The organism is Streptomyces sp. NPDC102278, assembly GCF_044766345.1.
Taxonomy (GTDB): Bacteria; Actinomycetota; Actinomycetes; order Streptomycetales; family Streptomycetaceae; genus Streptomyces.
Window position 1 is genome coordinate 373,918 of the sequence record NZ_JBIWLV010000002.1, and the last position, 56,715, is coordinate 430,632.

Here is a 56,715-nt window from a genome sequence, read left to right on the forward strand (position 1 = left end):
CACCGGGAACTGCCCGGGACCGCGGTGATCATGCTGACCACGTTCGGTGAGGACGAGTTCATCGCCGACGCCCTGCGTGCCGGCGCCGACGGTTTCCTGCTGAAGGCGGACGATCCCCGGGAACTCCTGACCGGGGTGCACGCGGTGGCGGCGGGCGGCGCCTACCTCTCGCCCCGCGTCGCCGCACGGGTGGTGTCCGGTCTGCGCAGCGGAACCATGGCGGGCGGTGCGCCCGCCGGCCGTCGGCCCGCGCGGCTGACCGAACGGGAGTCCGCGGTGCTGGCGTTGCTGGGGGGCGGCCTGTCCAACGCCGAGATCGCCGGCCGCCTGCACCTCGTCGAGGGGACGGTCAAGGCGCACGTCAGCGCCGTCCTCGCCAAGCTGGGCGTACGCAACCGGGTGGAGGCGGCGCTGGTGGCGTGGGAGAGCGGCCTGGTCGGGCGCGGGGCCGACCGGCCGACGCCCCGGGACGGGACGGGGACGCCGGTCGTGTGACGGGCGGCCCCGGCCGCCGCGCCGACCGGGTCCGGGCGACGTCGGCCCGTACGGCCGCGGGTCCCGAACCGAACCGGAGCGCCCGGGTCGCGTAGTCTCGGCGAATGGCGAAGTACTTCGACGTGCACCCCGAAAATCCGCAGCAACGCTCCATCGGCAACATCGCCGACATGATCCGCTCCGGCTCGCTCATCGCGTATCCGACCGACTCCTGCTACGCGCTGGGATGTCAGCTGGGCAACCGCGACGGCCTCGACCGGATCCGGTCGATCCGCCGTCTGGACGACCGGCACCACTTCACCCTCGTCTGCCAGAACTTCGCGCAGCTGGGGCAGTTCGTCCACATCGACAACGACGTCTTCCGCGCGATCAAGGCCTCCACCCCCGGCAGCTACACCTTCATCCTGCCGGCGACGAAGGAGGTGCCGCGCCAGCTGCTCCATCCCAAGAAGAAGACGGTCGGCGTCCGCATCCCCGACCACGCCGTCACCCAGGCCCTGCTCGCCGACCTCGGCGAGCCGCTGCTGTCCAGCACCCTGCTCCTGCCGGACGAGCCCGAGCCGTTGACCCAGGGCTGGGAGATCAAGGAGCGCCTCGACCACGTGTTGGACATCGTGGTCGACTCCGGTGACTGCGGGACCAGTCCGACCACCGTCATCGACTTCTCGGGCGGCGAGGCCGAGATCGTACGCCGCGGGGCGGGCGACACGTCCCGCTTCGAGTAGCCGACCGGGCCCGGGGCCCGACGCGGTGCGGGCGGGGTCGGACCACGCCCCGACCCCGCCCGCGGGGGGCGACGCCCGGGCCCCGCGCCGCCCGTACCGCTGGAGTCCGCGCCGCCCGTACCGCCGAGGTCCGCGCCGCCCGTACCGCCGAGGTCCGCGGCCGGTGACGCGCTCAGCCGTTGACGAGGCCGTCCGCGACCAGACCCGCCAGCACCGCCTCACCCAGTGCCTGCACCGCGGTCTGCGGGCGCACCATCACCGTGATCTCCCTGATCCGCTCCTCCGCGTCCAGGTGCAGCAGGTCCATGCCGTGGATCTGCCTGCCGTTGACGGTGGCCCGGAAGGGCAGCATCACCGCCGGGGCCGGCTCACCGTCCACGCCGGTCTCCGCCTCGCCGTCGAGCCGGCCGATGTAGCGGATGTCCTCGAACGTGCGCAGCAGGACGCCGAAGAGGCCCATCACCATCGCCTTGCCCTCGAACGGGGCGAATTTGACCGGGCTGTAGAGCCGGACGTCCTCGGTGAGCAGGTCGTCGATCGCGCCGAGGTCACGGTTGTCGACGGCGGCGCGGAATCGGTCCGCAGTGCTCATGTCTCCCCCTTGCTACTCATGAATGCGATTACTCAAATTCTTGACTATCATGGATGCCGGGTCGCTGAACAGAGGTGGCCGGTGCGAGGAGGGGTGGTCTGGTGGCTCTGCGGCACGCCGTACTGGCGGCATTGCTCGACGAGGAGTTGAGCGGGTACCAGCTGGCCAAGGCCTTCGACATGGGGGTGGCGAACTTCTGGCACGCGCTGCCCCAGCAGGTCTACGCCGAGCTGACCAGGTTGGAGGAGGCGGGTCTGGTCGAGGGCCGGGAGGTGCTCCAGGACACCCGTCCGAACAAGCGGCTCTTCCGGGTCACCGACGCCGGCGCGGCCGAGCTGGAGCGGTTCGCGCAGACCCCCGGCAAACCGTCCTTCATCCGTGACGACCTGCTCGTCAAGGTGCAGGCGGCCGACCACCTCGACGCGGAGGTGTTGATCGAGCGGCTGTCCGAACGTTCCGCCTGGGCGCGGACCAGGATCGAGCTGTTCGAGGGGCTGTTGAGCAGGATGCGGGGCGCGTCGGACGAAGAGGAGTTCCTTCGTCACGGCACCCGGATCGGCCCCTACCTGACCTGCCTGCGCGGCCTGGCGTTCGAACGGGCCAACCTGGACTGGTACCAGCGGACGATCACGATCGTGGAAGAGAGGCGGGCCGACCGTGCCGAACGGTGAGTACCTGCGGTACGTGGCGCTGGGTGACAGCCAGACGGAGGGCGTGGGCGACGGCGACGACCTCACCGGACTGCGCGGGTGGGCCGACCGGCTCGCCGAGACCCTCGCCCCGCACCACCCCGGCCTGCTGTACGCCAACCTGGCCGTCCGGGGCCGCCTCGCCGGGCAGGTCCACGACGAGCAACTGGCTCCCGCCCTGGCGCTGCGCCCCGATCTGGCCACCGTCGTCGCCGGGGTGAACGACCTGTTGCGCCCCCGCTTCGACGCCGACGAGGTCGCCGGTCGGGTGGAGGCGATGTTCGCCGCGCTCGCCGCGCAGGGCGCCCGCGTCGCGACGGTCACCTTCCCGGACGTGGCCACCCTGATCCCCATCGCCCGCCCCGTCGGCGCCCGTGTCACCGCCCTCAACGACCGGATCCGGTCGGCGGCGCGGCGCCACGGGGTCGTCGTCGCGGAGACCGCCTCGCACCCCGTGGTCGGCGACCCGCGGATGTGGAGCCCGGACCGGCTGCACGCGAGCCCGCTGGGCCACGCACGAATCGCAGCGGCCGTCGCCCACGCGCTGGCCGTCCCCGGCGCGGACGACTCCTGGACGCACCCCGTGCCCGGTCCCCGGGCGGCCGTGCCGGTCGGATGGCGGCAGGCGACGGGCGAGGTCCGCTGGGCGGCGTCCTTCCTCGGCCCCTGGACGGCCCGCCGGCTGCGCGGACGTTCGTCGGGAGACGGCCGCGCCGCGAAACGGCCGCAACTCACGCCCGTGTTCGTCGACCGCGGGGACGGTCGCGCGGACGGTCACGCGGACGAGCGCACCCCGGAACACCACTGACGCGCGCCCGCGGGGCCGGCCCATGGCCCCGCCCGTCGACCGGATCGCTACGCTTCCGCGACCGCGGCGCGTCCGGCTTCACCGTCAGCGTCGGCGTCGCCGTCGGCGCCCGGCGACGGGGCCAGCAGGTGGACGGCCATCTCCCGCATCTCGATCTTCCGGATCTTCCCGGTGACGGTCATGGGGAACTCCTCCACCACGTGGACGTAGCGCGGGATCTTGAACCGGGCCATCCGGCCGTCGCAGTACGCGCGGACGGCGTCGGCCGTGAGCGGCTCGGCGCCCTCGCGCATCCGCACCCACGCCATCAGCTCCTCGCCGTACTTCGGATCGGGCACGCCGATGACCTGGACGTCCAGGATGTCCGGGTGGGCGTGGAGGAACTCCTCGATCTCCCGGGGGTAGAGGTTCTCCCCACCCCGGATCACCATGTCCTTGATCCGGCCGGTGATGGCCAGGTAGCCGTCGTCGTCCATGACCGCGAGGTCGCCGGTGTGCATCCAACCCGCCTCGTCGACGACCTCGGCGGTGCGGTCCGGCTGCGCCCAGTAGCCGAGCATCACCGAGTAGCCGCGGGTGCACAGTTCCCCCTGCTCCCCGCGCGGCACGGTCCCACCGCTGTCGGGGTCGACCACCTTGACCTCCAGGTGCGGGCCGACCCGGCCGACGGTGGACACCCGGTGCTCGATCGAGTCGTCCACGCGGGTCTGGGTGGAGACCGGGGACGTTTCGGTCATCCCGTAGCAGATGGACACCTCGGCCATGCCCATCCGGTCGATGACCTCCTTCATCACCTCGACCGGGCAGGGCGAACCCGCCATGATCCCGGTGCGCAGGCTGGACAGGTCGTGGGAGTCGAAGTCGGGGTGGGTCAGTTCGGCGATGAACATGGTGGGGACGCCGTAGAGGGAGGTGCACGACTCCGCCTCGACCGCGGCGAGGGTCGCGCCGGGCTCGAAGGACGGCGCGGGGATGATCATCGCGGCGCCGTGGCTGGTGCAGGCGAGGTTGCCCATCACCATCCCGAAGCAGTGGTAGAAGGGCACCGGGATGCAGACCCGGTCCAGCTCGGTGTAGTGACAGGTCTCGCCGACGAAGAACCCGTTGTTGAGGATGTTGCGGTGGGAGAGGGTCGCCCCCTTGGGGAAGCCGGTGGTTCCCGAGGTGTACTGGATGTTGATCGGGTCGTCGGGGCTCAACTCCGCTTGGACACGCACGAGTTCGGCGGGATCCGCCCGGCGACCGCGCTCCAGCAGGGAGGCCCACCGGGGGCCGTCCAACAGGACCACGAACTCCAGGTCGGGGCAGCGCGGCCGGACTTCGTCGATCATCCCGGCATAGTCGGAACCCTTGAAGCGCTCGGCCGCGACCAGCATGCGGATCCCGGACTGCCCGAGCACGTACTCCAACTCGTGCGCGCGGTAGGCCGGGTTGACGGTGACGAGGACCGCACCGATGGTGGCCGTGGCGTACTGCACCAGGGTCCACTCGGCCCGGTTCGGGGCCCAGATCCCGACCCGGTCGCCCTTGACGACGCCCTGGTCGAGGAGGCCCAGCGCGAGGGCGTCGACGTCGGCGACCAGTTCGGCGTACGTCCATCTGCGCCCGGCGGCCATGTCGACGAGGGCGTCCCGCTCGGGGAACGACCGCACGGCGCGGTCCAGGTTCTCCCGGATCGTGTCGTCCAGCAACGGTACTTCGCGAGACCCGGACGCATGGCTCGGCGCGACGGACACACATTCCCCCTGGAGTCGAGGCGGGCGCGGACCCGGCGGGCCGACGCCCCTTCATGATTCCCGTCGGTCCGACCGAAGGCCACCCCCCGACGCGCCCCAGAAGGCCGCGTTCCGCCGCCGAATGGCCGGCTCGCCGGCCGGGAGGTTCCATCGAGGGATGAACCCGCGCCCACTCCGCCGCACCGCGCGTCGCCGCCCGGGGCCGCGGGGTCGGCCGTCGCCCCGCAGACGACGAAACGGCCGGTCATCGCGCTCCGCAGGACCCTCGACCGGCGCGCGCCCGAGGGCGACCCGGCCCGGACCGTCGCCGAGCGGATCGGGGGCGCCCTCGGGGCCGCCCGCCTCCTGGAGAAGTGACCGCCGGGTACGGTCCACGACGGGACGTCGGCGCGCCACCATGGAACCGCGGGGCCCATCCGTCGGCGGACCACCGACCGGTCCACCACCATGAGTGAGCTATGTTTGATCAAGAGTGACATGAGAAGGAGGCCCGCCGGTGTCATCGGGGCAGCAGGCACGCGCACAGGCGGCCGCGATCACGCCGAGCGGACAGCCCTCGGACCACGAGCGCGTCCCGGGCGAGCGGGTGCGCGCGCTCTTCGACGGGCGCCGGCTCTCCCCCGGCCAGCGACGGATCGCCCAGTACCTGATCGACCACCTGACCGAGGCCGCGTTCCTGTCGATCACCGAACTGGCGGAGCGCGTCGGCGTCAGCCAGCCGTCCGTGACCCGCTTCGCGACCTCGCTCGGCTACAGCGGCTATCCGGCGCTGCGGGACATCCTCCAGCCGATCGCCCTGAGCGCGGTCGCCGGCTTCCCCGAGAGCCGCGAACAGATACGGCAGAACGAGCTGCAGGCCGCCGTGGACGCGGAGATCGAGAACCTGGAGAACGTGCGGCGCCTGCTCGCCGACACCGATCAGGTGCTGACCATCGGCCGCGACCTGGCCCTGTCGGTCCCCCTGACGGTCCTCGGGCTGCGGATCTCGGTGTCGCTGGCGGAGTACTTCGCGTACGCGGCCCGGCGGATCCACCCCGACGTCCGCCTGGTGACCGGCGGCGGCAGCGTCGCCTACGACGCGCTGCTCCAGTCCCGGGCCGCCGGTGGGACGTGGGTACTGGCCTTCGCCATGCCCCGGCACGCCAAGGAGACCCTCGCCGCGATGCGGGCGGCCCGCAGTGCCGGGTTGCGCATCGCACTGATCACCGATCCCACGCTGGGGCCCCTGGTGGACGAGGCCGACGTGGCACTGACCGCCGGCACCGGGTCACGGCTCGTGTTCGACTCGTACGCGGCGCCGAACGTCCTGTCCGCGGCGCTGTTGCAGGCGATGGCGGACGCCGACCCCGAGCGCACGCAGGCTCGACTCGAAGGGTACGAGCAGGTCGCCGACCTGCACGGATTCTTCCTCTAGACCTGCTCCCCCACGACGCGGCCGTCGGCATCCACGTACCCCCGAGGCGCATGTAATTTTTCATACGCTTGCTTACTCAACGGTATATATGTTTACTGAGGCGCGGCCGGGATCCACCAGATGCCAAGGAGGGCGTCCCCACGCCGTCCCAGAACGAACACTCTGCCGCGCGCGCTGCCTCCTCAGTCCGCCTCCGGGTGTTCGCTCCGGGCTTTCGGATCCCGTAGACCGCCATGGCGGCCTCGATCAACCCCTGGGTCGAGGCCGCCCAGCAACCTCTCGATCACAGTTCGACACCACTCGGAAGCGACGAGAATGCCTCAACCGGCCTCCACCACCCTCAGCCCGGACTGGCCCTGTCAGGTCAAGGCCCCCGGGAGCCATGACTGGGAACGCACCGCCACGCGCTGGCTGCGCGACCTGCTCCCGGCCCGGTACGCGGGTTACTCGACGCTGACACGTCACCCGGTGCTCCTCACCCGGCACGCCCGGCTCCAGCTCCAGCACGAGATGCGCGCGGTGCGGGTGGCGCTCGAGACGAGTCGCGCGGAACTGCCCGCGATGGGTGTGGCCGCCTCCGTCATCGAGAACACCATTCGGATGTACGCCGTCGAGCTCGAACAGTTGGGGCGCCTCGCCCGCGGGGTCCGGCTCATCACCGACGCGCTCGTCGCGAGCGGCGGCGCCGGACCGCGCAGGCGCTAGGCCGGCCCGACCCTCCCGTCCTCGCCGGCCCTCGGGGATCACGACGGCCGCGGACGAGCCGGGACCACGCCAATCGTCCGCGTCGTCCGTCTGATCACGGCGCTCGGGCACCCGATGGGCCCCGACGTCCGCGGCGCCCCGCCGACGCGGCGCGTGCGCACCGACGCGGGGCACTCCTCGTGTACCGACCAGGTCGCGTGACGCCGCGCACGGGTCGACCCGGGGCTGCGTCGCGACCCTCGACACCGGCGCCGATGCCCCCTGCCGACACCGCCCCGCCACCTCGCGCACACCCCCGCCGGCCCGGCCCGCCCCGGCCGCCGCGAGTCCCCGCGGGCCCGGGGCCGCGTCGCGCGCGGGGGACCCCGCGACCGCACCGGTCACACCGGCTTCCTCGATGCGCGCCGGAGTGTGACTGACTTCCGGACACCGCCCTCTCGGCCGGGCGGCGGCATGCGGTTACGGTGGTGATCACGCCGTTCGCCCGCACCCGGCGCCGTGATCCGTCCCCCACCGGATCCGCCCCCACCCGGGCACCCGTGTCCTGCCCGTGCCCCGCCCCCACGACGAACTCCCGCCCCGCCCCCGCCCCTTCTTCCCCAGAGGAGCCGAAGTGACCGAGGCAATCGACGCGACCGGCGGACGCTGGTTCAGCCTGCACCTCTTCCCCCGCTTCGCCCGCGCGACCGGCGAGGACACCGACGCCTTCCTCGTCGAGGACCTCGCTCCCCTGCTGGACGGGCTGGTCTCGGACCGCCGGGCGACCTCGTGGTTCTACGTCCGTCACGTCGACGTGGACGGCCTCCACCTGCGCGTCCGGGTGCGTGACCTCACCCCTGCCGGGGTCGCCGCACTGCACGCCGAGGCGGCGCTCCTCGTGAAGGAACGCCTCGGCGAGGGGGCGGAGGTCCACGAGGCGCCGTACGTTCCCGAGATCGAGCGCTTGGGCGGGCCGGCCGCCCTGCCGGTGACGGAGGACGTCTTCGCGCTCTCCACCCGGGTGGCCCTGGACGGGCTCGCGCGCACCGCACCCGGCGGCGAGCGCCTCGCCCTGGCGGGGGACCTCGCGCAGGCCACGGCGGCGGCTCTCGGGATGGACCGGTACGAGGCCGCACGGTGGCTGCGGTGGCAGACGACGGGGTGGCGTTGGTCCGAGGACGTCCTGCACACTCCGGCTCCCGTGCCCTGTCCGCGGGTCGCCCCGGGCAGCGGACCCGACCGGGAGGAGCTGATGCGGCGCGCCGACGCCGTCCGGCACGGGGTCGCGAACGGCATCGGTGTCGGGCCGGTGGCCCGTTGGGCGGCGGGAGTGCGGGACGCGGACGCCCGTCTGACGGAAGGGGCCGGGTGCCCGGCGGAGGGTGAGGACACGGACCGTTCGGCCGTGTGGGCGGCGGGGCGGGCCTCGGTCCGGGCTGCCGTACGGGCCTCCCTGTGGGCCTCGCACCTGCACCTGCTGTTCAACCGACTCGGGGTGGCCCCCGACGAGCAACGGACCGTGTGCCGGCTCGCCTCCCGCGCGTTGACGGACACCGGCGAACGGGGCTCACACCTCCCCGAGGACCATCCCGCCACCGACCCTCGGTAGGCGGGGCGCCACCAGTGGGGAGGAGCCGGGGCGGGACGCCTGCGCGGCCAGGGCCTCGGGGGCCGGGGAGGACATCCGGCAGCGCTCCACGCAGTCGGCGGCGACGGCCGACAGCCCGCCGGTGCCGGGCGGCGCGGAATCCCGTGCCAGGAGGGCGGGGATCGGCCCCCGCGAGCAGGGTCCGTGGCGTACGCGGCGGCCGTGCGCGCGGAGTCGGCGAGCCGGTTCGCCTTCACCGTTCCCAGGCCGACGAGTTCGGCCAGGTCGCGGCCGATCAGTGGGGCGTCCACCCCGGCGGGGTCACTCGAAGTCCGCCCACGCACCCAGGGTGAATCCGGTTCCCCGACGTCGCACCTCCACCGCGCCGCCACCGCCGAAGTGCGCGGGCACCACCAACTCGTGTCGGTCGGCGGCCTGTTCGAGGATCCGGCGGCGACTGGTCGCGGCCTGCCCGGCGTCCATGCAGAAGCAGCTGTTCCAGGAGGGGTCCAGTATCTGCACCGGGCTGTGCAACAGGTCCCCGACGAAGACCGCCCTGTCCCGACCCGAGGTCAGCCGCAGGACGCAGGAGCCGGGGGTGTGGCCGGGCGCGGGCTCCAGCACGAGGTTCTCGTCGATGCGGTGGGAGCCTTCCCAGAGGACGGCCTGGCCCGACCGGTGGAGGGGCGCGATGCTGTCCTCGTAGATCAGCCGGTCGTCGGCCCGCAGGCCCCGCGCGTACGCGTTGTCGGGGCCGAAGTGGAAGTCGTCGGCCGCCGGAACGAGGTACCGCGCGTTGGGGAAGGCCGGCGCCCATTCCCCCGCCGCGTCGACGGTGTTGCCGCCCACGTGATCGGCGTGCACGTGGGTGTTGACGACGACGTCCACGTCCTGCGGCCGGACACCGGCCCGGGCCAGTGCGCCGAGGAGGTCGTCCTGCCGGTGGTGGAACGCGGACGCGCCGGGCCGCTCGCGTCCGCCGCCCACGCCGGTGTCGACCAGGACGGTCCGCCCGGCGCTGCGCAGGACCCAGGTCTGGAGCGCGACCGTCACCCGGTCGGTCGGCGGGTCCCAGTGGTCCGGGGCCAGCCAGTGCGCGTTCTCCTCCCACACCTCGGTCCCGGAGTCCGGGACGACGTCGTGGGCGGACGCGAAGGCCCCTTGCCATTCGACGACCCGGAGGACCTCGACGTCGCCCAGTACCATGCCCTGCTTGCTGTCGCTCTTCATGATCACGATGCTAGGAGGACGCGGTGAGTCGCTCAATGCTCCCCACGCTCATGCGGATACGCGGGACGCTCACGGCTGACGCGCGGACTACGCTGACGCCATGGATGTGGTGAGCGACGCGATCTCGACCGTCCGCACGGGGCGACCCGCCTCCAACCGCGTCCGGGTGGCGGGGAGTTGGGCCACCCGCCTCGCGCCGTACGAGGGCGCGGGCTTCCACGTCGTGCTGGAGGGCGCGTGCCGACTGGTCCCGGACGGCGGGGAGCCGGTGCGGCTGGGTACGGGTGACGCGGTACTGCTGCCGCACGGCACGGGCCACCTCATCGCCGACGTCCGGGCCGACGCGGCGAGCATGGCGCGGGCGGCGCCCTTCGAGGAGTGGCGGACGGACGGCCCGGCGCACCGCCCGGCGTCCGATGCGGCGCACCGCCCGTCGTCCGAGGCCGGGGCGGTGGAGTTGCTGTGCGGCAAGTACCGGTTGGACCGCAGCCGGGCCCATCCCCTCATGCGGGAGTTGCCGAACGTGGTGCACCTGCCGAACCGGGTCGGCAGTCACCTCGAACTCCGCTCCGCCATCGACTTGCTGGGCGGCGAGTTGGGTGGCCGGCGGCCGGGCGCGGGGATCGCGGTGCCCAGTCTGCTCGACCTGCTGCTCGTATACATGATCCGCTCGTGGATGGCCGAGGACGGCACCGGGGGTTGGCCGGCGGCGCTCGGCGACCCGGTGACGGCGACCGCGTTGCGGGCCCTGCACGCCGACCCGGCCGCCCCGTGGACCAACGAGAGCCTGGCCGCGGAGGCCGGGGTCTCCCGCCCGACGCTGGCCCGCCGGTTCGCCGCCCTGGTGGGGCGGCCCCCGATGGCCTACCTGGCCTGGTGGCGGCTGACGTCCGCCGCCGCCCTGCTCCGCGACACCCCGGACTCGTTGGCGGCGATCGCCCGCCGGGTGGGGTACGGGACTCCGTACGCCTTCTCGCACGCCTTCAACCGGGAGTTCGGCACGACTCCGGGCCGCTACCGGAAGCGTGCCGCACCGGCGTGACGCCCGCCCGGGCGGCGGGGGACGACCCCGCCGCCCGGACGGTACGGCGGGAGCGTTCCCGGAGCCGGTTGGGTCTCGCGGCGCTCAGATGGTCACGCAGACGCCGTCCTCGATGGTGCGGCCGTCGCGTTCGAGGCCGCCGCACACGAGGCTCGCGCCGGCCTGCTCGTAGCCGACCTCCCAGCGTCGGGAGGCGGCGTTCACCCTGGCGCTGTGGTAGTTGCCCCAGTAGGCGCGCAGGGTGCCGGACAGACCGTCCTTGGTCTGCACGGTGATGTCCTGGACGAACCGGTTGTGGTGCGCGGTGTGGACGCAGATGTAGGTGCCGCACTGCGAATCGACCCGTCGGGCGGCGGCGTCGGAGGGTGCGGCGGTCAGGAACGCGAGGGCGGCGGTCACGGCGAAGGTGGCGGCGATGCGGCGCGGGGTGGTGTGCACGAGGGCCTTCTCATGGTCGGAGACAAGCGAACGCACGGGAACACGGGGACGTCGCCCCGGATGCCCGTGAAAAGGTGATCACCCATGGGTCTAGTCCCCCGACGCCCCCGCACGACACGGCGCCACACCCGAACTCACCTGTTCGAGTGGCGGAGTTCACCGCTGAAACGGCACTGCACGGCCGGGACTCCGGCACGGACGGGACTCCGGCACGGACGGGACTCCGGCACGGACGGGGCCACCACGCGAACGGCCCCCGCGCGAACGGGGCCCGGCGGCGGTGCGGGTCACCGGGCCCCTACGATCCGCGGGGCGGGCGCGGCCGGCGCGTTCGCGTCACCGGGCCGCGCGCCGACATGGCAGGACGGCCCGGGATCGACCGGCGGGAGAGTTCCGGGCGGGGCGGGGCCGGCCGATTCGGCCTCCATCGGGACGAATGGCGGCCGATTCGGCGATTGTCCCGTTCTCCATGACCGGGCCGGGTGGAGCGGCCCCGGTCATGGAGCGGTGGGCGGGCCGGGCGGGTCAGCGGTCCGGGCACTGCTTCCAGGAGAAGTGGTAGACGCTGTTGATGGTGCCGTCGGTGGAGTCGACCGTCATGTAGCTCGTCTTCGACGTGTCGGTTCCGGCCGTGGCACGCAGTTCGGTGTTGATGTTGAAGTTGCGCAGTGCGCCGCAGGGCGCGTAGACGAGCGCCTCGATGTCCGTGGTGTCCGTCACCTGCCAGTTGTCGTTCAGTCGCCCGCGGAACGTGTGGGTGCGGGAGGCGGTCTGGCTCATGCCCTGGAAGTAGTAACTGGCCTTCTGGGTGCCGGTGGCCCCCTGCTCCAGGTTGCCGTAGCCGCGGTAGTCCACCTCGGACACCGCGTAGGTGAAGCCCTGGGGCACGTGCACGTTCAGGGCGAGCTGACAGTTCTTGCGGCCTTCCGTGACGGGGACTCCCCCGCCGGCCTGGGCCAGGTACTCGCTGTAGGTGACGGTGAACGCCGAGTTGTCCGAGGCCACGTCGACGGTCGCGGTACCGGGCTTGCAGCCCGATCCGTTGACCGAGGCGACGTCCACGGTGACCCGGTCGGTCGGTGCCGCGGGGGAGGCCCCGGCGCCAGGGGCGAGCGTGACGAGGGTTCCGGTCATGACGGCCGCGGTGAGTGTGGTGCGCAGTGACTTGATCACGCTGCCACACCGCACTCGGCGGACACCCACCGATCAGCCGAGTCAACAACCCTGCGGGTCAATACACCTAGTGCCGCACCGCACAAGTTCCGCCGATCGCTTTCGGGCGGTGAGGTGCTTGTTGTGGCGTCGGTGCCGAGGCGGTCATGCGTGGTGCGGGTGCCCCACGGTTGCCGGCACGATGAGCGACGCGGGGTTGCCGAGGCCGGGGTGTTCCCGGTTTTGTGTATCAGCAGGGTCGTTGCCCACCTGACCCAGCCGCTCGCCGGCCTCACTGCTGACCTGGCCCGGCCGGTGGAGGGTCAGTGACCGGCGCCGGCCTTGACCGCTTTCGTGGCGAAGTATCCGGAGAGCCAGCCGGCGGTGGCCTCCGAGTGGTGCGGCGCCTCGGCGAAGCCGGTGATGGCGAAGCCCGCCGCGATCTGCCCGCCGAGTTGCTCGGTGAGCGTGTGGCTGTACTCCACCGGCGCGTCGAGGCCCCACAGCCGTTCCCGCTCGGCGGGATCCAGGTGGGTGAGGTCGCTGTAGGGCAGGCGGTGGCGCACCACCAGCTCGCCGCGCCCCTCCAAGGACTCGGCGTCGAAGAGGTAGACGTCCGGGTTGAGGAAGCCGGACAGCAGCGTCCCGCCGGGGCGCAGCACGCGGTGGCACTCGCGCCAGACCGGCGCCGGCTCAGGGATGAACAGGTTGGAGACCGGATGGACGACAAGGTCGAACGAGGCGTCCGGGAACGGGCTCAGGTCGCGCGCGTCGCCGAGCACGGTGCGTAGGTCGAGCCCCTCCCGCGCCGCGACCATCTCGTCCTGCGCCAGCTGGCGGGGCGAGTTGTCGAAGACGGTCACCCGCGCGCCCGCCGCGGCCAGCACCGGACCCTGCTGCCCGCCGCCGGAGGCGAGGCAGAGCACGTCGCGACCGGCGATCTCCGGCGGCAACCAGGTCGGGTCGACCGGCTCGTACCCGATCAGGACGATGGACCACTGGCCTGCCCGCGCCTTCGCGATCACCTCGGGGCCGACCGGGCGTGACCACTCGTTGCCCTCCTCCACCTCGCGGTCCCAGGCGAGGCGGTTGTGCGCGACGGGGTCGACGGGAGTCTGGCTCATACGCCGTACCCTAGCGGTCCCGCCATCGCACCACCGTCGAGACATCTACCCGGACGATCCGCTGTCCGCCAGACCGGACAGCCACCGGCCGCGAGCAGGACCATGTGGGCCCGGCGGACATCGCGCTGCGGCGTGGTATCAGCCCGTACTCGTGCCTCCAGCACACGCCGATCATCAACGTCAAGCACCATGCCCGGTCAACGAGCCGATGGCCATCGGCGGAACTTCCGCGGCGCAGCACTAGGCTGACGCGATGACCACCCGAACCTTCCGCATCACCGTCCGCGGCTCCTTCGTCCGGCTCACCGACGAGCAGCGCGCGACGCTGCTGGCCGCCGCCCCGGAGCACGACCTGCTGCGCGCGGACTTCACCCCCGAGGGGCACCTCACGTACGAGATCACGGCGCGGGACTCCTACACCTTCCGCTTCCTGGAGTCGGGCGAGGCCGAGGAGGACATCCGCGACGCGACCGCCCGCGCCGAGCGGGCCGCCGGGGCCTGGCTGACCGGGCACGGGTACGCCTTCAAGCACTTCAGGTCCCACGCCCAGGACATGACCCCGGCCCCATGAGTACGCGCCCGCGTCAGGCGGCCGCCGGCTCTAACACCGGCTGACGGCCGGGAGCGCGCCCCGCACGCACGCGCGTCCGCCGCGTGCCGATGGCGGCCGGCGGGGTGGCGCCCCGGCCGGGGACCGGTGGCCGGGGCCCTGCCGCCGGGCCACCATGGAGGGGACCTGCTTGCGTACGGGGGCCCGGCCGGGGAGAGACCAGTGGCGCACACCGAGGGACACACGGACGTACTGGTCGCGGGCGCGGGTCCCGTCGGACTGACCGCGGCCGCGGAGCTGCGGCGGCGCGGGGTGGAGTGCCGGCTCGTGGACCGGCTTCCGGCGAGGCTGCCGTACGCGAAGGCGGTCGGCATCCAGCCCCGCACCCTGGAACTCTGGGACCGGACGGGCCTCGTCCGCGCCGTGCTCGACGCCGCCGTCCCGATGCGCGGACAGCTCACGTACGTCAACGGCGTCGAGCAGCCCCGCCTCGACCTGAAGCTGCCGCCGGAGGTGCCGTACGGGTTCGCCGCGCTCCCGCAGAACGAGACCGAGCGGATCCTGGAGGAGTTCCTGAACCGGTTCGGGACCGGCATCGAGCGGGACAGGGAGCTGGTGTCGTTCACCCAGGACGCCGACGGGGTGACCAGTCGGCTGGTGGACGTCGTGACCGGCGCCCAGGAGGAGGTGCGTTCCCGGTTCCTGGTGGGCTGTGACGGGGCGCACAGCGTCGTCCGCAAGGGTCTCGGGCTCGCGTTCGAGGGGGGCGCGTTCCCCGAGGAGTACATGCTGGCCGACGTCGAGGTCGACTGGGACCTGCCGTGCGGCTACGGGGTGCGGGCCATGCACCGCGACGCCGGGGGCGCCGTGGACGACGTGCTGGTGTGCATCCCGCTGCCCGGGGTCCGCCGCTACCGGGTGTCGATGCTGGTGCCGGCCGAGCTGTCGTCCGTACCGGGGATGGGCGGCGACGGGGTCGCGCACGGGCTGGAGGGCGGTCGAGTGCCACAACTCTCGCACATCCAGGCGGTGTTGGACCGGATGTCTCCGCAGCCGACCCGCGCCTCCACCCTGCGCTGGTCCTCGGTGTTCCGCATCAGCCACCGGATCGTCGACCGGTACTCCGACGGGCGCGTCTTCGTCGCGGGCGACGCCGCGCACATCCATCCGCCGACGGGCGCGCAGGGCATGAACACCGGGATCCAGGACGCGTGGAACCTGGCGTGGAAGCTCGCCCTGGTCGTCGGGGGCGCCGCCCGTCCGGCGCTGCTCGGCAGCTACGACGCGGAGCGGCGGCCGGTGGGCACGGAGGTCGTCGGCCGTACCGTGCGGCACGCCGCCGAGGGCGTGCAGGCGGATCCGGCCGACCCCGCGACGACGATGATGCGCGAGGCCCAACTGCTCGTCCGCTACCGCGGCAGCCCGATCGTGGGACGGGCGGAGCCCGGCGGCGGGGCCGGCCCTCGACCGGGCGACCGGGCACCGGACTGCGGTGGCCTCGTCTCGGCGATCGCCACCTACCCGCTGCGCCTGTACGACCTGCTGAGGGACCGGGACCACGTACTGGTGCTGTACCTGGCGGGCCCGGACACCGGGGCGATGGCCGAACTCGGCGCCCTCGCCGGGGACTTCCCGGCCGGTCGGTTGGGCATCTGCGCCGTGCTCGCGGACGGCGTCGCGAGCGACGGGGCCCCCGTGCCGGTCTACCGCGACGATCGGGGTGAGTTCGCCCGGCTCTACGGGGTGCGCGAGTCGACGGTGTTCGTGGTGCGGCCGGACGGCCACCTGGGGGCCCGGATCGCTCTGCCGGCCGGGAAGGCGCTGGTCAGCCATCTTGAGGGGATCCTCGGGACCTGAGGGCAGGGCCGTGTGGGAGCGCCGCTGGGCGTACTGCACAATCAGGTCTCCGGTACGAGCCTTCAGGGGGCAACAGCACATGCGCGGGGCGGGGAAGAATAACGGGGTCGCACGCGCGGCGTCCGTCGTCATGGGTGCGGCGCTGCTGTTCGGGAGCGCCGCGTGCGGTGGATCCGGCGGGACCGACGAGAACGCGACGGACAAGAAGGCGAAGGCCGCCGCGTCCGCCACCCCGGGCGGGGGCGCGGGGGCGACCGGCGGCGCCACGGCCGCCACCACGTCCACGCCGAGCGGCTCCCCGAGGCCGACCGCCGTCTCCGGACCGGAGACGGAGCGACTCAAAGGCCTGGTACTGGCGTTGGGAGAGAAGGCGGGTCCGTACGAGACGGGCCTGGCACTGCTCGACGAGCCGTTCGACGAGATCTACGACGCCTCTCCGGCGGTCTGCCAACCCCTCACGGGCCTCGGCCGGGCGGGCCACACGGCGCAGGCCTACGCGCAGCTCAGCGTGCCGGACGAGGTGTCGGGGGTCGACACCGACGTGCTCCTGCGTTCCTACAAGGACGCGGGCGCGGCCGGTTCGGTCATGAAGTCGCTGGCCGAAGCGGGCAAGCGGTGCGCCGCCGGCTACTCCGAGGAGCGCACCCTGGTCGACGCGAAGGTGCTCCGCGTGGAGCCGGTGCCGGCGCCGAAGCTGGGGGACGAGGCCCAGGCCTATCGGATCGTGGCGCAGGACGTGAAGGACAAGGGCGCCTCCCTGTACACGTATCTGACGCTGGTGCGGTCCGACGCGACCACCTTGTCCTTCCGCTCCGACCTGCTCGGCGTCGACGACTTCGGCGGGGTGCCCGGGGAGATCGTCACCGCCCAGTGGGAGAAGTTCTCCCGGGGCGCCGGCGCGGGGTCCCACGGCGTGGCCGCGCCGTAGCGCCGGGGGGACGGGGCGGGGTCCGCGGGTCCGTTGTCACCGGCCGGTGCGAGGATCGGGGCATGACCGCGCACCACGCACCCCCCGCACACCCCTGGGACGACTCCCCCACGGGTTCGATACCCGACGGACTCATCGCGGCGAAGGCCCTGGTGTACGACCCCTGCGGTTTCGGTTGCCCGGCGCCCGTCGCCGAGGAGGAGAGCGCGGACTACGGGGCGTACGCACTGTCCGTGGACGGGCGCTCGGTCAGGTTCCGCGCGGCCAGGACGACACCGACCAAGGCGGGCCAGTTCGTCACGGTGTGGCAGCGCTCGCAGGAGGGCCCGATCCGGCCCTTCGACACGGGCGACGGGGTCGACCTGTTCGTCATCGACAGCCGGGACGGGGCCGACCACGGGCAGTTCGTGTTCCCGCGTGAGGTGCTCTGCGCGCGGGACGTCGTGTCCTGCGGCGGCGTCGGCGGGAAGCGGGGATTTCGCGTCTACCCGCCCTGGGCTGTGCCGACCGGCCGGCAGGCCGAACGTACCCGGGCCTGGCAGCTGGAGCACTTCCTGACGCTGCCCGGGGACGGGTCGGTGGACCTGGGACGGGCGCGGGCGCTCTACCGCGCCTGATGTGGTGCGGCGGGGCGCGCCGGGGTCCTGGACGACCAACCCCCGGGTCCCCGCCTCCCACCCGGGCGGACCGGTGGGTTCCCGCCGGCCGTCGCCCCGGTCGACACGGGGGGCCGGCGGCGGGACGATGGAGACATCTCGTGAGATCACCCGGGTCGGCTCCTGAGCGGTGTCGGCCGTGCGAGGGTGCGGGTCCGCCACCGGACCCCTCTCGAAGGGTCCGCTCGGCGGGCCCGCCTCTCCGGGCTCGGCGACACTCGGCTGCCGGGCCGCCCGTGATCTCCTCGACGAGAGGAGAAACGATGAATCGGCGTATGCGAATGGCCGTGGTCGCCCCGGTCGGGGTGTCCTTGCTGGCGTTGGGTTCGGCGGCCCTCGTGGCCGCCCCGGCGCAGGCGGCGGTGCCTTCCGCGAGCTGTTCCGTGACGGCCAACACCGTCAACGACGAGCGGGTGGACGTCAAGGGAAGCGGGTTCAAGCCGGCCGTCGACGTCCTCGTGCTGTCCAAGAGCGGCAACCAGCAGGTCCGGACCAGCGCGGACGGCACGTTCAAGCTGGTCGGCCAGAAGGCCGGCAGCTCGTTCTCCGTGCAGCAGGGGAACAAGGGCAGGACCCAGTGCGGCACCGTGAAGCAGGCCGAACAGAAGGACACCCAGGACCAGTTCCGCAAGGGCTTCCGTCAGGGCTTCGATGACACGAAGGAGCTCTGCAAGAAGCCGAACGCGAACAAGAACCTCCAGGCACTCGACCCGAACTTCGAGAAGGGCTTCAACGCGGGCGTCACGGCCGCGCTGAATTCGAACTTCTGCAAGTAGCGGCGACAGTCCACGCCCAGCGGAGTACGGGGGCCCCTTCGACCCCCGCGCCCTCCACCGCCGACCCGGGGCTCCGACCCCGACGGCCGACCCTCACCCTCATGCGACGCCGCCACGGCACCGCCCCGCACGACCTGAATTCGCCGGGAGCGCCCTCGCGCTCCCGGCGGTACGGGTTAGCCTGCTGCCCGGCGAGGCAACCGCCCGCGGTCACGCATGAGGGAGCGTCCGTGCCCGAACAGCATCGCGTTCCCGCCAACCGACCGACGCTGGAGGTCGTGGCCGCCCGGGCGGGGGTGTCCAGAGCCACCGCGTCGCGCGTCGTCAACGGCGGGGACGGCGTCCGCTCGCACCTGGTGGACCGGGTCCGCAAGGCCGTCCGGGAACTGGGCTACGTTCCCAACCCCGCGGCGCGCACCCTGGTCACCCGAAGGACCGGCGCGGTGGCCGTGATCATCGCCGAACCGGAGGTCCGCATCTTCTCCGACCCCTTCTTCTCCCGACAGGTTCGCGGGATAAGCAAGGAACTCACCGAACAGGACAACCAGTTGGTCCTGCTCCTGGTGGAGGATCGCGGGGACTACGACCGGATTGAGCGCTACCTCGCCGGCGGGCACGTCGACGGGGCGCTGGCCTTCTCGCTGCACACCGACGACCCGCTGCCCGAGATCACCCGCCGCATCGGCATGCCCACCGTCTACGGCGGACGGCCGGGCTGGACGGCCGGAGCCGGGGACCTCGGCGTCGTCTACGTCGATGCCGACAACCGCGGGGGCGCGCGGGAGGCCGTACGCCACCTGCTCACCCAGGGCCGGCGGCACATCGCGCACATCGCGGGCCCCCTCGACCAGACCTCGGCGGCCGACCGGCTCGACGGCTACCGGGACGTACTGCGCGACGCCGATCCCGCGCTGACCGCCGAAGGGGACTTCACCTCCGCGGGCGGAGCCCGCGCGATGCGTCAGCTGTTGGACCGCCGTCCGGCGCTCGACGCGGTGTTCGCGGCGAACGACCTGATGGCGACGGGGGCCCTCGCGGTACTGCGCGAACACGGCCGGTCGGTGCCCGGGGACGTGGCGCTCGTGGGCTTCGACGACACCGAGTCGGTGGCCGAGGCGGCCGACCCGCCGCTCACCACCGTGCGCCAGGACGTGGAGGGAATGGGCCGACTGATGGCCCGTCTGCTGCTGGACACCCTCCACCGGGCCGGGGTCGCGCCCGGACCCCCGCGGCCGGTGATCACCCCGACGGTCCTCGTACGTCGCGCCTCGGCCTGAGGGGGTCGCGCCTGCGGCGCCCCTCGGGAGGGGCGCCGGAAACGGTGGGGCGGCGCGTGTGGCGCCACCGGTCGGGCTATTCGACGACGAGCTCGACGGGGATGTTGCCGCGGGTGGCCTTGGAGTAGGGGCAGACCTGGTGGGCCTGCTCGACGAGCTGGGCGCCGGTCGCGCCGGCGAGGGACTCGGGGAGCTCGACGCGCAGGGTGACGGCGAGTGCGAAGCCGCCGTCGGTGTCCTTGCCGATGGAGGTCTCCGCGGTCACGGACACCTCGCTGGTGTCGACCTTGGCCTGGCGGCCGACGAGACCGAGCGCGCTGGCGAAGCAGGCGGCGTAGCCGGCGGCGAAGAGCTGCTCGGGGTTGGTGCCCTGGCCGTTGCCGCCGAGCGCCGGCGGCATGGCCAGCGCGAGGTCGATCTGACCGTCGGAGCTGACGGCGCGGCCCTCGCGGCCGTTGGCGGTGGCGACAGCGGTGTACAGCGCGTCCATCGGAGGTCCTCTCGGAAGGGGTGGATCGGTGCGGCCGTTGCCCGACCGCTCCACCAATAAAGCACAGATTCGAATTGTCTACAACTTGATTGCGCACAACTGAATCGCTGGCAAGGGTCCCGGGTACACTGGTCGACATGAGCGAGCAGCAGCCAGACACCCTCAGCGAGCCGGACTTCCTCCGCCTGGACGGGCAGATCTGCTTCGCGCTCAACGCCGCGAGCCGCGCGTTCGGCGGTCTGTACCGGGTGGTCCTGAAGGACCTCGGGCTGACCTATCCGCAGTACCTGGTGATGCTCGTCCTCTGGGAACACGGCACGACGCCCGTCAAGCAGCTCGGGGAACACCTGCGACTTGACTCCGGCACGCTGTCTCCGCTGCTCAAGCGCCTTGAGGCGGCCGGTCTGATCCGTCGCGAGCGGAGCACCGAGGACGAGCGGTCCGTGCACGCGGTCCTCACCGGGGAGGGCGCCGCGCTGCGCGCCCGGGCGGTGGCGGTGCCCCGCCGGATCGCCGCCGCCACCGGCTTCGAACTCGACGAGATCCGTGACCTCCAGGCGCGCCTGAGCCGACTGACCGAGGCCCTCGACGCGGCGGCCGCGAGCGAGACGATCGCCGGCGATCCGACCGTCGGCGGCGCGGACGCCGGGACGGGCGGCGCGAACACCGCGACCGGCGGGGCCACCGGGAACGCGGACGCCCCGGACGCGTGAGCACCCGGGGCCTCGGATCGGGCCCGGCCCGCCGGCCGGGCCCCTTCGATCAGGCGTCCTTCTCCAGGGTGGGCCGCAGCCGTTCCAGCAGGGCGTAGAGCGTCGCGCTCTCCGCCGCATCCAGCGCGTCCAGCGCGCCGTGCGTGGCCTGCATCTCCTCGCGCACGCGGCGGATGGTCTCGCGACCCGCGTCGGTCGCCACCACGTTCTTCACCCGGCGGTCCGCCGGGGACGGCTCGCGCCGCACCAGCTCCCGCGCCTCCAGCCGGTCCACGATCCCCGTGACGTTCGACGCGTCGCAGGCGAGCAGCGTGGCCAGCCCGCGCATCGGTACCGGCCCCTCCAACTGCGCCAGGACCTTGGCCTGCGTGGACGTGAGTCCGTGCCGGGCGGCGGCGGTCGCGAAGTCGCGCCATTGGGCGGTGCCGATGGCGGCCAGCAGTTCCAGCAGTCGCAGTTTGACGGGGCCCTGCGAGGCGGCCGAGGCGGTGGCGCTCATGGCACGAGCCTACGCCCAGAAGCTTCATATTATCAACCTTTTACTTGACCACCTTAACTATTGCTGTCTACCTTCATCCATGTACTTGAGGACATCAAACATCTGCGATCTGAAGCACTGAGAAGGTCCCGCCAACCATGAGCACCCCCGCATCCGCCCCCGCCGCCGCCGGGCCCCGGAACGAGACGGTCATCGTCTTCGCCCTCAGCCTCGCCGCCATGGTCGTGTCGATGATGCAGACCCTGCCCGTCCCGATCCTGGGTCTGATCCGCACCGACCTCGGCACCTCGACCGCCAACGTCAGCTGGGTCACCACCGCGACCCTGCTGTCCGCCGCCGTCTTCACCCCGCTGCTCGGCCGCTTCGGCGACCAGCACGGCAAGAAGCCCACGCTGGTGGCCGTCCTCGGCGTCATGGTCGCGGGATCGGTCATCGCCGCGCTCGCGACATCCCTGCCGCTGCTGATCCTCGGCCGGGTGCTCCAAGGCGCGGCCACCGCGATCTTCCCCCTCGCCCTGTCCGTCCTGCGCGAAGAGGTCCGCCCCCAGAAGCTGCCGGGCGCCATGGCCCTGGTCAGCGGCACGCTCGCGTTCGGCAGCGGTCTCGCGCTCGTCGCCACCGGCCTGCTGACCTCCGGTTCCGACGCCGACTACCGCAACGCCTTCTGGATGGCGACCGGCTTCGCGACCCTGGCCCTGCTGGCCGTGGTCTTCCTGGTCCCGGCCACCCGCCACAAGACCGGCGGCCGTACCGACTTCCTCGGCGCGCTGACCCTGGGCATCGCGCTCCTGCTGCTCCTGCTGCCCATCTCGCAGGGCCACGAGTGGGGTTGGGCCTCCGGCCGGACCCTGGGCAGCTTCGCCGGGGCCGCCGCCATGACGGCCGTGTGGGTCCTGGTGGAGCGCAAGGTGCGCGAACCCCTGGTGGACATGCGGATGTTCGTCCACCGCCCCGTGCTGATGGCCAACCTCGCGGGCATCCTCGTGGGCTTCGGCATGTTCGCGAACTTCCTGGGCGTCTCCTACCTGGTCCAGATGCCGAAGGCCCTGACCGGGTACGGCTTCGACGCGTCCATCCTGCGCGCCTCCGTCCAGTTCCTGCTCCCCGGCGCGATCGTCTCGCTCCTGGCCTCCCCCGTCGGCGGACAGTTGGTGCGCCACCGCGGGCCCCGCGTCGCCCTGGGCCTGGCCGCCGGGCTCGGCGCCGTCGGCTTCGGCTGGCTGGCGCTGGACCACGCGCACACCTTCTCGGTGATCGGCGCCGGTCTCGTCGTCGGCGCCGCCGTCAGCTTCGGGTACGCGGCCATGCCGGCCGTGATCATGTCCAGCGTCCCGCACCACCAGAGCGGCATCGCCAACGGCATCAACTCGATCTCCCGCTCCACCGGCAGTGCGATCGGCAGCGCCATCGTCACCACCATCCTGGCCTCGAAGACCATCGAGCACCTTCCCGCCGGTGTCCCCGCGCTGCCCGCCGAGTCCGGTTTCACCCTCACCTTCGGCATCGGCGCCGTGGCCTTCGCCCTGGTCGCGCTGATCAGTTGGCTCGGCCTGCGGTCGGGCCACGGCCCCCGCGTGGAGGAGCCGGTCGCCTCGAGCGAGGCGCGCTCGCCGAAGGTGGTCGAGACGGCCCACGCCGGCTGACCGCCCCTCTCCCGCTCGACCTTCACCGCCCCCGGTCCTTCGCGACCGGGGGCGGTTCTGCGTGCCGCCCGGCGGAGCGGCCGTCTTCCCGGACCGGCCGCCGGCCAGGACCGGCAGCCGGCTCGCCGCACCGGCGAATTCCGGCCAACTGTCTCGAATATCCGGGTGGGCCCGCTCACCGACCCGTCCTGGCCGCCACGTTGTCAGTGCGCCTCGCTAGTCTCCCGACATACCGCAGCTCACAGGGCGTTGGCGCCTTCTTTCGGGCTGCGCGGATTCTGACGGGACAGGCAGAGGGGCGGGCACGGCTGATGGCTTGGCTGGCGGCGGGTGAGGGCTACGAGATCGCCCTCGTGGAGGGGCGGGTCGTGGCCCGGGGGGTGACGGGGCGGCAGTTGAAGACGCTGCCCAAGGCGCTGCGCGACCACCCCGAGGTGGACCGGCTGCGCCGGCTCTCGGAGTGGCTGGATCGACACGTGGTCGCGTGCGTCGCCCAGGTGGACGCCTGGATGGTGTCCTCGCTGCCGGTGCCGACCGCGCTGCTGGCCCGGGTCTGGCCCGACGAGGCCTGGCAGGGCGCCCTGCGCGATCTGGCGATCGTCGCCGACGACGACCCCGACGAGGTGGGCTTCCTGCGCGACGCCACCGGGACGGGCGAGTTGAAGGTGGTCAACCTCGACGGCGAGACCGTACGGCTCTCCCCGCGCACGGTGACCCTGCCGCACCCGGTGCTGCTGCCCGACCTGGACGACGTACGGGACTTCGCCGCCGAACTCGGCATCACCCAGCAGGTCGAGCAGATCCACCGCGCGACCTGGCGCAAGCCTGCGGGGCTCGCCGCCAACGCGACCGAGGTGCGCGACTACGCGGGCGGGGTGTTCCCCTCCCGGTTCAGCCTCGCGGCACGGGCCACCGGTCTCGGCTACCGGGTCTCCGGCGGCTACGCCACCTGCAAGGTCCGCGACACGGGCGGCGCCGTGGAGGCCGCCGTGTGGATCGGCGAGCCGTACTGGGAGGACGAGTCGAGCACCGGCGGGCTGAACTGGCACGACGCGGACGGTCGGGCCGTGCGGCTCGACGAGGTCGGACCGGTGGCCTGGTCCGAGGGGATGCGGATGGCCGCGGCGCTGTACGCCGGGCGCAAGATCGAGGAGGGCGGGAACGCGTGAACACCGAGACCATCGACACCGACGGGGCCGGGGCACTGCTCGACGCGGGCGCCGTACTGCCCGCCGACACCACCGGGGCGGGCGAGGGGGCCGTCGAACTGACCGCGCGGGCGTACCGACACCCGGCCCTCGGCGACGACCGGGTCGTGATCCGGCTGGCCGCCGCCGAACTGGGCGCCGCGGAGGACCTCGCCGCCGGGTTCCTGGGGCTCGTGCCCGACGGGGACCCGGCCGTGGTGGGCCTCGGTCGGCGACAGGCGCTCGGGTTCCCGGAGTGGGTCCTGGTGCACCACCCCGAGGACGGGCACCACGCGCTGGCCGTCGTACCGGAACTGGACCGGGCCGCCCGCCAGGCGAAGACCAAGCCGAAGGCCGCCCTCGACGCCTGTCTGGAGCTGGCCGGCCGGCTCGCGGCCTCCGTTCCGCACTTCCTCCCGGTCTTCCACGAGCAGGCCGCGCGGATCTTCCTGGCCGTCGAGAACACCACGTACGCCGCGCAGTTGTTCGGCAAGGCCCGCGCGAGCGAGGCCGAGTTCGGACTGATCGTGGACGAGGACCGGCTGGACGCCGTCTTCCTCGAATTCGCCCTGGCCGGCGCCCTGCCGGTGAAGGTGCTGACCGGGTACGGCAAGGCACTGGCTCTCCGGGTCTCCCCCACCGAGGCCTTCGACCGGTTCCGTCGGCTGTGCGTGCGCCGCACCGCGGGCGGACTGCCGCCGTCGGCGCAGGTCGCCGTCGAACTGCGCCGGCTGGCCCGCGCCGCCGGGCTGACCGGCACCGAACCCGAGCAGGACTACCTCGCCGAGCTGCTGCCGCTGCCCGCCACCCTGCGGGCCGCCGTCGGCTGGTGGAAGGCCCACCGCGCGGCGTTGCTCGCCCTCGCCCGGCGGGTGCCCGCCGTACGCGGAACGCTGCTCGGCCTGACCCCGCCCGGCGGCGGCGACGCGGGCGCCATGGCCGCGACCTGGATGGAGTTGCTGACGGACTCGGGCGCCACCGCCGGACTGTCCTCGGCCGACGTCCCGGCCGAGGAGCGCTGCTCCGACGGCGCGTCCGGCTGGCTGGAGCGCTTCCAGACCGCCCGGTACAGCGGTTGGGGTACTCCGCCCGCACTGCCGGGCCTGCTCGAACTCGTCGAGCGGGCCGCGGACCGGCTGCGCGCGGAACTCGCCGCGCCGGAGCGCGAGACGGGCCTGCGCCTCGGCTTCGAGGACGTGGACCTCCTCGATCTGGTCCTGTCGCTGGACCTGCCGCTCGCCGACCCGGACCCCGAGGACAACCGGACGCTGGGACTCCAGGCCTGGGGCGAAAACCCGGCCCGGCGGGAACTGCGCGCCCTGTGCGCCGACCAGCGGATGCGCCCCGTGCTGTTCCGTTCGCTGAACGAGCTGGGGAGCCGGGCGACCGGCCGCGGCGCCGTCTGCGCGCTCGCCAAGTCCCCCGGCAGCAGCGGCCTGCTGGCCGAGTGGGTCCGCGAGGTGGCCGCCTCCTCCACGGCCGCCGCGCTGCCGGCGCTGCCCGCGGCGATCCGCTGGCTGACCTGGCTGCCCGCCGAGGCACTGGCCCTGGCTCCCGAGGACGTCGCGAGGGCGGCCGCCCTCGACGTGGGCGGGATCCTCGCGCGCACGCTGCGCGGCGGCCTGTTCGAGGAACTGACCTGGCCGGCCTGGGAGACGGCGGTGGCCGAGCTGCGGCCCGACGACAAGGGTCACCGGCACGGCCGCCCGCTCACCGTCATGGACGCCTGGCCCCACCTGATCGTGGCCAACTCCACGCAGGTCCGCGTCATCGACGCCGACTCGACGGTGCTCACCCACGATCTGCGGATCCCGCGCGGCGACCACTACCGCCACGGCTACCACTACGTGGACGGTGACCTGTTGGTGTTCTGGGTCTCGTACGGCGGCGCCGTGGAGGGCTACTGGCTGAGCGCCCCGAACGACGTCCTGACCCTCGACCACCCGGGGTCGTACTGGTCGATCCGCAACGAGCAGGTCACCCTGCCGCTGCCCGGCGGCGGCCGGTTCACCGGCCACGGCGTCCTGCACGCGGGCGACACCAGGCTTCCGACCGAACGCGCGGTCCTGTCCGACGGGACCTCGTACTGGGTGTGGGACTCGGGAAGCGAGCCCGGCGCGGCGGGATGGCACGAGTACGACCCCGCGAGCGCGTCCGTGGGACGGCGTTCGCAGCCCGCGTTCCTCGCCGACGCCCTGCGCGGGCACCCCGAGGGCAGCGGCCTGCCGCAGCACGCGGGGGTGAGTTGGCTCCGGCCGACGCCCACCGTGGAGGGCTCGGTGCTCGGCGCCCCCGTGGACGGCCTGCTCGGTTGGCGTGCCGTGCACCTTCCCGACCGAGGGTGGCACGGGTCCGACACCGGCGGCCGCTCCGTGACCGTGCCGGCCGGCGGCCGCGTGCCGCAGGCGGCGCTGAGCCTGCCCGGCGACGACCGGCCGCGCGTGCTGTCCAGCGACTGGCGCGTGCTGATCCTCAGCGACCACGAGGGGGTCGACACCTCCCGGGCCGCCTCCGACCACGACAACCCGGCCTACTCCACGTCCTGCGTGGACCTCCCGCCGCTCCCCTACTGGTACTGCCTGCGGGCCCGCGACGTCGAGGGCTCGGCCGCGCTGCGGACCGCCGACGCGGAGACCTGCGGTGCGCTGTTGAAGGCGGCCGGCGCGGTCGCCGACCGGGGCGAACTGCCCGCGCTGGTGAGCGCGGCCCTGCCCCGGATCACCTCGCCCGAGCTGATCGGGGGCGTCGTCGACAAGCTCCGGGACGCCCTGCGGCAGCGGGCGGCGCTCGACAGGGTGGCCGCCGCCCTGAACCCGGCCCCGGCGCGCGAGCCCGCGCCGCAGGTCGTACGGGGCCCGTCCGACAGGCTGGTGGCCGAGGCGCTGGATGGGCTCATCGCCGGCGGGCACCGCCGGTTCGGCGGCGACCACGACGCCGCGTACCGGTTCCTGCGGGAGCTGGCGTCCGTCGCCGCCGACACGGACGCGCCGGAGGTGCCCGGACGGCTGCACTTCGACGTGCCCGGCCTGACGCGTACGACGCTGCCCTGGACGGAGCTGTTCCTCGACGGAGCCGCCGCCGTCGCCTACCGCGCGGTGGTCACCGGTTCCACCGAGGCGCGGCGTGCGGCGTTGTGCGCGGTGCTCGACGAGGTGGTCGCCCTGGGCCTGGACTCCGCCGAGGCGTCCGCCGGCCGGTGGCGGCGCGTACGGGTCCACCTCGGCCGCACCCACACGACGCAGCCGGACGGCCGCGACCGCGGGAAGTGGCGTTCGGCCGTGTTGCCGCTCGGTGGCGGGGCGCTGCTCGCGATCACCGGCGAGCACGGGGATTCCTCCGACGAGGGCCGCGAGTTCACGGCCCTGCTGCACGACCCCGCGGGTCGGTTCGCGGTGCCGGAGCCCTACACCTCGCGCGGGAACGCCCCGCTCGGGGACCGGGGGCGCGGGGCCGGTTGGCTCGCCGCGTTCCTCGGCGCGGCGGCCGAGCACGGCGCGGCGCCGTGGTTCGCGGAGGCCGCCGAGGAGTTCGCCCGCCTGACCGGGGTCTGCGGGCCCGCGGCCCGGCTGGTGCTCGCCGGTCTCCCGGACATCGACACCTGGGACCGCAACTTCCTGCCGGCCGAACTCCGGGCGGCCATCGGGGTCAAGGCCACCGACTCGGCGTACGCCCGCGACGACCTGCGCACCCTCGACGTCGAGGTCCGGCGGGAGCTCGTGGCCGCGCTGCTGCCCGCCGAACCGGCGCGGCTGTGGAGCGAGGGGCCGGACGTGGCCGCCGCCGCGGCGGTGTGGAACCGGCGCGTGGGACGCCGTACGCCGGTACCGGACTGGCTGCTCGTGGAGGCGACCCGCGCCGTCGGCGACGGTACGGGCCACGGGAACCGGTGGTCGGTGCACGACGCGCTGCCCGCACTCCTGGACCCGACGGTGGCGCCGCAGCTGAACACCGATGTGGCGTGGGTGGTGCGGGAGAACCAGATCACCCCCCGCGAGCCCGCGACCTCCCCGTTCACCGCCCCGGTACTCACCCGGGCGATCGCCCTCACGGGGTGGCTGGCGCACCGGCTGCCGGCGGGGGACCCGGTCCGGGCCGTGCTGCCCGCCGCGCTCACGGCGGTACGCCGGCGGCTGGCGGGGCCGGAGTTGCTGCTCGGTCTGGGCGTCCACCACAGCCCGGAGGAGTTCCGCAAGGCGGCGGGCACGCCGACGGAGACGGGCGAGGGGTACGAGCGGTACGGCGCGGTGGTGCTGCCCGGCGCGGGCGGCCGGTGGTCGTGGCCGGCCCTGCGGCCGGCGCTGCTGGACTCCACCGGCGGCGACCCGTACCTGCCGGCGCTGCGCGGTCCCGGACAGCAGCCGTTCGCCGTCGAGACGGCGCTGCGCCTGGCGCACGACCCGGGCTTCGCGCGGCTCCTCGCCGATCCGGGGGCGCCCGTCGCGGGGTCGGTGGACAAGGACGGGACCTGGTGGCCGCAGGACGCGGGCCGTTCGGTACCGGACCTGGTGGCGCAGGCGAGCGACACGTACGGCTTGGGCCCGGACGCCGCCGTCCTCTACCTCGCCCTGCTCGCCATGCCGGATCCCACCGACCGCAACACGGCCCGCTGGACGGGCTGGAAGCCGGCCCGGATGAAGGCGGCCCGCGCGGAGCTGGGCGCCACCGACCTGGTGGTGACGGCGAGCCGCGGCCGTGCGGGGCGCTCCCTGTTCCTTCCGGGCGGGTGGGCGGACCTGTCCTCGCCGACGCTGCCGGTGGAACTGTGGAAGCTGCCCCTCTACGGAACGGCCGCCGGACGGAACGCGGTACTGGGCGTGCTCGTGCCGACCGATCCGGCCGCGGAGCTGTACCGGCGCGCGTGGGAGCGGGTCCGCGAGGGCGACGCACCGCGCTTCGAGGAACTGAAGGTGAAGCGCACGACGCGACGCCGGCGGTGACGCCCTCCTGAGCCGGTCCGGGCCGGGGCCCTTCGCCCCCGCCCGGACCGGCCCACCCCGGGCGTTTCCCGGCGGACCGGCCCGGGAGCCACCCACCCGGTCCGCCCCGACCCGCGCGGGGCCGTGCGGCACGCCGCGCCCCCGATCTCCTTTCCCGCACCACCCGGAGGATCCCCATGACCGTCACCGAACCGTCCGTCACCGAACCGTCCGCCCCCGCCCGGCAGGTCATGCCCGCGGAGGAGCGCCACGCCGTCGAACTCGCCTTCCTGGCCGCACACGACACCGGGCCGCGCCCGCCCGGCTGGGCCCTCACCCCGCGCGCCGTCGTCACGTTCGTCTGCGGCAGCGAAGGCGTCGAACTGACCCTGCCCAAGCGGCGTGCCGGTCTGCCGACCAAGTTGGCGATCGCGTCGAAGTTCGTCGGCGAACGCGCCCTGGTCGAACGGTGCGTGGTCACCCTCGCCGGCGAACGGGGGCTGCTGCTCACCGGCGAGCCCGGCACCGCCAAGTCGATGCTGTCCGAACTGCTCGCCGCGGCCGTGTCCGGCACCAGCGCCCTGACCGTGCAGGGCACCGCGGGGACCACCGAGGACGCCTTCCGGTACGGCTGGAACTACGCCCTGCTGCTGGCCCAGGGCCCCACCTCGCAGGCGCTGGTCGACTCCCCCGTGCTCGCCGCGATGCGCACGGGCCGGGTGGTGCGGGTCGAGGAGATCACCCGCTGCCTGCCGGAGGTACAGGACGCCCTGGTGTCGATCCTGTCCGACCGTCGGGTGAGCGTGCCCGAACTGACCTCGACCGAGGACGCGGTGGTGTCCGCGGCTCCCGGCTTCACGGTCATCGCCACCGCCAACCTCCGCGACCGCGGCGTCTCGGAGATGTCGGCGGCGTTGAAGCGGCGGTTCAACTTCGAGACGGTCGCGCCGATCGCGGACGCCGACGCCGAGGCCACGTTGATCCGCCGCCAGGCGGTCGCCGCGGTCCAGCGCGCCGGGGCCGCGTTCGGGGTGGACGACGCGGTGCTGGACGCCCTCGTCACCGTGTTCCGGGACCTGCGCTCGGGGCGCAGCGCCGAGGGCTGGGACGTGGAGCGGCCCGGCACCGTCATGTCCACCGCCGAGGCCGTGCAGGTGGCTGCCTCGCTGGGGGTGGCCGCCGCCTACCTGCCGGGCGGGGACGTCCTCGACCTGCTGCCCGGCCACCTGCTGGGTGTCGTGCGCAAGGACGACCCCGCCGACCACGGCCGGTTGCTGGGGTACTGGGACGGGCCGGTCCGCCGCCGGGCCGAGGACGGTTCGGCGATGTGGCGTCGGCTGTGGGACCTGCGCGGGAGCCTGCGGTGACGATGATCGATCCGAGGGACGCCGTGGAGGCGCTCGCCGCGTGCCGGGAGCCGTACCTGCTGGGGGTCCGGCATCACAGCCCGGCCCTGGCGGCGGTGGTGCCGGCGCTGCTGGACGACGCGGGCGCGGAGGTGCTCTGCGTGGAGCTGCCGGCCGAGTTCCAGTCGTGGTGGGGGTACGTGGCGGATCCCGAGACGGTGGCCCCGGTCGCGCTGGCCGGTCGGGGGCGGGACGGGCGCCTGGCGTTCTACCCGTTCGCCGACTTCTCCCCCGAACTGGCGGCGATCCGCTGGGCTCGGGAGCGCGGCGTGGAGGTGATCTGCTGTGACCTGCCGTTGGCCGACGACGGGTGGTCCCTTCCGGACGCTCCGTCGGGCCTGCGCCCGGTGGGCCCGGACCGGCCGGTACCGGAGTGGGGCACGCCCGTCGGGCCGGCGCCGGACGCCGTGGTCCCGTCGGGCGACGGACCGTCGACCCCGGCCCGGCGTACCTTCGCCGAGGCGCTCTCCGCGTCCGGCACCGGGCGCGAGGGCGACGACCTCTGGGACCGCGCGGTCGAGGTGCAGGCCCCGGGCTGCTCCGCCGAGGCCGTGCGCCGGGCGGCGCTCGGCGTGGGCTGGGCGCTGCGCGCGGACGCCGACGTGCCCGCGCGGGACCTGGCCCGCGAGGCGCACATGCGGGCCGTGATCGCCGCGGCCCGCGCCGGGGGGCGCCGGGTCGCCGCGCTGATCGGCGCCTTCCACGCGCCGGCCCTCCTCCCCACCGCCGGCGAGATCGCCGGCGGCGAGGAGACCGGCGCGTCGGGGGTGGGGGCCGGCGCGCGCTCCCGCGACGAGGCCGCGGTGTCCGCCGACGACGCCGTGGTGGCCTCGTTCGTGCCGTACTCCTTCGACCTGCTCGACTCCCGCTCCGGGTATCCGGCGGGCATCCGGGACCCGTTGTGGCAGCAGGCGGTGTTCGAGGCCGGCGGGGACCCGGTGCGGGTGCGCGACGCGGCCTCGGTCGTCGTGACCGGTGTCTGCCGCGAGCTGCGCCGGGCCGGGCACACCGCCGGTACCGGCGAGGCGGCGGAGACGCTTCGGCTCGCCTGTGACCTGGCGATGCTGCGCGGGCTGCCCGCGCCCGGGCGCGGGGAACTGCTGGAGGCGGTCATGACCGTCCTCGGCCAGGGCGAACCGATGGGCCGGGGGCGGGCGTTGGCCCGCGCGCTGGAGGCCGTACTGGTCGGGGCGGGTCGGGGCGGGATCACCCCGCACGCCCCCCGGTCGGGGCTCGGTCCCGCCGTCGAGGAGGAGCTGGCGGCGCTGCGGCTTCCGTCGCCCCGGGATCCGGCGCCCCGCGAGGTCCGGCTCGATCCGCTGCGTTCCGAGCTGGACGGCCGTCGCGAGGTCATGCTGCGGCGGCTGCTGGTGTGCGGCGCCGGGTACGGGGAGCCCGTCGCCGTGGCCGCCACCGGCGACGGCACCGCCCTCGGGAGCAAGTGGCGGCTGTCCTGGACCCCGTCCGTGCCGGCCCGGCTCGACCTGGCCGGGGTCCGCGGGGTGACCGCCGCCCAGGCGGCCGCCGGGACGCTGCGTGACATCGCGCGCCGCGCGGCCGACGAGGGGGGCCCGACCCCGGCGCAGATCCTGACCGGGCTGGGCGCGGCCGCGCGGTGCGATCTGCCCGCGCTGGTCGACGTACGGCTGGAGGAGGCCGCCGCGGTCCTGCCGGAGACCGCCGGCCTGGCCGAACTCCTGGAAGCCATGGACTTGTCGGAGGGGCTTGGCCGGGGCCACTTCCCCGGGACGTCGGACGGGGCACGGGTGCGCGCCGAAGCCCTCTCGGAGGAGTTGGTGGAGGCCTCCGTACGGTCCCTGCCCGGGCTCGCCGGCAGCGAGGACCCCGCCGACGCGGCCGCCCTGGTGGCCCTCGCGGACCGGGCCGCCGGCCGGCACCTGGGGCTGCGGCTGGACTCCGCCCTGGCCGAACTGGTCGCGTCCGCTTCCCCGTTGATGCAGGGCGCCGCCCTGGCCGTACGGGTCCTGTTGGACCTTGATCCGGCGGCCGGGCTCGGCGACCGGGCGGCGGGCTGGGTCGACGGCGCCGGCACTCCGGAAGCCCGGCGTGCCCTGACCCGCCGGCTGACCGGTCTGCTGACGGCGGCGGGCCCCCTGCTCGGCTCCTCCCCGACCGCCCTCACCCCCTTGCTGGACTGGGTGGACGCTCTCGCGGACGACCGGTTCCTGGATCGGCTGCCGGCGCTGCGCGGCGGCTTCGACGTCCTCTCCCCCGCCGCCCGCGACCGGCTGCTGGACACCGTCACCGAACGGCTCGGGGACCGCCCGGACCTCTCGCTCGACGCGCCGCCCGGCCTGCTCGCCCTCTGGGCGGCGGCGGACGCGGCGGGCCTCGCCGCCCTCAAGGGACTGCCGTTGCCCGCCGCGGACACCGATGCGCCCGACGTTGCGGAGGGGACGGCCGCGCCGCGGTCCGTCGACGCGGGGTCGCGGCGACTGTCCGCCGCCGACCGGTGGCGGCTGCTGCTCGGGCGGCAGTGCGACCGGCTGCCGCCCGGTGCGCGGGGCTACGCGCGGGCGCTCGACGAGCTGTACGGCGCCGGGCGCGGCGAGGGCTCCGCCGATCTGGACGACGGCCGCGGCGCGGGCGGGGGGCGGGAAGCCTCGTTCCCCACGGCCCGCGAGTGGTCCGAGGAGTTGGAGGCGCTGTTCGGCGCGGACGTGCGGGAGGAGGTGTTGGCCGACGCCGCGGACGCGGGCCGGGTCGACGTACTGGCCCAGTTGGATCCCGCCTCGGTACGTCCCTCGATGGAGCTGCTGACGTCGGTGCTGTCGCTGGCCGGTGGGATGCCCGAACAGCAACTGGCCCGGCTGCGGCCCCTGGTGCGCCGTCTGGTCGACGAACTCGCCCGGGAGCTGGCCACCCGGCTGCGCCCGACGCTCTCGGGGCTGGCGACGCCGCGCCCGACCCGCCGCCCCGGCGGGAAGCTGGACCTGGCCAGGACGCTGCGGGCCAACCTCGCGCACACGCGGCGGTCGGCCGACGGGCGGGTGGTGGTAGTCCCGGAGCGGCCCGTGTTCAGTACGCGGGCGAGCCGGGAGGCCGACTGGCGGCTGATCCTGGTGGTCGACGTGTCCGGCTCGATGGAGGCCTCGGTGGTCTGGTCGGCGTTGACGGCGGCCGTGCTGGGCGGGGTTCCCACCCTGTCCACCCACTTCCTGGCGTTCTCGACCCGGGTCGTCGACCTCACGGACCGCGTCAACGATCCGCTGTCGTTGTTGCTGGAGGTTCGGGTCGGCGGCGGTACGCACATCGCCGCCGGGCTCGCGCACGCCCGTTCGCTGATCACCGTTCCGAGCCGCACCCTGGTCGTCGTGGTGAGCGACTTCGAGGAGGGCGCGCCGCTCGGCGGGCTGCTCGGCGAGGTGCGGGCGCTGGCCGCTTCCGGCGCCCACCTGTTGGGTTGCGCCGCGCTCGACGACGCGGGCGCGCCCCGGTACTCGGTGGCGATCGCGCGGCAACTCGTCGCGGCCGGCATGCCGGTGGCCGCGCTCAGTCCCCTCGCCCTCGCCCGCTGGGTGGGCGAACGCCTCCGTGGAGATGTCCGTTGAGTACCGATCTGCTGCCGCCCGTCGCCCCCGAGGTCCTCGCGGAGGCGGTGGAGAACCTCACCGCACGGCTGCGCAAGAAGTTGGACGCGGCCACCGAGGCGTGCGCCTCGGGGGCGGTCGCCGGGCCGGACGGGAGCGTCACCGTCCGGTTCGGCGAGGACGCCGTGGTGACCCTGCGCCCGGGCCCTTCGGGGGTGGTCACATCCGCCGACCAGGCCGTCTGCGGCTGCCTGCTGGCACCGCGCTGCCTGCATCGGGCCGCCGTGCTGGGGGCGGCGCCGCTCGCCGATCCGGAGCAGCTCGCGCCCGGGGAGCCGGCGGCCGACGCCGGCACGGATCCGGCCCGGGCGGGGACGCCGCCGCAGAGCGGTGTGGCGGTGGGGGCCGGTCCCGAGGCGCCCGCGGCGCACGGGGCCACGACGCCCGGGATCCCCACCGGGGGTCCGCCGCCGCCCGAGCCACCGACCGCCGCACAACTGCGCGCCGCGGCCGCGCTGTGGGAGGCGGCCGCCGCGGCACTGGCCGCCGGGGTCGCGGCCGGCGGGGCGGTGGTGCAGGCCGAGTTGCTGCGGGCCGCGCACACCGCCCGCCTCGCCGGGCTGCCGCGCGGCGAGGCCGCCGCGCTGCGTGTCGTACGGGGGCTGCGGGCGGCGCGGGAACGCAGCGCCGCCCAGCGGCTCGGCGCCCTCACCGAGGCCTTCCGGGAGCTGCTGCACGTCGCGGGACTGATGGCCTCCGGGACCGGCGGTCCCGCGCTGACGGGCTCGGGCCGCCGGGCCTACCAGGCGGGCGGGAGCCTGCGGGTGCACGGGCTGTGCCGCGAGCCGGTGTTGTCCGCCACCGGGTACGGCGGTGTGGTCACCCATCTGGTGGGCGCGGACGGCTCCCGTTACTCCGTGTCGGACGTCCGCCCCGGCGGGCTCGCCCGTGCCCGGGGCGCCGGGTCCGCCTCCGTGGCCCTGGGCGGTGCCGCCCTCGACCACGCCGGGCTGGCGCGCGGGGGCCTGCTCGTCGTCGGCGCGACGGTGTCCGCCGACGGGCGTCTGGGGGCGGGACGCGGGGTCAGGGCGACTCCGCTGCGCGGGATCGCCTGGACCGAGGAGCCCGCCGCCGCGCTGTTCGCCCGCCCGGCGGCGCAGGCGGTGGCCGGTCTGCTCGTCGACCCGGAGGGCGAACCCGAGCTGCTGGGGTGCGACGTACGGGTCGTCGGCGGGGCCGGTGAGCACCTGCTGGTACGGGAGCTGTCGTCCGACGGGACGGTGCGCGCGGACGCCCCCGTGCTCCGGCTGCGCCCGGCGCATCCGCATCCCGAGTTGCCGCACGCGGCCAACCTGCGCCGGCTGGCGGGGTGTCCGGGTCTGGCCGTCCGGGTGCTGGGCCGTCCGGATCCGGACCGGGCCGCCACCCTGGGCGCGCTGGCCGTCGGGCCGGTGCCGGGCGCGTCGTACACGTTGCGGTTGCCCGAGGAGTGGCTCGGCCGGGCCGACCTGGGGTACGACCGCCTCCAGGGTTCCCACCTCCCGGAAGGCGCGCCGGAGCTCCCGGAGGGTGGTCGCGACCCCCTCGCGGGTCCGGCCGGGCCCGACGCGGATCCGTTGGCCGAGTCCCCGCTGTGGCGGGTGCGCAGGCTCCTGGAGACCGGGGTGGCGGGCGGCCGCCGGGCCGTGGCGGAGGCGGCCAGGGGCCCGGAGCCGCTCGGCCTGCGCGGCCCGCTGCGTCGTTCCGGCTTCGGGGCGGCGGCGGATCTGGCCACCGCCCTGGCCGTCGAGGCGGACCGGCGCCCCCGGGACGCCTTCGGCCGCCTCGCCGACGCCTCGGCCGACCGCTACGCCTGGGCCTGGCTCGCCTCGGCCACCCACCTCGGCGCGGCGGAACGCTCGTTGGTGGCGGCCTCCTGGTCCTGACCGGGGTGCCTCCCGCGCGGGCTCCGGCGGCGCGGGAGGCGCCGGGGCCCGGCGGACGTGCGAGATCCGACACACCCGACGCCGACGGACCGAACACGGCGAAAGGCGATGAAGCACCCCGTACCGGCGCAACCGCGCGCCGGACACCCGCGGTTGCGCCGGACGCTCGCCCGGTCCGACGGACCGGTACGGGGCGGCTCCCTGACGGCCCGTGACACTCGGCCGCGACACGCACGGATCGGATGTCCGGGTATGGGTAGGCTCCCCCGGGACAGCGTGCGGGAGTTCGACTCGGGGTGGATTCATGGAACGTCAGACAGGGTCGCGCGCCCTCGTGGTGGCCGTCGCGCTGCTGCTCGGGGTGACCGGATGCAGCCAGACCGGCCCCGGCGGGACCGGCGACGGGAAGGGCGGCACGCGGGCGCCCGGCGCGTCCGCCTCGCCCTCCGCGCCGTCCGGGGGCGACGCGAAGCCGACTGCGGGCGACGTACTGCCCGGCATGGTCAGCGCGGCCGTCGCCCGGACGCAACTGGCCACGCTGAAGATCGGCAAGCCGGGCACGATGGCCGGCTACAGCCGCGCCAAGTTCACGCACTGGGCCGAGCAGGGCAACAAGTGCGACACCCGCGAGGCCGTCCTCAAGCGCGACGGCAAGGACGTCGCGCGGGACTCCGAGTGCCGCGCCTCGTCCGGCGCCTGGAAGAGCCTGTACGACGGGCTGGAGTTCAACGAGGCGTCGAAGCTGGACATCGACCACATGGTCCCGCTCGCCGAGGGCTGGCGCTCCGGCGCCGCCGGGTGGGACGCGGCCCGACGCAAGGCCTTCGCGAACGACCTGACCCGCCCCCAGCTGCTGGCGGTCTCGGCCGCGTCGAACCGGTCCAAGGGCGACCAGAGCCCGGACCTGTGGCAGCCGCCGGACAAGGCGAGCTGGTGCCAGTACGGACGCGCCTGGACCACCGTGAAGTCCCACTACGAGCTGACCGTCACCGAACCGGAGAAAGCCATGCTCACCACCATGATCGACACCTGCGCGGGCTCATGAGCGGGGCGGAGCGCAACGACGCGGCGCAGGAGTGGACGGACACGGTCGTGGCCGGCCCCGGCGGGGCCATGACCGACGAGGTCGGTGTGATCACGGGTGAGCTGACCCTCCGCACGGTCGCGGGGGCCGACGGCAAGATCCGGTTCGAGATCCAGTACCTGGACGCCGACGAGTGGTACACGCTCACGGGCGGCCCCCTCCCGCACGGGGACGCGCACGCGCTCCACCTCGCCGCCCTCGCGGCGGTCCGCGCCGGCGGCGGGGCCGAGGCCCCGTCCGCCTGAGCCCCCGGTCTCAAGGCGGTGACCTGGGCGGACGTCCCGGGTCACCGCGAGTCCGGCGGCCGCGGCGCGCCCGCCGGCCCCACCTTGGGGGGTTTCGGTCGCCCGCCCGCTCCCCTCGGATGCCTCTCACAGCGAACTCGCTGGTCAGGGGAACGGGCACCTGACAGACTGAAACGGCTCGATCACCCCAGGAGGACAAGATGGCAGACGAAACAGACACCCCGCAGAACGAGTCCCCGGCCGATGAGGCCAAGCGCAAGTTCCGGGAGGCCCTGGAGCGCAACGCCGCGAATGCCCAGTCCCAGCAGTCGCACCAGAGTCGGGCAAAGGTCCAGGGCTCCAGCAGCGGCCCCGGTGGCAAGAACAAGAAGGTCCGTCGCAAGACCGGCTGATCACGGACCGACCGCTGCCCCGCCGGGAGGTTCCACCCGGCGGCGTGGGCGGTGGCGGCGCCGACCGCGCGGACGGGCGGTCGCAGGGGCCCCCGGAAACGGATTGTTGGGCCGCATGGGTGACGGGCGATAACCACATGCCGTGAGGACAGTTGATCAGGGCGTCCCGCCGGGGACAGCCCACGCGACAGAAGGATCCTCACGATGCTCAAGAAGTTCATGGCCACCGCCGCGGTCACCGCCTCCGTCATCGGCGCAGGCGCCGTTGCGGCCACCCCGGCCATGGCGATCGGCAACGACAACGGCGTGAACACGGTCAACGGCAACAACGCCTCGCAGATCTACGGCAACCAGGAGACCGAAGGCGCCATGAGCCCGCAGCTCAGCGCCGTCCAGGGTTCGCTGAACAAGCTCTGCGTGGGCCTGCCCGCGAAGGTCAACGCCCAGTCGATCCTCGCCGCGATCAACGTCGGCGTCCAGGACATCAACGTCCTGTCGAACCCGCAGAACCAGCAGTGCGCGGAGAACTCCACCCAGGCGAAGGGCGACGAGTCCCTGTCGCACATCGTGGACAACATCCCGGTCCTCTCCGGGAACCTCTCCGCCGGCAGCTGAACCGGTCGACCCGAACCGGCGTGACGATCCCACTCGTCGCGCCGGTTCGGCGTTTCCGCGCGTGACCGGTACCGCGTTCCCACCGACCTGCACCGTGTTTCCACCGAAAGGTTTGGTCTAGACCTTGACAGGTCCAGACCACCTTCGGTTCAGTGGCGGTAGTTGTCGTCCCCACCCGGCAATTCCCCCCACTCTAGGAGCAGTTACGTGATACGCACGCTTCGTCGTCGTGCCCTCTCGCTCGCCGCGGCCGCCGCCGTGACCCTCGGCCTCGCCGTGGCCCTGCCCGCCTCGCCCGCCGCGGCCGCCCCCGCCTGCGCCGGTTCCTGGGCCTCCTCGGCGGTGTACACGGGCGGCATGAACGCCTCGTACAACGGACACAATTGGCAGGCCAAGTGGTGGACGCAGGGCGAGACGCCCGGCACCACCGGCCAGTGGGGGGTCTGGTCGGACCAGGGCGCCTGCGGTGGCGGCGGGGGTCAGGACCCGGACCCGGGGAACGGCACCGGGTTCGTCGTCAGCGAGGCCCAGTTCAACCAGATGTTCCCGAACCGGAACCCCTTCTACACCTACAACGGGCTGGTCGCGGCGCTCTCCGCGTACCCGGCCTTCGCCAACACCGGCGACGACACCGTCAAGCGGCGGGAGGCGGCCGCCTTCCTCGCCAACGTCTCGCACGAGACGGGCGGGCTCTTCTACATCGTCGAGCAGAACACCGCCAACTACCCGCACTACTGCGACGCCACGCAGCCCTACGGATGTCCGGCGGGCCAGGCCGCGTACTACGGGCGCGGCCCCATCCAGCTCAGCTGGAACTTCAACTACAAGGCGGCCGGTGACGCCCTGGGCATCAACCTCCTCGCCAACCCGTACCTCGTGGAGCAGGACCCGGCGGTGGCCATGAAGACGGCCCTTTGGTACTGGAACACCCAGAACGGGCCGGGCACGATGACCGCGCACGCCGCGATGGTCAACGGCGCGGGCTTCGGCGAGACGATCCGCTCCATCAACGGGGCCCTGGAGTGCAACGGCGGGAACCCGGGTCAGGTCCAGAGCCGGGTGAGCAAGTACCAGAGCTTCACCCAGCTGCTCGGTGTGACCCCGGGGAACAACCTCAGCTGCTGAGCCGGCCCGTCCGCAGGGCGGTGGCCAGCTGGGCACGGGAGCGCACGTCGAGCTTCTGGTAGATCCGGGTCAACCGGGCCTCCACCGTCTTGACGCTGAGGAACAGTTTCGCGGCCGCCTCCTGGTTGCTGGCACCCTGGCCGACGAGCAGGGCCAGTCGGGTCTCGGCCTCGGTCAGGGCCGCCGGCCCCGGGTGCCGGGCGGCGGCCGGGTCGGGGCCGGCCTCCCTGGCCAGGTCGAGCCAGGGCTTCGCGCCGGCCCGGTCGAACACCTCGGCCGCCTCCCCGAGGGCGGCGCGGGCGGGAGCGCGCCGCCGACGGCGCCGTTCGACGCGGGCCAGCGCGAGCAGGGTCCTGGCCCGTTCCAGCGGGAGCCCGAGGGCGCCGAACCGCCTCGCCGTGGCCTCCAGCAGCGCCACGGCGGCCTCCGCCTCGCCCTGCGCGGCCAGGCACAGGCCCCGGGCCCGGTCCAGGACGGTGATCACACCGGTGCGGCCGAGCGCGTCGGCGACCGTACGGGTCGAGTCCAGCAGGGCGGCGGCCTCCTCGGGGGCGTCGGCGGCGACGAGTGCCTCCGCGAGTTCCCCGTGCCAGCGCAGCACGGAGGGGTCCACCACCTGCTGGGCCTCCTCCAGCTCCGCCACCCTGCGCAGGGTGGCCACCGCCTTCGCGGCTTCCCCGGTGGCCAGTTCCACCGTCCCGAGGGCGTACAGGCCCCGGGACAGGAACACCTGGTCCTGTTCCTCCTCGGAGGCCTGGATGCCCCGTCGGGCGTAACCGACGGCGCGGGCGAAGCTGCCGGCGGTGGCCTCGGCCATCGCGGCGACGTACCAGGCGGGGCCGGGCGAGAGGCCGGCCTCGATGGTCAGCTCCAGGGCGCGGCGGGCGTGCGCGGCGCCCGCGGCGCAGTGCCCCCGGCGCAGCTCGACCTCGGAGAGGCTGCGCAGCACCTCGAAGACGTCCTCGGCGGAGCCGGTGCGTTGGACGGCGGGCAGCAGGACGAGGAGCCGGTCACGGGCGTCGTCGAGCCGGTCGTCGAAGAGGGCGTGTCGAACGGCCAGGTACTGCGGCGCGTTGCGCATGCCGAGCGGCACCTCGGGGGCGGGCAGGGCCAGTGCCTCGGCCAGGATGTCCTCGGCGTCGTGGTCTCCGAGGATGCGGCCCATGCGGGCCCGCACGGTCAGGGCCATGGCTTCGGCGACCTGGTCGCCGCCGAGGGCGGCGAGGGCGCCCGCCTCGGCGGCGGCGTCGCGGGAGCGGACGGGGTCCCCGTCGCTGAGGTTGTGCTTCCAGGCGATGCGCAGTTGGACGGCGGCGCGCAGCGAGGGGTCGCCGGCGGCGTCGGCCACGGCGTACGCGAAGGTCTCGTCGAGGTCGGCGAGGGCCTGCCCGGCGGCGTCGATCACGGCGAGTCGGGCCCGTACCCGGTCGGCGGGCGAGGCGTCGCGGGCGAGCACGGCGCGGGTGGCGCGGCGGGCGAGGTCGGCGCGGCCCGCCCATCCGGCGTCCTCGGCGGCGCAGACGAGTCGGGCCAGTTCGTCCCGGGGCAGGTCGGCGGGGGTGCGTTCGGCGGCGAGCAGGCCGAGTTCGGCGGCGAGGGCGCGTTGCCCCCGGTGCCGACAGGACGCGGCGGCGGCGGTGATCTCGGCGGCGAGGCGGGCGTCGGGGGCGTCGACGGCCAGCGCGCGGTGCCGTACGGCCTGGACGGGGTCGTCCACGGCGGTGGCGAGCGCGGCGTGTGCGGCGGCCCGCTCGGGCCAGCCCGCGTCGGCGGCCAGTGCCGTCGGGAGGGCGCCCGCGGTGAACCGCACCGCGCCGTCCTCCGCCACGGTGACCAGTGCGGCGCGTTCGGCCTCGGCGAGTTCCGCTTCCGCGTCGGGGCGGCCGGCCCGGCGCAACAGGGCGGTGGTGGGGCGGGCCGCGAGGGCGGCGAGCAGCAGGGTGCGGCGGGCCCGGGCGGGGGCTTCGGCGAGCAGCCGGCGGGCGACCTCGCGAGCCTGCCCCGAGACCGGCAGCGTGTCGGCGTGGTGGGCGCCTTGGTCGCGGGAGCCGGCGGCTTCGGCGAGGGAGTGCCCGAGGGCGAGGGCCAGGCGGGGGTTGCCGCCGCTGGCCTGGTGGATGCGGCCGGCGAGGCGGGCGGGCAGGCCGTGCCGGCAGAGGAGTTCGGCGACCTGCTCCGCGCCGAGCGGGGGAACGCGGATGGCGGGGGTGTCGGGGCCGCAGAGGGGTACGGCGACGGGCGCTCCGCCCTGTACGCATTCGGCCACGAGGACCCGGACGCCGGGCGGGGTGAGGCGCAGGGCGAACCGGAGCAGGTCGGTGCTCTCGTCGTCGAGCCACTGCGCGTTGTCGAGGACGAGCAGGACGGGTCCCGGGGCGGCCAGGGTCCGCAGGACCTCGACGACGGCGAGGCGCAGCGCGACGTGGTCGCGGCCGGCGCCGGGCTCGTCGGTCTCGCGCCGGAGCAGGGCGATGGCGGCGCGCCGGGGTCCGGCGAGCCGGTCCAGTACGGCCTGGGGCACGGAGGCGAGCAGGGCCGCGGCCGAGGCCTCGGGTATCCACTGGTCGGAGGGGTCCGGGGCGAGGTGGAGCACGCTCTCGCGGCGGCCCTCCGCCGCGGACACGACGGCCCTGACCACCTCCGTCTTGCCCGCGCCCGCCGGTCCGGTGAGGACGGCGCGGCCGTGCGTGGTCAGCGCGCGGTCCACGGCATCGATGAGTTCACCGTGTCCGACGGTCGTGTCAGCGTTCCCCGTCGCCGCCACGCACAGCCACCAGCCTTTCGCGCCCCTGCTCCGTGCCTTTCCTGTGAGACGCGACAATACGAGGTCAGCCGCCGGGCGGACCCTGTTTGTGACGCAGAAATCAGTCGGTGGACGGGAAAGCCCGGCGGACCTGCCGGTACGAGTGGTACCGGCAGGCCCGCTGGGTGTGGTTGGTCCGTACTATCGGCCCGTCAGGCAGGAGTTGGGGGGCTCCCGGCCGTTTCGGAGGCCGGCACGCGGACCGGGCGGCGTCCGGCTGGGGGACCGGGTGCCGGGCGGGGTCAGAAGCCGAGGCTCCAGGAGTTGACGTAGCCGGTGTCGGAGGCGGCCACGTCCTGCACCTTCAGCTGCCAGGTGCCGTTGGCGGGCAGGGCGGAGGCGTCGACGGTGTAGGTGGTGAGCAGGTTGGCGGTGCTGTCGTTCGAGGAGTTCTTCAGGCGCTTGACGGTGCCGTTCGGGGCGACCAGGTCGATGACGAGGTCACCGCGGTAGGTGTGCTTGATGTCGACCGAGACCTTGAGCGCGGCCGGGGCGTTGCCGGTGCGGCCGGAGACGGTGATCGAGGACGAGACGGCGCCGCCGTTGTCCGGGATCGCCACGTCGGTGGTGTTCTCGAAGGTCGGGGTGGTGGGGGTGGAGGTGACGGCGTTCACGGTCGCGGCCGCGTCGGCGAGGCCGGCGCCGCAGCCACCGGTGCAGGTGCCGGCGAGCGGGCGGGCGTTGGTCTTGATGGCCGTCTCGATCTGCGCCGGGGTCAGCGAGGGCTTGGCGGCGGCCAGCAGCGCGGCCAGACCCGCGACGTGCGGGGCGGCCATGCTGGTGCCCTGGTACGGCTTGTAGATCTCGGCGCCCGGGGTGGTGGCGCCGCCGTTGAGCGTGGAGAGGATGCCGTTCTCGGGGGTGGTGACGGTGCCGGGCGTGTCGGTGGCGCGGCGGGTCTCGCCGCCCGGGGCGGCGATGTCGATGATCGTGCCGAAGTTGGAGTAGAACGAGCGGTCGCCGGTGCGGTTGCTGGCGGCCACGTTGATCACGTTGCCGCAACTGGCGGGCGTGAAGCCGGCCGCGTCCGCGTTGCTGTTGCCGGCGGCGACCACGACGGTGGTGCCGCGGGAGACGGCCGCGTTGATGGCGTTCTGGTAGCTGGTGCCGCAGGTGCCCGAGCCGCCGAGGCTCATGTTGATGACCTTGGCCGGGGTGGCGTTCGCCGGGACGCCGGGGACGGAGCCGCCCGACGCCCAGGTGATGGCGTCGACGATGTCCGAGGTGGCGCCGCCGCACTTGCCGAGCACGCGGACGGGCTGGATCTTCGCGTTGTAGGCGATGCCCGCGACGCCCTTGGAGTTGTTCGTGGCCGCGGCGATGGTGCCCGCGACGTGGGTGCCGTGCCAGGAGGAGTCACTGGCCTTGGACCCGGTGCCGCACTCGCCGGCCCCGCTCCAGTCGCCCTGGTCGGCGGGGTTGTTGTCGCGGCCGTTGCCGTCGCGGGCGGCGGAGGAGCTGGTGATGAAGTCGTAGCCGGCGACGGTGTTGGACGCGACGTCGGAGTGGGCCACGTAACCGGTGTCGATCACGGCGACGGTGACGCCGGAGCCGGTGGTCTTGTCCCAGGCGGCGGGCACGTTCATGCCGGCGGTGGGCTCGAAGAGGTCCCACTGCTTGGCGTACTCGGTGTCGTTCGGGGTGGCCAGCGCGTAGGCGCGGGAGTCCGGCTCGACGTAGGCGACGTCGGGGTCGGCCCGGAACTGGGCGATCACGTCGGCGGCCGCGGTGGGCGCGGTGGCGCCTCCGAGGTTGACGAGCGCCGCGCCGGTGCCGAGGCGACGGTCGAAAGTCGCCTTCTTGCCGGCCTTCTTCCCCTTGGCGGCGGCGTCGTCGGCGGCGGCGGAGTTCGAACTGGCTTCGCTGGCAGTCGACTTGTATCCGACGATGAGGTTCTCGACCGGCGCCGCGCCGGGGGCACCGGCGGGGGCCGCGGCGGCCGGGAGGGTGGCGGCGGGGTCCGAGGTGCCGGTCAGGGCCACCGAAGCGGTGGCGGAGCCCGCCAGGAGGGTGACGGACATGGCCACCACGGATATGAGCCGACGTCTGCTTGCGTGCACGGTGTTCCCTTTCGCGGGCCGTTTCCGGGCAGGCCGGAGCGGCCGGTCTGAACTGTGTGGGAGGTGAACCGGCGGCCGCGGATCGGGGACGGGCTGGTCAGACCCGTCCCGGACACCGCGGCGCCGCGTCGCCCGGCCGCGACGGCGGGGCTGGGCGACGGCGGTGCGCCGACGATCGGCCCGGCCTGCGGACGGCTTCGCACCATGTGGGGTGGGTGCGGGGACCGTTCGAGGTGGGGAAGATCGCCGGTGGGCAGACAGTAGGCAACGCGGGGATGAACGCGATACGGGGAAAACCCTTGTCGGGCCCCTGCGCGGGGCCGAGGGTCCCGCGCCGTCCGAGGAGGGGCGGACTACCCGGGCGGGCTACGCGGGCGGGTTCAGCTTGCGGAAGTAGGTCCAGCTCGTCTCGTTCGGCTCGGTCCACTCCTCCGGGGCGTGCGCGTATCGCGGGTGGTGGGCGGCGATGTGGGCGCGGGTCCGTTCGGGGACCTCCGCGTAGGAGGCGAGCTTGCGGCCCCGGCAGTGGAAGGTGAGGCCGCCGGGGCGCTGCCCCTGTTCCATCCAGGGGAGCCACGGGGACATCCGGGTCCAGGACATGGTGGCGGGGACGCCGGGCGCGTTGGTGGTGAGGACGGACGCGGGGGCGAAGAACTGGAACAGTTCCAGCGCCCGGTAGGTGTCGTCGGCCGACTGGGCGGGGTACTGGTCGGCGGGCAGCGGCGAGGGGTAGGCCAAGGGGATCTCCAGGCTGAAGCAGACCTGGTCGCCGAGCTCGGTCATGGGGACCGGGAAGGGACGCCACTTCTGGTTGGCCGGATCGTTCCAGACGTGGACCACCGGTTTGCCCTGCCAGGTGTCCAGGATCTCGCGGCTCTGCGGGTCGAGGTAGAACGCGGCCTCGCGGGTGAGGAGTTGGTAGGCCCCCTCCTCCTCCTCGACGAGGCGGGCGACGTTGAGGCCCTCGAAGCCGAAGAGACGCCGGTACGGCTCCCCCGGCGCCCAGGAGTGGACGTCACCGGTCCACCAGAAGGTCACCTCCTCGCCGTCGAGCGAGGCGCGGGTGCGGGCGAGGGCCCGGAGGAGTTCCGTGGGAGTCATGAGGGGTACTCTGCGCGGTCCCGGTCCGCCCCGACAAGGACCCCGGGCCCGATCCGGCCGGGCCCCGGGGGCGTGGTGGGGACCACGGTACGGATGCCAGGTTGACGGGGGCGGTGGCCGGCGGCCACGGTGACCGCCATGGGGAACGAAAACCGCCTGCTCGTGCTGCTGGTCTGCCTGGTGTTGGGCGGCGGCCTGACCGCCGCCGCGCTCGGAGCCTCGCGGGCCGCCGGGCCGCGGGACGCCGGCGTGTCCGCGGCGGACTTCGTCGACCCGCGCGGCATGGCGCCCGCGCCGGCGCCGCCGGCGGCGGGCCCCGGGGCCTCCACCGGATCGGTGGTGGTCGATTGCGGACGCAACCGGGAACACCACTACAACGAGGACAACCTGGTCGTCTCGCCGGGCCTGCGCGCGGGCGCGCACCACACGCACGCCTACGTGGGAAACCTGTCCACGGACGCCATGTCCACCGACGCCTCCCTGGACGCCGCGCCCACGAGTTGTGCGGGCGGCGACCGGTCGACGTACTACTGGCCCGTGCTGCGCCGCACGGACCGCGCCGGCACGGACGGCCACGAGAGTTCCGCGGGGCACGGGAACGCCGGTGAGATCCTGCCGGAGACGACGGTGGGCGTGGAGTTCCGCGGCAACCCCGTGAGCGATGTCGTGCCGATGCCGCGGTTCCTGCGCGCGGTGACGGGCGACGCGGTCGCCCACACGGCGGCCGACGACGGCGACGTCCGGGCCCGTTGGGGCTGCTCCGGTTCGCCCGACCGGTCCACCACCCGCTATCCGCGCTGCCCGGCGGGCGAGCGACTGACGCGGACGCTGGTCTTCCCGAGCTGCTGGAACGGCCTGGACACCGAGAGCCCCGGGCACCGTTCGCACCTGGTGTTCCCGGCCGCCAACGGGGTGTGCCCGCAGGGCGCCTTCCCGGTGCCGGAGTTGCGCGTCTCGCTCGCCTACGAGGTGCCGGCGGGCGCGCCGATCGCGTTGGACTCCTTCCCGGAGCAGCGGCACAGCCCGAAGACGGACCACGCGATGTTCGTGAACGTGATGACCCAGGGTCGGATGCGGTCGGTCGTCGACTGCCTCAACACGGGGCGTACGTGCCGAATGTGACCCCCGGGGCAGCGCGAGTGACACAGGTCACATGAACCCGATCGCTCCGGCCGGCGTGTTCCGACCGCACCACGCGAAGCACGAAAGACGGAGAGGGTGAGATGGCCGGACCACTGTGGCCCCGCACTCGGCGGGGCTCGACCGATGAGGCACTGATCAAGTCGGTGTACGAGGAGCACGGCCACGCCCTGCTCGCGTACGCCACCCGGCTGACCGGGGACCGGGCGGCCGCCGAGGACGTGGTCCAGGAGACCCTGATACGGGCCTGGCGGCACTCCGAGGTCCTGGTCAACGGGAAGGGATCGGTGCGCGGCTGGCTGCTCACGGTGGCGCGCAACATCGTCACCGACCGGTTCCGGGCCAGGGCGGCGCGGCCGCCGGAGGTCTCCGGATCGGCGGCCGCTCCCCCGGTCGAGGCGGATCACGCCGATTCGGTCGTGAACGCGATGACCGTACTGGGAGCCCTCGACCAGCTGACTCCGGAACACCGGGACGTGCTGACGGAGTTGTACTACCGACAGCTCAGCGTCGCCGAGGCCGCCGATCGCCTCGGAATTCCGGCGGGAACGGTCAAATCACGCGCGCACTACGCCCTCAAGGCCCTGCGCGAAGCCTTCATGGACGGCACCAGGGACGGCAACAAGGACAGACGATCGGGCAGGCCGCCCCAGCAGCCCGGCGGATTGCGGGAGGTGGTGGCATGAACCGGCAGCGGCACGAGGAGGAACTGCTCGGCCCCTATGTTCTCGGCGTCCTGGACGAACAGGACGTGCGACGCGTCGAGGAGCACATCGGCGACTGCGTGCAGTGCCGGGAGGAGGTGACCGCGTTGCGCGACATGGAAGCCGCGCTCGGCGAGGTGCCCGAGGAGGCGTTCCTGGAAGGACCGCCCCAGGGCGGTGATCTGCTGCTGCAGCGCACGCTGCGGCAGGTGCGCAACGAGCGGGCCTCGGCGTCCCGGCGCCGTACGGGACTGGTCGGACTGGCCGCGGCGGCCTCGCTGGCAGCCGTGTTCTGGGCCGGGACCCAGACGGGCCCGGAGCAGGTGCAGGCGGTGCCTCCGGCGCCGTCCCCGAGCGTGTCGGCGACGCCGTCACCGCCGTTGCCCGGGACCCGGGTGGCCTCCGCCACGGACCGGTTCACGGGCGCGCGGATGACCGTACGGGTCACGCCGGCCCCCAAGTGGGTACGGGTGCACGCGGCCGTGGCGGACATCCCGGCGGGTGAGCGGTGCCGGTTGATCGTGGTCTCCCGCAACGGCAAGCGGACCATCGCGGGCGGTTGGGTCGTGGGTTCGGCGGAGCACGGCGAGGGCAAGGGGGCCGCGTTGGACGGCTCGGCGGCCGTGGACCCGGCGGACGTGAAGGAGATCCTGGTCGAGAACGAGTCGGGCAAGGCCTACGTGTCGGTACCCGTGCCCGCGAAGGCGTAGCGGGACGGGCACGCGTGACGGAGCCCGGGAGCATATCCAGCTCCCGGGCTCCTGCTTGCCACCCATTTGCGCACACCGGCGGCGTTTAAGGACCGCGGATCATTTTGAGATCGACGTGTTCTGCCTTTGAACTACAGCGCCACGGCAGAGGCGCCGGGGGGACTTGAACCCCCATCCGTCGATGATCGCCCGCGTCCGGTCGATCCGGTGTTCGGCGGCGAATACTGAGACTGGAGCGAGAATCTGAGATTCATGGGGCCGCCTCTACCGGCTTGGGCCACCCCCGCACGTGGTGCGGGGAGAGGGATTCGAACCCCCATCTGACACCCCGTGTTCAGCTTCGACATTCAGTTTCAGCTTGCGCTCTTCAGCGCACCCCCTCGCTCGCACGGGGGGCGTTCGGGAGGCTACCGGAAGAGGTAGCCGAACACCGCGTCACCGACCCGCTGGTCCGTGACGTCGGCGCTGTTGGCCTCCTCGCGGGCGAACTTGACCGCCTGCTGGATCTTCTCGACCCGGTCGAGGAGTTCGTTCACGCGCCGCGCGGGGAGGGCTCCGGAGAACTTCACGGTGGTCCAGTAGCCGACCGGGACGTCCTCGTAGTACACCTCGACCTGCGCGGGGTGCTTCTCCGTGGCCTCGGCCTTCACGTGGTTGCGCGGGACCTTCTTCGTGCGGATGGTGCGCACGGGGTCCGTCTTCCAGGAGTCCGTCGAGGGGTCCAGGTTCCAGGACTCCGACGCGTCCAGCACCGGGAGCTTGCGCACGAAGGTGTGCAGGTCCGTGAGTTGCTTCTCCAGGAACAGCAGGTACGGGACGGGGACCTGGGGCAGCAGCACCTGGCCGTCGACCACGACGTCCGCCGCCGCGGTGCGGTTCGCCCAGTCCTTGGTCGCCGTCACGTCGAACAGTCGCGTGAGGGTCCCGGCGGTCGCGCGCAGCACGTCCTCGGCCTTGAGCTGCACCCGGGTGGACTCGGGCGGCAGTTGCTCGCCCTCCTCGTCCTTGGGCTGGTACGTCCGCGAGATGCCGGCCATCAGGGCGGGCTTCTGGACGTCCTGGTGGGCTTGGGTCAGCTCTTGGAGCGACTTGGACTTGACGCCCTTTTCCACGGCGATTATCTGATTCAGCTTCGGCACGTGGTCAACCTAGCAGCGGCCCCGTCGCGCGCGCACCCGTGTTTCCCCGCCCCCGGGCGGTCGGGGGCGGGGCGTCGGGGGGCGTGTCGGGGCGCCGGTCAGGCCAGCCGGACCGGGAGGTCGAAGAGGTCGTTCTGGGTGAGGATCGGCTTGTTGCGGAGCTCCTCGGCCGCGACGGCGAGGCTCAGGTGGGGGAAGCGGGCGTACAGGGCCGGGAGGGCCACCAGGGCCTCCAACCGGGAGAGCGCCGCGCCGGGGCAGACGTGCGGCCCGTGGCCGAAGGAGATGTGTCGGTTGGGGGTGCGGGTGACGTCGAACAGGCCCGCCGTGTCGCCGTGTTGGGCCTCGTCACGACCGAGGGCGCCGAAGGAGACGATCAGTCCCTCGCCCTGGGGCAGGATCCGGTCGCCCACCTCGATGTCCTCGCTCGCGAAGCGGATCAGGACGTGCGAGGTGGGGGTGGACCAGCGCAGGGTCTCCTCGATGACGTTCTCCCAGGGCACCTCGCCCTTGAGGACGAGGGCACGCTGCTCGGGGTGGGTCTCCAGGGCGACGACGGCGTTGACGATCAGGCTGATCGTGGTCTCGTGGCCGGCGGCGACCATCAGCTGGAGGGTGTTGGTGATCTCCTCGGTGCTGAGGTGGTCGCCGTCCTCCGAGGCGGCGATCAGGGCGCTGGTGAGGTCGTCGCCGGGGTTCTCGCGCTTGGACTCGACGATGCGGGAGAAGAGGTCGCCGAGGTCCGCCATCATCCGGGGAACCTCCTCGGGCGGCGTCTGGGTGGAGAAGAACTTCTCGAACAGCGCCTTCAGCCGCGGGTGTTCGCCGGGCTCGACGCCCATCAGCTCACTGATGACGTTCATCGGGAGCGGGTAGGCGAACTCCGCCTTCAGGTCGACGGTCTCCCCCGGGGGAAGTGCGGCCAGCCGGTCGAGCATGCCCGTGGTGAGGGCCTCTATGCCGGCGCGGAGCCTGTCCACCCGGCGGACCGTGAGGGCCTGGGCGACCAGGGTGCGCAGCCGCCGGTGCTCCTCGCCGTCGACGGTCAGCATGGAACGGCCCGGGTTGGCGAGGCCGATCAGCGGCCAGTCCAGGGGGATCTCGCCGCGCTGCCAGGCCCCCCACACGTTGATGTCCTTGACCACTCTGGCGTCGGTGAGCAGTCTTCGGGCCTCGGCGTGGTGCGTGACGGCGTACACACCGACACCGCCGGGCAGGACGACGCGTACGAGGGGCCCGGCGGCGCGCAGTGCGGCGCTCTCGGCGGCGAGGTCGGTGACGAAGGGGTCGAGCGTGATGGCGGCGGGGCCGGCGTGGTCGATCGGGCACGTCATCGGAGGGCTCCAAGGGCGGGGGTCGGTGTGTAGGTCACGGGGAGTGCGGACAGTCCGCGCAGCCAGGGCGACGGGCGTCGGGCGAGCTCGGCCGCGGGTACGGCGAGGTCCACGTCGGGCAGCCGGTCGAGGAGCACCTCGATGCCGGTCCGCGCGATGGCCTCGGCGACCTCCTGGGCCGGGAAGGGGCAGCGGTGTTCCCCGTGGCCGAAGGAGAAGAAGGCGTTGTTGCCGCCGGTGAGGGCGCCCGCGTCGGTGCGTACGTGCGGGTCGGCGTTGGCGGCGGCCAGGCCCAGCAGGACCAGGTCGCCCGCCGCGATGCGCCGGCCTCCGAGGTGGGTGTCCCGGGAGGCCCAGCGGCCGGCCACGTTCTGGGTGGGGGTGTCCTCCCAGAGGACCTCGTTCATGGCTTCGCCGACGCTGTGCCGGCCGCCCGCGAGGGAGGCGGCGAACCGGTCGTCGGTGAGCATGAGGCGCAGGGTGTTTCCGATCCAGTCGGCGGTGGGCTGGTGGCCGGCGGCCATCATCACCATCAGGTCCTGGGCGACCTCGTCCACGGTGAAGCCGGCCTGGTTGGCGAGCATCCGGGAGGCCACGTCGGGGCCGGGCGCGGCGGACTTCTCGGCGAGCAGGGCGTACATGGACTCGCCCAGGTGGCGCTGGCCCTCCAGGGCCCCTTCCCGCCCGTTGATCATGTCGTTCATGGCGGTGACGAGGCCGGGGCCCTGCGCGTCGGAGAACCCGTAGACGCGGGCGAGGACACGCAGGGGCAGCAGCATCGCGTACTCGCCGACGATGTCGCACGCCCCCTTGCCGCAGAGCCGGTCGATCAGCTCGTCGGCGAACCGTTCGGCGTGGCCCTTGAGTTCGAAGGGGTCGACGGACTCCAGCGCGTCGGAGATCACGGCCGCGCGCTCGCGGTGGCGCTCGCCGACCGTGTAAAGGATGGAGGGCTGCTTGCGGCCGATCATCGGGAGCAGCGGCCAGTCGGCGGGGATGCGGTCCCACTGGTTCCACAGGTCGGAGTCCCGGGAGAAGAGCTGCGGGTCGCTGGTGACCTGGTGCAGTTCGCGGTAGCCGAGGACCAGCCAGGCCGGTACGTCGCCGTCGAGCACGACCGGTGCGACGGAGCCGTGGTCGCGCCGCATCTCGCGGTACAGCTCGACGGGGTCGGTCTGGAACCGGGGCCCGCCGAGGTAGACGGGCTGCGGCTCGGGGGCGTCGGGGCTGGTCACGGGGTGGGCTCCGGGGTCTTGGCCAGTACGGCCGTCTGAAGGTGTCGTACGAGGGAGATCAGGACCTGCTTGCTGGACTCGCGCGAGCGGGCGTCGCAGAACACCAGCGGCACCTCGTCCGGCAGGTCGAGGGCCTCTCTGATCTCCTCGGGGGTGTGGGCGGGGCCACCGAAGTCGTTGCAGGCCACCACGAAGGGCGTGCCGTGGTGTTCGAGCCGGTCGATGGCGTACCAGGAGTCCGCGAGCCGTCGGGTGTCGACGAGGACGACGGCGCCGAGGGTGCCGGAGAAGAGCCGGTCCCACAGGAACCAGAACCGTTCCTGGCCGGGGGCGCCGAACAGGTAGAGCACGTTGCGCGCGTCGAGGGTGATCCGGCCGAAGTCGAAGGCGACGGTGGTGGCCGTCTTGGCGGCGATGCCGGCGGTGTCGTCGACGGCCTCACCGGCCTTGGTCATCGTCTCCTCGGTGTTCAGCGGACGGATCTCGCTGACCGAGCGGACCATCGTGGTCTTGCCGACGCCGAATCCGCCGACGATGACGATCTTCAGGCCGTTGTCGGCGGTGCTGTCGAGGGTCTGGCGAGGCTGCCGCGGTTCGGGGGACGCGTCAGAGATTGCGGAGTCCAACGAGCACCTGCTCCAGGATGTCGAGGTCGGGAAGGCGGTACGTCGAACGGGGGTGCCGGGCGCTGATCCGCCCGGTGCCCAGCAGGTCGGCGAGCAGGATCCGGACGATGGACACCGGCAGGCCCAGCTCGGCGGCGATCTCCACGACGGCCGTCGGGTACGGGCACATCCGCAGGATGGCCGCGTGCTCCGACTGCATGCCGGGCACCGGATCGCATTCGGCGACGATCAGGGTCACCAGGTCGAAGGCGTCCGATCCGGAGCGGCTGCGGCCACCGGTGAGGGTGTAGAGCCGGTCCGGGGAGTCGTCCCGGCCCGGCCTGCTGCGGCTCATCCCCGGGGCCTGGCGATCAGATGCTCGCTCAACTGCTCCACCAGTTCGGACATGTTGTGGCCGACGAGTCCGGCGTCCGCGTCCTCGGCGGCGACGAGCGCGAGGTGGGCGCCCTCGCCGGCCTCGACGATGAAGAGGATGCCGCCGTAGAACTCGGTCATGGCGGACCGGACGCCGCCGGTGCCGTCGCCGAACTCGATGGACGCGCCGTGCGAGAGGCTCTGGATGCCGGCGGCGATCGCGGCGAGCTGGTCGGCCTGGTCGACGGACAGCTCGGGCGTGCGGCACAGCTTGAGGCCGTCGCGGGAGAGCACGAGGGCGTGGCGGGCGCCCGGGGTGCGTTCCAGGAGCCCTTCCAGGAGCCAGTTGAGCGTCTCGTCGGTGGTGGAGCCGGTCATTCCGTGTTGCCTTCCGGGTGCGGGGGGTTCTGTGCGGTCGACGGGGCCGCCGACGCGCCGCGCACGGCCTGTCGGAAGCTGCCGAAGCGGGCGGCCGATCGGGAGGCGCCGGTGGGCGCGGCCTTGGTGGTTGCCGGGCGGGCCTCGTCGGGGCCTTCGGGATGAGCGGCGGCGAGGGTCTTGCCGCGTCGCCGCCGGGGCAGTCCGTTGTCACCGGGGCTCGGGTGCCGGCCGGTGGACGCGGGGTCTTCCGGGTCGGGGTCTGCCGGGTCCGGGTCTGCCGGGTCGGCGGTGCGCACGGTGGCCGGGGTGCCGGTCTCGTGGTCCGTACGGTCCTTCGCGCGCCCGGCGTCCGTCGGTCCCTCGCCGGCGTCGTTCGGCGCGGGCCGGTCGTGCGTGTCGGGCGCGGGGGTGGACTTCGCGGGGGTGGACTTCGCGGGGGTCGGGGCCTGCTCGGCGGTGGGCGCGGGCGCGGCCTCGTTGCGGGTGTTGCTGATCAGGTCCTGGGGAAGCATCATCAGCGCGCCGGTGCCGCCGCGCGCGGAGGGCCGGAAGGACACCGTCAGCCCGTGCTTGCGGGCGAGGCGGCCGACGACGGCGAGCCCGAGGCGGGTTCCGGAGAGCCCGGCCAGGTCCAGCGACTCGGCGGTCACGGCCTGTTCGGCGCGGCGCAGTTGCACCTCGCTCATGACGAGGCCGCTGTCCTCGACGGTGATGATGATCCCCGCGGGCACCTCTTCCACGTAGACGTGGACCTCGGCGGTGGGCGGCGAGAAGTTCGCGGCGTTGTCGAGGAGTTCGGCAAGTGCGTGCATGACGCCCTCGGCCGCGTGTCCGGCGATGGCCGCGTCGCTGGTGGAGTGCAGGCGGACCCGCTGGTAGCCCCCGATCCGGCCCATGGCGCCGCGCAGGATCGACTCCATGACGATCGGTTTGGCCCAACGCCGCCCGGAGCGGGCTCCGGTGAGGACGGCGATCGAGTCGGCGAGGCGGCCGGCCTGCGCGGTGCGGTGGTCGAGGTGGAGGAGGTCGCCGAGGACGTCCTCGTCGGCGTGCCGGTGCTCCATGTCCCGCAGGTCGGCCAGCATTCCGGTGGCGAGCGCCTGCATGCGGCCCGCCGCGTTGGCGGCGGCGGCCATGGCGGCGGCCCGGCCGGACTCGGCACGTCGCAGGTCGGCGCCGAGCCGTTCGCGGGAGGCGAGTTGGGCGGCGGTGACTTCGTCGAGTTCGGCGCGGTGCGCGGCCGTCAGCCGTTCCAGTTCCGCGGCGTGGGCCTGGGTGACCCGACCGCGTTCGGCGGTGTGGGCGGCCGCGTCGCGGTTGGCGTCGGCGGTCAGCCGGGCGATGTGGCCGTCACGGGCGACGACTTCGGCGTTGAGGCCGGCGAGCCTGGCGCGCAGGAGTCGGGCGGTGCGGCTGTACCAGGTCACGGAGAACGCCGATACCGACAGCAGGAGCACACCGGTGACGGAGAACCAGGCGAGCGGTACGCGGACGGCGGTGGGGGCCGCGGCCACCGCCGCCGTGCAGAGCGTTCCCGATGCCGCCGCGGTGACGAGCAGGGCGAGCAGGGAGGGGCGCAGGGGAGAAGGCGACGCCGTCATCAATCAAAGCCTCAAACCGGGGCGAAAATGGAAGAGAGGGTTCCTGTGGCAACGAGGCGTAACTATAGGAGAACCGTTGATCACTTTGGATAGCCATTGACCACTATCACCCTGCGTAGTGGGCGTTAGATTCCACTGTGTTGCGGTTTCAGCCAGATTGCACTCGGTCACAATTCGTTTCCCCGGGCTACGACTCCCCCCGGGATGCCCGACCGCGGTCCCCGTGATGCCCGACCGCGCCCCCCATCACGACCCCATGCCGCCCCCGCGGAAGGCCGCTCTGTTTCACCGCGCCCGACTCACGCCGCCAAGGCCTCCCGTACCGTCAGTGCACCGTGCCCCTGCGCACCGTGACGGTTCGTTCCCGAATCCGATCCGAGGAAGGCACGAAGAATGGCACCCTGCGGGACGATCATCACATTGCGACCATGGCATCCTGTGACGTCACAACTCGCCGGACGGGATCGGCGGCGGACGTCCGGGGAATATGGGGAAGGTCCATGAGGCTCTGCTTCCTGGTGGAGGAGCACTACCGCCACGACGGCATGCCGAACGAGGTGATCCGGCAACTGACGGCTTGGGGGCACCACGTGGACGTCCTGCGCCCGGGCGGCTCGCTCCTGCGCATGACGAACCTGGTCGAAGCGGGTGCCCACGACGCCTGGGTGCTCAAGACCGTGTCCGGCGGCCCCGGGCTGACCCTGCTGGAGGCGGCCGCGGCGGCGGGAATGACGACGGTCAACGACGCCCGGTCCATCCGCGGCGTGCGGGACAAGGCACTCGCCGCCGCCATCGGACGGGTGCGGGGGCTTCCGTTGCCCCCGACGTACGCCGTGGCCCGGCCCGAACTGCTGGCGGAGATCCCGACCTCGGAGTACCCCCTGGTCGTCAAACCCGCCGACGGGAGCTCCGGACGGTCGGTGCACCTGCTGTCCGCCCCGGACCGGCTCACGGCCCTCCTCCCCGAACTGGCGGGCGAGGGAATGCTCATCGCCCAGCCGTACGTGCCCAATTCGGGCACGGACATCAAGGTGTACTGCGTCGGTGGGGAACTGTTCGCCACCGAACGCCGCTCACCGCTCCACCCGGACCGTGCGGTACGCGAACGTCGGGTACCGCTGTCGACCGAAGTCGCGGCCATCGCGGCACAGGTCGGGGCGGTCTACGGGCTGGATCTGTACGGACTGGACGTGCTGTTGGGTCCCGAGGGGCCGGTGGTGGTCGACGTCAACGACTTCCCCAGTTTCCGACAGGTCCCCCAAGCGGCGGCCCGGGTGGCGCGGGCGGTGCTCGACCTGGCACGGGTGGGCGGTGTCCGGGTGGAGGCCCCCGCCGGACCCGGGCCCTCCTGGCCGCAGCAGCGACCGTACGCGGCCCCGGCGCCGCTGACGGCGACCATCGGGGCGCAGGTCTCGACGCGAGCGGGAGAAGGCGTATGAGGATCGGTCTGATCACACCCGACCCGGGGCACCCGCTGCTGGCGACGGCGACGGAGCTCCTGGGCGCCGAGCACGAGATCGCCGTGCTGGACCCGGCGGATCCGGGGGCGGCGGCCGCGGCCACCGACCGGGCCGACGTGTACCTGTTGAAGGCGCGTACCCCGAGGGCGCTGGAACTGGCGCGCGAACTGGAGCGGCGGGGCGCCCGGGTGGTGAACTCGGCCGAAGCCACCGAACGCTGCCAGGACCGCACGGAGATGGCGGAACTGGCCCGACGCGCCGGCCTGCCCTTCGCCACCACCCGGACGTTCGGCTCGCTGGGTCAGCTGGCCCTGCACTCCACCGGACCGGGACTGCCCGGCATGCCCTGGCCGGTGGTGGTCAAGAGCCGGCGCAGCCGCAAGGACGACCTGGTGGCGCGGGTCGACGACGCGGCGCGGCTGCGGAAGCTGGCCGGCGGCTGGGGTCAGGAGCCGGTCGTGGTCCAGGGGTTCGCCCCCAACAGCGGCTGGGACCACAAGCTGTGGGCGATCGGC

At 73.6% G+C, this 56,715-nt stretch carries 49 protein-coding genes (2 of these 49 cut by a window edge); 31 read left to right on the forward strand and 18 right to left on the reverse strand.

Annotated elements, in window-relative coordinates; all coding sequences use genetic code 11:
* Positions 1-495: the 3' portion of a response regulator gene (locus ACIRO3_RS06565; RefSeq protein WP_404133214.1), read on the forward strand. Its footprint begins 207 nt before the window's first position; only the last 495 of its 702 coding nucleotides appear in the window; its start codon lies beyond the left edge, outside the window; the stop codon is at positions 493-495.
* Positions 496-599: 104 nt separating this feature from the next.
* Positions 600-1,220 (forward strand): L-threonylcarbamoyladenylate synthase, encoded by a 621-nt coding sequence (locus ACIRO3_RS06570; RefSeq protein WP_361776250.1) that lies wholly within the window; start codon positions 600-602, stop codon positions 1,218-1,220.
* 172 nt (positions 1,221-1,392) lie between these two features.
* Here the strand turns inward: ACIRO3_RS06570 and ACIRO3_RS06575 are convergent, their stop codons facing one another.
* Positions 1,393-1,812, reverse strand: coding sequence for a nuclear transport factor 2 family protein (locus ACIRO3_RS06575; protein WP_366150511.1), 420 nt, complete (start codon positions 1,810-1,812; stop codon positions 1,393-1,395).
* Positions 1,813-1,913: 101 nt separating this feature from the next.
* Between ACIRO3_RS06575 and ACIRO3_RS06580 the strand changes: the two genes are divergently transcribed.
* Both ACIRO3_RS06580 and ACIRO3_RS06585 read left to right on the forward strand, forming a co-directional pair.
* A complete protein-coding gene (locus ACIRO3_RS06580) occupies positions 1,914-2,483 on the forward strand; it encodes a PadR family transcriptional regulator (protein ID WP_404133217.1) in 570 nt (189 codons plus the stop codon).
* Positions 2,470-3,309: an SGNH/GDSL hydrolase family protein gene (locus ACIRO3_RS06585; protein ID WP_404133220.1), complete on the forward strand. Its 840-nt coding sequence runs from the start codon at positions 2,470-2,472 to the stop codon at positions 3,307-3,309. The genes ACIRO3_RS06580 and ACIRO3_RS06585 overlap by 14 nt, the downstream gene beginning before the upstream one ends.
* Positions 3,310-3,356: 47 nt before the next feature.
* On the opposite strand, the gene ACIRO3_RS06590 is transcribed toward ACIRO3_RS06585, so the two are convergent.
* The gene (locus tag ACIRO3_RS06590) at positions 3,357-5,045 is read right to left on the reverse strand and encodes an AMP-binding protein (RefSeq protein ID WP_404133223.1); all 1,689 of its coding nucleotides are present in this window, start codon (positions 5,043-5,045) and stop codon (positions 3,357-3,359) included.
* 496 nt (positions 5,046-5,541) lie between these two features.
* On the opposite strand from ACIRO3_RS06590, the gene ACIRO3_RS06595 reads away from it, so the two are divergent.
* The 3 genes from ACIRO3_RS06595 (at position 5,542) to ACIRO3_RS06605 (ending at position 8,752) form a co-directional block, all read left to right on the forward strand.
* Positions 5,542-6,459 carry a MurR/RpiR family transcriptional regulator gene (locus tag ACIRO3_RS06595; protein WP_267798277.1) on the forward strand — a complete coding sequence of 306 codons (918 nt, stop codon included), beginning with the start codon at positions 5,542-5,544 and terminating at the stop codon, positions 6,457-6,459.
* Between the two features lie 315 nt (positions 6,460-6,774).
* Positions 6,775-7,164: a hypothetical protein gene (locus ACIRO3_RS06600; protein WP_361776234.1), complete on the forward strand. Its 390-nt coding sequence runs from the start codon at positions 6,775-6,777 to the stop codon at positions 7,162-7,164.
* A 613-nt stretch (positions 7,165-7,777) separates the two neighbouring features.
* Complete coding sequence (locus ACIRO3_RS06605; RefSeq protein ID WP_404133226.1) at positions 7,778-8,752, forward strand: thiopeptide-type bacteriocin biosynthesis protein; 975 nt, start codon at positions 7,778-7,780, stop codon at positions 8,750-8,752.
* A gap of 300 nt (positions 8,753-9,052) precedes the next feature.
* Here ACIRO3_RS06605 and ACIRO3_RS06610 read toward each other — a convergent pair whose 3' ends face one another.
* Positions 9,053-9,961: an MBL fold metallo-hydrolase gene (locus ACIRO3_RS06610; RefSeq protein ID WP_404133229.1), complete on the reverse strand. Its 909-nt coding sequence runs from the start codon at positions 9,959-9,961 to the stop codon at positions 9,053-9,055.
* Positions 9,962-10,061: 100 nt separating this feature from the next.
* Between ACIRO3_RS06610 and ACIRO3_RS06615 the strand changes: the two genes are divergently transcribed.
* Positions 10,062-11,003 carry an AraC family transcriptional regulator gene (locus ACIRO3_RS06615; protein WP_404133231.1) on the forward strand — a complete coding sequence of 314 codons (942 nt, stop codon included), beginning with the start codon at positions 10,062-10,064 and terminating at the stop codon, positions 11,001-11,003.
* Between the two features lie 84 nt (positions 11,004-11,087).
* Here ACIRO3_RS06615 and ACIRO3_RS06620 read toward each other — a convergent pair whose 3' ends face one another.
* The 3 genes from ACIRO3_RS06620 to ACIRO3_RS06630 form a co-directional block, all read right to left on the reverse strand.
* Positions 11,088-11,477 (reverse strand): hypothetical protein, encoded by a 390-nt coding sequence (locus tag ACIRO3_RS06620; RefSeq protein WP_361776220.1) that lies wholly within the window; start codon positions 11,475-11,477, stop codon positions 11,088-11,090.
* A gap of 489 nt (positions 11,478-11,966) precedes the next feature.
* On the reverse strand, positions 11,967-12,575 hold the full coding sequence (locus ACIRO3_RS06625) for a DUF4360 domain-containing protein (RefSeq protein WP_404134094.1): 609 nt from the start codon (positions 12,573-12,575) through the stop codon (positions 11,967-11,969).
* Positions 12,576-12,916: 341 nt separating this feature from the next.
* Complete coding sequence (locus tag ACIRO3_RS06630; protein WP_404133234.1) at positions 12,917-13,717, reverse strand: class I SAM-dependent methyltransferase; 801 nt, start codon at positions 13,715-13,717, stop codon at positions 12,917-12,919.
* A gap of 253 nt (positions 13,718-13,970) precedes the next feature.
* On the opposite strand from ACIRO3_RS06630, the gene ACIRO3_RS06635 reads away from it, so the two are divergent.
* The 6 genes from ACIRO3_RS06635 to ACIRO3_RS06660 all read left to right on the forward strand — a co-directional run bounded on the left by ACIRO3_RS06635 (position 13,971) and on the right by ACIRO3_RS06660 (position 19,761).
* Positions 13,971-14,288, forward strand: coding sequence for a DUF6204 family protein (locus tag ACIRO3_RS06635; protein WP_404133237.1), 318 nt, complete (start codon positions 13,971-13,973; stop codon positions 14,286-14,288).
* A gap of 201 nt (positions 14,289-14,489) precedes the next feature.
* Positions 14,490-16,124, forward strand: a complete 1,635-nt coding sequence (locus tag ACIRO3_RS06640; RefSeq protein ID WP_404133239.1) for an FAD-dependent monooxygenase — start codon at positions 14,490-14,492, stop codon at positions 16,122-16,124.
* Positions 16,125-16,203: 79 nt separating this feature from the next.
* A complete protein-coding gene (locus ACIRO3_RS06645; protein ID WP_404133242.1) occupies positions 16,204-17,052 on the forward strand; it encodes a hypothetical protein in 849 nt (282 codons plus the stop codon).
* A 62-nt stretch (positions 17,053-17,114) separates the two neighbouring features.
* The gene (locus ACIRO3_RS06650; protein ID WP_404133244.1) at positions 17,115-17,669 is read left to right on the forward strand and encodes a MepB family protein; all 555 of its coding nucleotides are present in this window, start codon (positions 17,115-17,117) and stop codon (positions 17,667-17,669) included.
* Between the two features lie 302 nt (positions 17,670-17,971).
* Positions 17,972-18,484 (forward strand): hypothetical protein, encoded by a 513-nt coding sequence (locus ACIRO3_RS06655; protein ID WP_366149201.1) that lies wholly within the window; start codon positions 17,972-17,974, stop codon positions 18,482-18,484.
* A 230-nt stretch (positions 18,485-18,714) separates the two neighbouring features.
* The gene (locus ACIRO3_RS06660; protein WP_404133247.1) at positions 18,715-19,761 is read left to right on the forward strand and encodes a LacI family DNA-binding transcriptional regulator; all 1,047 of its coding nucleotides are present in this window, start codon (positions 18,715-18,717) and stop codon (positions 19,759-19,761) included.
* A 76-nt stretch (positions 19,762-19,837) separates the two neighbouring features.
* Here the strand turns inward: ACIRO3_RS06660 and ACIRO3_RS06665 are convergent, their stop codons facing one another.
* The gene (locus tag ACIRO3_RS06665; protein ID WP_267798256.1) at positions 19,838-20,251 is read right to left on the reverse strand and encodes an organic hydroperoxide resistance protein; all 414 of its coding nucleotides are present in this window, start codon (positions 20,249-20,251) and stop codon (positions 19,838-19,840) included.
* A gap of 137 nt (positions 20,252-20,388) precedes the next feature.
* On the opposite strand from ACIRO3_RS06665, the gene ACIRO3_RS06670 reads away from it, so the two are divergent.
* On the forward strand, positions 20,389-20,964 hold the full coding sequence (locus ACIRO3_RS06670; RefSeq protein WP_404133250.1) for a MarR family winged helix-turn-helix transcriptional regulator: 576 nt from the start codon (positions 20,389-20,391) through the stop codon (positions 20,962-20,964).
* 49 nt (positions 20,965-21,013) lie between these two features.
* Here ACIRO3_RS06670 and ACIRO3_RS06675 read toward each other — a convergent pair whose 3' ends face one another.
* A complete protein-coding gene (locus ACIRO3_RS06675; protein WP_361776185.1) occupies positions 21,014-21,463 on the reverse strand; it encodes a MarR family transcriptional regulator in 450 nt (149 codons plus the stop codon).
* A 137-nt stretch (positions 21,464-21,600) separates the two neighbouring features.
* On the opposite strand from ACIRO3_RS06675, the gene ACIRO3_RS06680 reads away from it, so the two are divergent.
* From ACIRO3_RS06680 to ACIRO3_RS06730, 11 genes are all read left to right on the forward strand, one after another.
* Complete coding sequence (locus tag ACIRO3_RS06680) at positions 21,601-23,106, forward strand: MFS transporter (RefSeq protein WP_365996583.1); 1,506 nt, start codon at positions 21,601-21,603, stop codon at positions 23,104-23,106.
* Between the two features lie 311 nt (positions 23,107-23,417).
* Positions 23,418-24,275, forward strand: a complete 858-nt coding sequence (locus tag ACIRO3_RS06685; protein ID WP_404133254.1) for a DUF4132 domain-containing protein — start codon at positions 23,418-23,420, stop codon at positions 24,273-24,275.
* Positions 24,272-29,230, forward strand: coding sequence for a DNA-binding protein (locus tag ACIRO3_RS06690; protein ID WP_404133257.1), 4,959 nt, complete (start codon positions 24,272-24,274; stop codon positions 29,228-29,230). The genes ACIRO3_RS06685 and ACIRO3_RS06690 overlap by 4 nt, the downstream gene beginning before the upstream one ends.
* 176 nt (positions 29,231-29,406) lie before the next feature.
* Positions 29,407-30,576 (forward strand): AAA family ATPase, encoded by a 1,170-nt coding sequence (locus ACIRO3_RS06695; RefSeq protein ID WP_404133260.1) that lies wholly within the window; start codon positions 29,407-29,409, stop codon positions 30,574-30,576.
* 2 nt (positions 30,577-30,578) lie between these two features.
* Positions 30,579-34,187 (forward strand): DUF5682 family protein, encoded by a 3,609-nt coding sequence (locus ACIRO3_RS06700; protein ID WP_404134097.1) that lies wholly within the window; start codon positions 30,579-30,581, stop codon positions 34,185-34,187.
* A complete protein-coding gene (locus ACIRO3_RS06705) occupies positions 34,184-36,091 on the forward strand; it encodes a hypothetical protein (RefSeq protein ID WP_404133262.1) in 1,908 nt (635 codons plus the stop codon). The genes ACIRO3_RS06700 and ACIRO3_RS06705 overlap by 4 nt, the downstream gene beginning before the upstream one ends.
* A 304-nt stretch (positions 36,092-36,395) precedes the next feature.
* Positions 36,396-37,136, forward strand: coding sequence for a DUF1524 domain-containing protein (locus ACIRO3_RS06710; protein WP_404133266.1), 741 nt, complete (start codon positions 36,396-36,398; stop codon positions 37,134-37,136).
* Positions 37,133-37,420, forward strand: a complete 288-nt coding sequence (locus ACIRO3_RS06715; RefSeq protein WP_366149209.1) for a hypothetical protein — start codon at positions 37,133-37,135, stop codon at positions 37,418-37,420. Before ACIRO3_RS06710 ends, ACIRO3_RS06715 begins: the two co-directional genes overlap by 4 nt.
* A 200-nt stretch (positions 37,421-37,620) precedes the next feature.
* Positions 37,621-37,812 (forward strand): DUF5302 domain-containing protein, encoded by a 192-nt coding sequence (locus tag ACIRO3_RS06720; protein ID WP_053680668.1) that lies wholly within the window; start codon positions 37,621-37,623, stop codon positions 37,810-37,812.
* A 204-nt stretch (positions 37,813-38,016) separates the two neighbouring features.
* Complete coding sequence (locus ACIRO3_RS06725) at positions 38,017-38,427, forward strand: rodlin (protein WP_351750982.1); 411 nt, start codon at positions 38,017-38,019, stop codon at positions 38,425-38,427.
* Positions 38,428-38,634: 207 nt separating this feature from the next.
* Positions 38,635-39,552 carry a glycoside hydrolase family 19 protein gene (locus tag ACIRO3_RS06730; RefSeq protein WP_404133270.1) on the forward strand — a complete coding sequence of 306 codons (918 nt, stop codon included), beginning with the start codon at positions 38,635-38,637 and terminating at the stop codon, positions 39,550-39,552.
* Here the strand turns inward: ACIRO3_RS06730 and ACIRO3_RS06735 are convergent.
* From ACIRO3_RS06735 to ACIRO3_RS06745, 3 genes are all read right to left on the reverse strand, one after another.
* Entirely contained in the window at positions 39,542-42,316 is a 2,775-nt protein-coding gene (locus ACIRO3_RS06735; protein WP_404133273.1) for an AAA family ATPase, read from the reverse strand. The two genes, ACIRO3_RS06730 and ACIRO3_RS06735, sit on opposite strands and share 11 nt — an antisense overlap.
* Before the next feature lie 281 nt (positions 42,317-42,597).
* Positions 42,598-44,376, reverse strand: coding sequence for a S8 family peptidase (locus ACIRO3_RS06740; RefSeq protein WP_404134099.1), 1,779 nt, complete (start codon positions 44,374-44,376; stop codon positions 42,598-42,600).
* 405 nt (positions 44,377-44,781) lie between these two features.
* Entirely contained in the window at positions 44,782-45,516 is a 735-nt protein-coding gene (locus ACIRO3_RS06745) for a DUF1838 family protein (protein WP_404133275.1), read from the reverse strand.
* A 138-nt stretch (positions 45,517-45,654) separates the two neighbouring features.
* Between ACIRO3_RS06745 and ACIRO3_RS06750 the strand changes: the two genes are divergently transcribed.
* From ACIRO3_RS06750 to ACIRO3_RS06760, 3 genes are all read left to right on the forward strand, one after another.
* Positions 45,655-46,638 carry a DUF1996 domain-containing protein gene (locus ACIRO3_RS06750; protein ID WP_404133278.1) on the forward strand — a complete coding sequence of 328 codons (984 nt, stop codon included), beginning with the start codon at positions 45,655-45,657 and terminating at the stop codon, positions 46,636-46,638.
* 101 nt (positions 46,639-46,739) lie between these two features.
* Positions 46,740-47,342, forward strand: coding sequence for a sigma-70 family RNA polymerase sigma factor (locus ACIRO3_RS06755; protein ID WP_361776150.1), 603 nt, complete (start codon positions 46,740-46,742; stop codon positions 47,340-47,342).
* On the forward strand, positions 47,339-48,070 hold the full coding sequence (locus ACIRO3_RS06760; RefSeq protein WP_361776147.1) for a zf-HC2 domain-containing protein: 732 nt from the start codon (positions 47,339-47,341) through the stop codon (positions 48,068-48,070). The genes ACIRO3_RS06755 and ACIRO3_RS06760 overlap by 4 nt, the downstream gene beginning before the upstream one ends.
* Before the next feature lie 407 nt (positions 48,071-48,477).
* Here the strand turns inward: ACIRO3_RS06760 and ACIRO3_RS06765 are convergent, their stop codons facing one another.
* From ACIRO3_RS06765 to ACIRO3_RS06795, 7 genes are all read right to left on the reverse strand, one after another.
* Positions 48,478-49,209 carry a hypothetical protein gene (locus ACIRO3_RS06765; protein ID WP_267798230.1) on the reverse strand — a complete coding sequence of 244 codons (732 nt, stop codon included), beginning with the start codon at positions 49,207-49,209 and terminating at the stop codon, positions 48,478-48,480.
* Between the two features lie 98 nt (positions 49,210-49,307).
* Entirely contained in the window at positions 49,308-50,543 is a 1,236-nt protein-coding gene (locus ACIRO3_RS06770; RefSeq protein ID WP_404133281.1) for a cytochrome P450, read from the reverse strand.
* A complete protein-coding gene (locus ACIRO3_RS06775) occupies positions 50,540-51,778 on the reverse strand; it encodes a cytochrome P450 (RefSeq protein ID WP_361776140.1) in 1,239 nt (412 codons plus the stop codon). Before ACIRO3_RS06775 ends, ACIRO3_RS06770 begins: the two co-directional genes overlap by 4 nt.
* On the reverse strand, positions 51,775-52,404 hold the full coding sequence (locus ACIRO3_RS06780) for an ATP/GTP-binding protein (RefSeq protein WP_361776137.1): 630 nt from the start codon (positions 52,402-52,404) through the stop codon (positions 51,775-51,777). The genes ACIRO3_RS06775 and ACIRO3_RS06780 overlap by 4 nt, the downstream gene beginning before the upstream one ends.
* Positions 52,385-52,738, reverse strand: a complete 354-nt coding sequence (locus ACIRO3_RS06785; protein ID WP_361776134.1) for a DUF742 domain-containing protein — start codon at positions 52,736-52,738, stop codon at positions 52,385-52,387. Before ACIRO3_RS06785 ends, ACIRO3_RS06780 begins: the two co-directional genes overlap by 20 nt.
* On the reverse strand, positions 52,735-53,136 hold the full coding sequence (locus ACIRO3_RS06790; RefSeq protein ID WP_365996599.1) for a roadblock/LC7 domain-containing protein: 402 nt from the start codon (positions 53,134-53,136) through the stop codon (positions 52,735-52,737). The genes ACIRO3_RS06785 and ACIRO3_RS06790 overlap by 4 nt, the downstream gene beginning before the upstream one ends.
* A complete protein-coding gene (locus ACIRO3_RS06795; RefSeq protein ID WP_404133286.1) occupies positions 53,133-54,740 on the reverse strand; it encodes an ATP-binding protein in 1,608 nt (535 codons plus the stop codon). The genes ACIRO3_RS06790 and ACIRO3_RS06795 overlap by 4 nt, the downstream gene beginning before the upstream one ends.
* Positions 54,741-55,240: 500 nt before the next feature.
* Here ACIRO3_RS06795 and ACIRO3_RS06800 point away from each other — a divergent pair, with 500 nt between their 5' ends.
* Positions 55,241-56,179 (forward strand): RimK family alpha-L-glutamate ligase, encoded by a 939-nt coding sequence (locus ACIRO3_RS06800; RefSeq protein ID WP_404133289.1) that lies wholly within the window; start codon positions 55,241-55,243, stop codon positions 56,177-56,179.
* Positions 56,176-56,715 carry the 5' portion of a RimK family alpha-L-glutamate ligase gene (locus ACIRO3_RS06805; RefSeq protein ID WP_404133292.1) on the forward strand. 276 nt of this gene lie beyond the right edge of the window, so only the first 540 of its 816 coding nucleotides appear in the window; its start codon is at positions 56,176-56,178; its stop codon lies beyond the right edge, outside the window. Before ACIRO3_RS06800 ends, ACIRO3_RS06805 begins: the two co-directional genes overlap by 4 nt.

What these genes read in the sequence shown, in the direction of transcription:
- ACIRO3_RS06570 (WP_361776250.1), top strand. Translation starts at nt 600, where the DNA reads ATGGCGAAGTACTTCGACGTGCACCCCGAAAATCCGCAGCAACGCTCC.
- ACIRO3_RS06575 (WP_366150511.1), bottom strand. Translation starts at nt 1,812, where the DNA reads ATGAGCACTGCGGACCGATTCCGCGCCGCCGTCGACAACCGTGACCTC.
- ACIRO3_RS06600 (WP_361776234.1), top strand. Translation starts at nt 6,775, where the DNA reads ATGCCTCAACCGGCCTCCACCACCCTCAGCCCGGACTGGCCCTGTCAG.
- ACIRO3_RS06610 (WP_404133229.1), bottom strand. Translation starts at nt 9,961, where the DNA reads ATGAAGAGCGACAGCAAGCAGGGCATGGTACTGGGCGACGTCGAGGTC.
- ACIRO3_RS06615 (WP_404133231.1), top strand. Translation starts at nt 10,062, where the DNA reads ATGGATGTGGTGAGCGACGCGATCTCGACCGTCCGCACGGGGCGACCC.
- ACIRO3_RS06625 (WP_404134094.1), bottom strand. Translation starts at nt 12,575, where the DNA reads ATGACCGGAACCCTCGTCACGCTCGCCCCTGGCGCCGGGGCCTCCCCC.
- ACIRO3_RS06630 (WP_404133234.1), bottom strand. Translation starts at nt 13,717, where the DNA reads ATGAGCCAGACTCCCGTCGACCCCGTCGCGCACAACCGCCTCGCCTGG.
- ACIRO3_RS06635 (WP_404133237.1), top strand. Translation starts at nt 13,971, where the DNA reads ATGACCACCCGAACCTTCCGCATCACCGTCCGCGGCTCCTTCGTCCGG.
- ACIRO3_RS06645 (WP_404133242.1), top strand. Translation starts at nt 16,204, where the DNA reads ATGCGCGGGGCGGGGAAGAATAACGGGGTCGCACGCGCGGCGTCCGTC.
- ACIRO3_RS06650 (WP_404133244.1), top strand. Translation starts at nt 17,115, where the DNA reads ATGACCGCGCACCACGCACCCCCCGCACACCCCTGGGACGACTCCCCC.
- ACIRO3_RS06655 (WP_366149201.1), top strand. Translation starts at nt 17,972, where the DNA reads ATGAATCGGCGTATGCGAATGGCCGTGGTCGCCCCGGTCGGGGTGTCC.
- ACIRO3_RS06665 (WP_267798256.1), bottom strand. Translation starts at nt 20,251, where the DNA reads ATGGACGCGCTGTACACCGCTGTCGCCACCGCCAACGGCCGCGAGGGC.
- ACIRO3_RS06670 (WP_404133250.1), top strand. Translation starts at nt 20,389, where the DNA reads ATGAGCGAGCAGCAGCCAGACACCCTCAGCGAGCCGGACTTCCTCCGC.
- ACIRO3_RS06675 (WP_361776185.1), bottom strand. Translation starts at nt 21,463, where the DNA reads ATGAGCGCCACCGCCTCGGCCGCCTCGCAGGGCCCCGTCAAACTGCGA.
- ACIRO3_RS06680 (WP_365996583.1), top strand. Translation starts at nt 21,601, where the DNA reads ATGAGCACCCCCGCATCCGCCCCCGCCGCCGCCGGGCCCCGGAACGAG.
- ACIRO3_RS06685 (WP_404133254.1), top strand. Translation starts at nt 23,418, where the DNA reads ATGGCTTGGCTGGCGGCGGGTGAGGGCTACGAGATCGCCCTCGTGGAG.
- ACIRO3_RS06695 (WP_404133260.1), top strand. Translation starts at nt 29,407, where the DNA reads ATGACCGTCACCGAACCGTCCGTCACCGAACCGTCCGCCCCCGCCCGG.
- ACIRO3_RS06700 (WP_404134097.1), top strand. Translation starts at nt 30,579, where the DNA reads ATGATCGATCCGAGGGACGCCGTGGAGGCGCTCGCCGCGTGCCGGGAG.
- ACIRO3_RS06710 (WP_404133266.1), top strand. Translation starts at nt 36,396, where the DNA reads ATGGAACGTCAGACAGGGTCGCGCGCCCTCGTGGTGGCCGTCGCGCTG.
- ACIRO3_RS06715 (WP_366149209.1), top strand. Translation starts at nt 37,133, where the DNA reads ATGAGCGGGGCGGAGCGCAACGACGCGGCGCAGGAGTGGACGGACACG.
- ACIRO3_RS06720 (WP_053680668.1), top strand. Translation starts at nt 37,621, where the DNA reads ATGGCAGACGAAACAGACACCCCGCAGAACGAGTCCCCGGCCGATGAG.
- ACIRO3_RS06725 (WP_351750982.1), top strand. Translation starts at nt 38,017, where the DNA reads ATGCTCAAGAAGTTCATGGCCACCGCCGCGGTCACCGCCTCCGTCATC.
- ACIRO3_RS06740 (WP_404134099.1), bottom strand. Translation starts at nt 44,376, where the DNA reads ATGTCCGTCACCCTCCTGGCGGGCTCCGCCACCGCTTCGGTGGCCCTG.
- ACIRO3_RS06745 (WP_404133275.1), bottom strand. Translation starts at nt 45,516, where the DNA reads ATGACTCCCACGGAACTCCTCCGGGCCCTCGCCCGCACCCGCGCCTCG.
- ACIRO3_RS06750 (WP_404133278.1), top strand. Translation starts at nt 45,655, where the DNA reads ATGGGGAACGAAAACCGCCTGCTCGTGCTGCTGGTCTGCCTGGTGTTG.
- ACIRO3_RS06755 (WP_361776150.1), top strand. Translation starts at nt 46,740, where the DNA reads ATGGCCGGACCACTGTGGCCCCGCACTCGGCGGGGCTCGACCGATGAG.
- ACIRO3_RS06760 (WP_361776147.1), top strand. Translation starts at nt 47,339, where the DNA reads ATGAACCGGCAGCGGCACGAGGAGGAACTGCTCGGCCCCTATGTTCTC.
- ACIRO3_RS06770 (WP_404133281.1), bottom strand. Translation starts at nt 50,543, where the DNA reads ATGACGTGCCCGATCGACCACGCCGGCCCCGCCGCCATCACGCTCGAC.
- ACIRO3_RS06785 (WP_361776134.1), bottom strand. Translation starts at nt 52,738, where the DNA reads ATGAGCCGCAGCAGGCCGGGCCGGGACGACTCCCCGGACCGGCTCTAC.
- ACIRO3_RS06790 (WP_365996599.1), bottom strand. Translation starts at nt 53,136, where the DNA reads ATGACCGGCTCCACCACCGACGAGACGCTCAACTGGCTCCTGGAAGGG.
- ACIRO3_RS06795 (WP_404133286.1), bottom strand. Translation starts at nt 54,740, where the DNA reads ATGACGGCGTCGCCTTCTCCCCTGCGCCCCTCCCTGCTCGCCCTGCTC.
- ACIRO3_RS06800 (WP_404133289.1), top strand. Translation starts at nt 55,241, where the DNA reads ATGAGGCTCTGCTTCCTGGTGGAGGAGCACTACCGCCACGACGGCATG.